52 protein-coding genes (1 of these 52 running past the window's edge) are annotated in these 57671 nt (G+C 34.4%); 30 read left to right on the forward strand and 22 right to left on the reverse strand.

The genetic code is table 11. From position 1 onward, the window contains the following. Window positions 1–70 precede the first annotated feature (70 nt). Entirely contained in the window at window positions 71–2566 is a 2496-nt protein-coding gene (locus R3L15_RS04745; RefSeq protein WP_338733543.1) for a sugar-binding domain-containing protein, read from the forward strand. Here the strand turns inward: R3L15_RS04745 and R3L15_RS04750 are convergent. The 10 genes from R3L15_RS04750 to R3L15_RS04795 form a co-directional block, all read right to left on the reverse strand. After that, window positions 2563–3765: a formylglycine-generating enzyme family protein gene (locus R3L15_RS04750; RefSeq protein ID WP_338733544.1), complete on the reverse strand. Its 1203-nt coding sequence runs from the start codon at window positions 3763–3765 to the stop codon at window positions 2563–2565. The genes R3L15_RS04745 and R3L15_RS04750 overlap by 4 nt on opposite strands. Before the next feature lie 11 nt (window positions 3766–3776). After that, window positions 3777–4802, reverse strand: a complete 1026-nt coding sequence (locus R3L15_RS04755) for an HAD family hydrolase (protein ID WP_338733545.1) — start codon at window positions 4800–4802, stop codon at window positions 3777–3779. A 134-nt stretch (window positions 4803–4936) separates the two neighbouring features. Then, window positions 4937–5095: a hypothetical protein gene (locus tag R3L15_RS04760; RefSeq protein ID WP_338733546.1), complete on the reverse strand. Its 159-nt coding sequence runs from the start codon at window positions 5093–5095 to the stop codon at window positions 4937–4939. A gap of 464 nt (window positions 5096–5559) precedes the next feature. Beyond that, window positions 5560–7083, reverse strand: coding sequence for an arylsulfatase (locus R3L15_RS04765; protein WP_338733548.1), 1524 nt, complete (start codon window positions 7081–7083; stop codon window positions 5560–5562). Between the two features lie 162 nt (window positions 7084–7245). Continuing rightward, on the reverse strand, window positions 7246–8802 hold the full coding sequence (locus R3L15_RS04770) for an arylsulfatase (protein WP_338733549.1): 1557 nt from the start codon (window positions 8800–8802) through the stop codon (window positions 7246–7248). Between the two features lie 111 nt (window positions 8803–8913). After that, window positions 8914–9909 (reverse strand): HupE/UreJ family protein, encoded by a 996-nt coding sequence (locus tag R3L15_RS04775; protein ID WP_338733550.1) that lies wholly within the window; start codon window positions 9907–9909, stop codon window positions 8914–8916. A 5-nt stretch (window positions 9910–9914) separates the two neighbouring features. Continuing rightward, complete coding sequence (locus R3L15_RS04780; protein ID WP_338733551.1) at window positions 9915–10778, reverse strand: peptidylprolyl isomerase; 864 nt, start codon at window positions 10776–10778, stop codon at window positions 9915–9917. A gap of 5 nt (window positions 10779–10783) precedes the next feature. After that, on the reverse strand, window positions 10784–12652 hold the full coding sequence (locus R3L15_RS04785) for a DUF3604 domain-containing protein (protein ID WP_338733553.1): 1869 nt from the start codon (window positions 12650–12652) through the stop codon (window positions 10784–10786). Window positions 12653–12670: 18 nt separating this feature from the next. Beyond that, the gene (locus tag R3L15_RS04790) at window positions 12671–14560 is read right to left on the reverse strand and encodes a DUF3604 domain-containing protein (RefSeq protein ID WP_338733555.1); all 1890 of its coding nucleotides are present in this window, start codon (window positions 14558–14560) and stop codon (window positions 12671–12673) included. Between the two features lie 229 nt (window positions 14561–14789). Continuing rightward, window positions 14790–15713, reverse strand: a complete 924-nt coding sequence (locus tag R3L15_RS04795; protein WP_338733557.1) for an AraC family transcriptional regulator — start codon at window positions 15711–15713, stop codon at window positions 14790–14792. A gap of 228 nt (window positions 15714–15941) precedes the next feature. Here R3L15_RS04795 and R3L15_RS04800 point away from each other — a divergent pair, with 228 nt between their 5' ends. From R3L15_RS04800 to R3L15_RS04860, 13 genes are all read left to right on the forward strand, one after another. Then, window positions 15942–17438: an aldehyde dehydrogenase family protein gene (locus R3L15_RS04800; RefSeq protein ID WP_338733558.1), complete on the forward strand. Its 1497-nt coding sequence runs from the start codon at window positions 15942–15944 to the stop codon at window positions 17436–17438. A 70-nt stretch (window positions 17439–17508) separates the two neighbouring features. Then, window positions 17509–17880: a DUF779 domain-containing protein gene (locus R3L15_RS04805; RefSeq protein WP_338733559.1), complete on the forward strand. Its 372-nt coding sequence runs from the start codon at window positions 17509–17511 to the stop codon at window positions 17878–17880. Window positions 17881–18013: 133 nt separating this feature from the next. After that, window positions 18014–18433, forward strand: coding sequence for a terminase gpP N-terminus-related DNA-binding protein (locus tag R3L15_RS04810; protein ID WP_158611354.1), 420 nt, complete (start codon window positions 18014–18016; stop codon window positions 18431–18433). A 110-nt stretch (window positions 18434–18543) separates the two neighbouring features. Beyond that, entirely contained in the window at window positions 18544–19794 is a 1251-nt protein-coding gene (locus R3L15_RS04815) for a hypothetical protein (RefSeq protein WP_338733562.1), read from the forward strand. A 14-nt stretch (window positions 19795–19808) separates the two neighbouring features. Next, complete coding sequence (locus R3L15_RS04820; RefSeq protein ID WP_125467256.1) at window positions 19809–20069, forward strand: DUF4212 domain-containing protein; 261 nt, start codon at window positions 19809–19811, stop codon at window positions 20067–20069. A 24-nt stretch (window positions 20070–20093) separates the two neighbouring features. Beyond that, window positions 20094–21872 (forward strand): sodium:solute symporter family protein, encoded by a 1779-nt coding sequence (locus R3L15_RS04825; RefSeq protein WP_125467255.1) that lies wholly within the window; start codon window positions 20094–20096, stop codon window positions 21870–21872. 283 nt (window positions 21873–22155) lie between these two features. After that, window positions 22156–24843, forward strand: coding sequence for a sensor histidine kinase (locus R3L15_RS04830; RefSeq protein WP_338733565.1), 2688 nt, complete (start codon window positions 22156–22158; stop codon window positions 24841–24843). A 16-nt stretch (window positions 24844–24859) separates the two neighbouring features. Then, entirely contained in the window at window positions 24860–25225 is a 366-nt protein-coding gene (locus R3L15_RS04835) for a response regulator (protein WP_338733566.1), read from the forward strand. A 52-nt stretch (window positions 25226–25277) separates the two neighbouring features. Beyond that, window positions 25278–25502 carry a hypothetical protein gene (locus tag R3L15_RS04840; RefSeq protein WP_338733567.1) on the forward strand — a complete coding sequence of 75 codons (225 nt, stop codon included), beginning with the start codon at window positions 25278–25280 and terminating at the stop codon, window positions 25500–25502. Beyond that, window positions 25499–27397, forward strand: coding sequence for an acetate--CoA ligase (locus R3L15_RS04845; RefSeq protein ID WP_338733568.1), 1899 nt, complete (start codon window positions 25499–25501; stop codon window positions 27395–27397). Before R3L15_RS04840 ends, R3L15_RS04845 begins: the two co-directional genes overlap by 4 nt. 23 nt (window positions 27398–27420) lie before the next feature. Next, window positions 27421–29328: an acetate--CoA ligase gene (acs, locus tag R3L15_RS04850; protein WP_338733569.1), complete on the forward strand. Its 1908-nt coding sequence runs from the start codon at window positions 27421–27423 to the stop codon at window positions 29326–29328. Window positions 29329–29401: 73 nt separating this feature from the next. Then, window positions 29402–29986 (forward strand): Crp/Fnr family transcriptional regulator, encoded by a 585-nt coding sequence (locus tag R3L15_RS04855; protein WP_338733570.1) that lies wholly within the window; start codon window positions 29402–29404, stop codon window positions 29984–29986. A gap of 107 nt (window positions 29987–30093) precedes the next feature. After that, window positions 30094–30654 (forward strand): YceI family protein, encoded by a 561-nt coding sequence (locus R3L15_RS04860; protein WP_338733572.1) that lies wholly within the window; start codon window positions 30094–30096, stop codon window positions 30652–30654. Window positions 30655–30735: 81 nt separating this feature from the next. Here R3L15_RS04860 and R3L15_RS04865 read toward each other — a convergent pair whose 3' ends face one another. From R3L15_RS04865 to R3L15_RS04875, 3 genes are all read right to left on the reverse strand, one after another. Continuing rightward, window positions 30736–31974, reverse strand: coding sequence for an outer membrane beta-barrel protein (locus R3L15_RS04865; RefSeq protein WP_338733573.1), 1239 nt, complete (start codon window positions 31972–31974; stop codon window positions 30736–30738). 43 nt (window positions 31975–32017) lie between these two features. Next, the gene (locus tag R3L15_RS04870) at window positions 32018–33217 is read right to left on the reverse strand and encodes a multidrug effflux MFS transporter (protein WP_338733574.1); all 1200 of its coding nucleotides are present in this window, start codon (window positions 33215–33217) and stop codon (window positions 32018–32020) included. A 124-nt stretch (window positions 33218–33341) separates the two neighbouring features. After that, a complete protein-coding gene (locus R3L15_RS04875) occupies window positions 33342–33902 on the reverse strand; it encodes a DUF1579 domain-containing protein (protein ID WP_338733575.1) in 561 nt (186 codons plus the stop codon). Between the two features lie 83 nt (window positions 33903–33985). On the opposite strand from R3L15_RS04875, the gene R3L15_RS04880 reads away from it, so the two are divergent. The 6 genes from R3L15_RS04880 (at window position 33986) to R3L15_RS04905 (ending at window position 38877) form a co-directional block, all read left to right on the forward strand. Next, entirely contained in the window at window positions 33986–35077 is a 1092-nt protein-coding gene (locus R3L15_RS04880; RefSeq protein ID WP_338733577.1) for a HAMP domain-containing sensor histidine kinase, read from the forward strand. 6 nt (window positions 35078–35083) lie between these two features. Then, window positions 35084–36400, forward strand: coding sequence for a sigma-54 dependent transcriptional regulator (locus tag R3L15_RS04885; RefSeq protein WP_338733578.1), 1317 nt, complete (start codon window positions 35084–35086; stop codon window positions 36398–36400). 190 nt (window positions 36401–36590) lie between these two features. Beyond that, window positions 36591–36761: a hypothetical protein gene (locus R3L15_RS04890; protein WP_338733579.1), complete on the forward strand. Its 171-nt coding sequence runs from the start codon at window positions 36591–36593 to the stop codon at window positions 36759–36761. 15 nt (window positions 36762–36776) lie between these two features. Further along, window positions 36777–38069, forward strand: a complete 1293-nt coding sequence (locus R3L15_RS04895) for a Glu/Leu/Phe/Val dehydrogenase (RefSeq protein WP_338733581.1) — start codon at window positions 36777–36779, stop codon at window positions 38067–38069. A 42-nt stretch (window positions 38070–38111) separates the two neighbouring features. Further along, entirely contained in the window at window positions 38112–38486 is a 375-nt protein-coding gene (locus tag R3L15_RS04900; RefSeq protein ID WP_338733582.1) for a GreA/GreB family elongation factor, read from the forward strand. A 13-nt stretch (window positions 38487–38499) separates the two neighbouring features. Continuing rightward, window positions 38500–38877: a hypothetical protein gene (locus R3L15_RS04905; protein ID WP_338733583.1), complete on the forward strand. Its 378-nt coding sequence runs from the start codon at window positions 38500–38502 to the stop codon at window positions 38875–38877. A 44-nt stretch (window positions 38878–38921) separates the two neighbouring features. Here R3L15_RS04905 and R3L15_RS04910 read toward each other — a convergent pair whose 3' ends face one another. From R3L15_RS04910 to R3L15_RS04940, 7 genes are all read right to left on the reverse strand, one after another. Continuing rightward, complete coding sequence (locus R3L15_RS04910; RefSeq protein ID WP_338733585.1) at window positions 38922–40463, reverse strand: acyl-CoA carboxylase subunit beta; 1542 nt, start codon at window positions 40461–40463, stop codon at window positions 38922–38924. Next, window positions 40463–41911 carry an acetyl-CoA carboxylase biotin carboxylase subunit gene (accC, locus tag R3L15_RS04915; protein WP_338733586.1) on the reverse strand — a complete coding sequence of 483 codons (1449 nt, stop codon included), beginning with the start codon at window positions 41909–41911 and terminating at the stop codon, window positions 40463–40465. The genes R3L15_RS04910 and accC overlap by 1 nt, the downstream gene beginning before the upstream one ends. A gap of 49 nt (window positions 41912–41960) precedes the next feature. After that, window positions 41961–42443: an acetyl-CoA carboxylase biotin carboxyl carrier protein subunit gene (locus tag R3L15_RS04920; protein WP_338733588.1), complete on the reverse strand. Its 483-nt coding sequence runs from the start codon at window positions 42441–42443 to the stop codon at window positions 41961–41963. A gap of 77 nt (window positions 42444–42520) precedes the next feature. Then, window positions 42521–43186 carry a 3'-5' exonuclease gene (locus R3L15_RS04925; protein ID WP_338733589.1) on the reverse strand — a complete coding sequence of 222 codons (666 nt, stop codon included), beginning with the start codon at window positions 43184–43186 and terminating at the stop codon, window positions 42521–42523. Next, window positions 43186–45108, reverse strand: coding sequence for a DUF294 nucleotidyltransferase-like domain-containing protein (locus R3L15_RS04930; RefSeq protein ID WP_338733590.1), 1923 nt, complete (start codon window positions 45106–45108; stop codon window positions 43186–43188). The genes R3L15_RS04925 and R3L15_RS04930 overlap by 1 nt, the downstream gene beginning before the upstream one ends. A 42-nt stretch (window positions 45109–45150) precedes the next feature. Continuing rightward, window positions 45151–45822, reverse strand: a complete 672-nt coding sequence (locus R3L15_RS04935; RefSeq protein ID WP_338733591.1) for a PrsW family glutamic-type intramembrane protease — start codon at window positions 45820–45822, stop codon at window positions 45151–45153. 3 nt (window positions 45823–45825) lie between these two features. Continuing rightward, window positions 45826–47127: a flippase gene (locus R3L15_RS04940; RefSeq protein ID WP_338733592.1), complete on the reverse strand. Its 1302-nt coding sequence runs from the start codon at window positions 47125–47127 to the stop codon at window positions 45826–45828. A gap of 46 nt (window positions 47128–47173) precedes the next feature. On the opposite strand from R3L15_RS04940, the gene R3L15_RS04945 reads away from it, so the two are divergent. The 6 genes from R3L15_RS04945 to R3L15_RS04970 all read left to right on the forward strand — a co-directional run bounded on the left by R3L15_RS04945 (window position 47174) and on the right by R3L15_RS04970 (window position 51766). Beyond that, window positions 47174–48157: a WYL domain-containing protein gene (locus R3L15_RS04945; RefSeq protein WP_338733593.1), complete on the forward strand. Its 984-nt coding sequence runs from the start codon at window positions 47174–47176 to the stop codon at window positions 48155–48157. A 203-nt stretch (window positions 48158–48360) separates the two neighbouring features. Beyond that, a complete protein-coding gene (locus R3L15_RS04950; RefSeq protein WP_338733594.1) occupies window positions 48361–48516 on the forward strand; it encodes a hypothetical protein in 156 nt (51 codons plus the stop codon). Window positions 48517–48532: 16 nt separating this feature from the next. Further along, window positions 48533–48742 (forward strand): DUF6140 family protein, encoded by a 210-nt coding sequence (locus tag R3L15_RS04955; RefSeq protein WP_338733595.1) that lies wholly within the window; start codon window positions 48533–48535, stop codon window positions 48740–48742. Window positions 48743–48748: 6 nt separating this feature from the next. After that, window positions 48749–50788: a hypothetical protein gene (locus R3L15_RS04960; protein ID WP_338733596.1), complete on the forward strand. Its 2040-nt coding sequence runs from the start codon at window positions 48749–48751 to the stop codon at window positions 50786–50788. 4 nt (window positions 50789–50792) lie between these two features. Then, window positions 50793–51308, forward strand: a complete 516-nt coding sequence (locus R3L15_RS04965; RefSeq protein ID WP_338733598.1) for a hypothetical protein — start codon at window positions 50793–50795, stop codon at window positions 51306–51308. Between the two features lie 23 nt (window positions 51309–51331). After that, a complete protein-coding gene (locus R3L15_RS04970) occupies window positions 51332–51766 on the forward strand; it encodes a hypothetical protein (RefSeq protein WP_338733600.1) in 435 nt (144 codons plus the stop codon). A 72-nt stretch (window positions 51767–51838) separates the two neighbouring features. On the opposite strand, the gene R3L15_RS04975 is transcribed toward R3L15_RS04970, so the two are convergent. Next, a complete protein-coding gene (locus tag R3L15_RS04975) occupies window positions 51839–52393 on the reverse strand; it encodes an NUDIX domain-containing protein (RefSeq protein ID WP_338733601.1) in 555 nt (184 codons plus the stop codon). A gap of 98 nt (window positions 52394–52491) precedes the next feature. Here R3L15_RS04975 and R3L15_RS04980 point away from each other — a divergent pair, with 98 nt between their 5' ends. Together R3L15_RS04980 and R3L15_RS04985 are read left to right on the forward strand one after the other, a co-directional pair. Continuing rightward, window positions 52492–54495 carry a T9SS type A sorting domain-containing protein gene (locus R3L15_RS04980; RefSeq protein WP_338733603.1) on the forward strand — a complete coding sequence of 668 codons (2004 nt, stop codon included), beginning with the start codon at window positions 52492–52494 and terminating at the stop codon, window positions 54493–54495. A 67-nt stretch (window positions 54496–54562) separates the two neighbouring features. Further along, window positions 54563–55555: a hypothetical protein gene (locus R3L15_RS04985; RefSeq protein WP_338733604.1), complete on the forward strand. Its 993-nt coding sequence runs from the start codon at window positions 54563–54565 to the stop codon at window positions 55553–55555. Window positions 55556–55608: 53 nt separating this feature from the next. Here the strand turns inward: R3L15_RS04985 and R3L15_RS04990 are convergent, their stop codons facing one another. Then, window positions 55609–56697, reverse strand: coding sequence for a M42 family metallopeptidase (locus R3L15_RS04990; RefSeq protein ID WP_338733605.1), 1089 nt, complete (start codon window positions 56695–56697; stop codon window positions 55609–55611). 131 nt (window positions 56698–56828) lie between these two features. Between R3L15_RS04990 and R3L15_RS04995 the strand changes: the two genes are divergently transcribed. Together R3L15_RS04995 and R3L15_RS05000 are read left to right on the forward strand one after the other, a co-directional pair. Next, window positions 56829–57503 carry a DUF4294 domain-containing protein gene (locus tag R3L15_RS04995; RefSeq protein ID WP_338733606.1) on the forward strand — a complete coding sequence of 225 codons (675 nt, stop codon included), beginning with the start codon at window positions 56829–56831 and terminating at the stop codon, window positions 57501–57503. A gap of 9 nt (window positions 57504–57512) precedes the next feature. Further along, window positions 57513–57671 carry the 5' portion of a hemolysin III family protein gene (locus R3L15_RS05000; protein ID WP_338733607.1) on the forward strand. It continues 468 nt past the right edge of the window, so 159 of the gene's 627 nt are visible here — the first part of the coding sequence; its start codon is at window positions 57513–57515; its stop codon lies off the right edge, out of view.

Raw genomic sequence — 57671 nt, forward strand, 5'->3', positions numbered from 1 at the left:
AAAAACATACGTTAAAGCCTTGCCTTATAAATAGCAGGGCTTTTTTAATGACCAAAAAATAGTTTTAAGTATGCCTTTCAAAGCCTTAGTTTTTTCTTTTTTATTATCACTTTTTAATACCTCTTACTTATTAGCACAAGTAAATTTTGGTAAAGCAGAAACAATTAATCACAGCTGGAAATTTTCTTTAGATAATGTAGAAAAAGGAGAAAGCACCGATTTAAATGATAGTAATTGGAAAACAGTAAATCTGCCACATGATTGGTCTGTTAAAGGACAATTAAGTCCAACGTTGGCAAGTGCGACAGGGTATTTACCAGGCGGTATAGGATGGTATAGAAAGCACATTACAATTCCTTCAAACAGAAAAGGAGAAAAAGTGTATCTGTATTTTGAAGGTGTTTATAATAGAAGTGAGGTTTTTATTAATGGACATTCAGTTGGCAAAAGACCAAATGGTTATATTTCATTTATGTACGATGTAACGTCATTTATCAACTATGGTCAGGATAATATTGTTGCTGTAAAAGTAGATCATAGTAAATCGGCAGATTCCCGTTGGTATACAGGCTCAGGAATATATAGAAATGTGTGGTTGGTTTATGCTAATCCTATTCATATAGCACAATGGGGCGTTTATGCTTACCCAAAAAAGCTTAAAAAAGGTTATAATTTAAATATAGAAGTAGACGTATTAAACCAAACCAACACAGCAGCATCTCTAACAATAGTTAACGAGTTGTTATCTCCAGAAGGAAAGCGTGTGGCAATACAATCTGAAAAATTAAACATAAAAGAAAACCAGTCAGATACGTTAAAAACAACTATAAATGTTAAAAAGCCCGAACTATGGCATATTAGCTCACCTAAATTATACACACTAAATACAAAAGTGCTTAAAGAAGGTGAATTGATAGATGAATCAAATACAAAAACAGGGTTTCGTCAGTTTACATTTAACTCTAATACAGGCTTTGCCCTAAACGGTACTTCAATGAAAGTAAAAGGCGTATGCTTACACCATGATGGAGGCGTGCTTGGAGCTGCTGTACCCAAAGAGGTTTGGAAAAGGCGCTTGCTACAATTAAAAAAGATTGGTGTTAATGCAATAAGAACGAGTCATAATCCGCAAGCACCAGATGTGTATGAGTTATGTGATGAGTTAGGACTTTTGGTTTTAAATGAAGCTTTTGATGAGTGGGAATACCCTAAACGAAAATGGATAGAAGGTTGGAATGTTGGCACGCCAGGCTATCAAGGATCGTATGATTTTTTTGACGAATGGGCAGAAAAAGATTTAGCCAATATGGTTAAACGAGATAGAAATCATCCTTCTATTTTTGCTTGGAGTATTGGTAATGAAGTAGATTATCCTAACGATCCCTATTCACATCCCGTTTTAGATGGTGGATCCGATACAGGATTTACACAACCCATTTTTGGAGGTTATAAAAAAGAAGCTCCTGATGCTATGCGACTAGGTAAAATAGCAAAGCGTTTGGTGAAAGTTGTAAAAACATACGATACTTCCAGACCAGTAACAGCAGGTTTAGCAGGTGTTGCTATGTCTAATCAAACAGAGTACCCTTTTACTTTAGATATAACGGGTTACAATTATACAGAAAGCTTATACGATCACGATCATGTTTTGTATCCTAATCGCGTTATTTTTGGCAGTGAAAATCGTCATGAATTAGAAGCCTGGAACGCAGTAATTGAACGAGATTTTGTATTTGGTCAATTTTTATGGACAGGAATAGATTATCTCGGCGAGTCTGGATCCTGGCCATCACGAGGGTTTTATTCCGGTTTATTAGATTTTGGAGGTTTTATCAAGCCAAGAGGTTTTTTCCGTCAGGCATTATGGACTAATAAGCCAATGTCATATTTAGGAACTTATGTATCTCCGCTTAATGGGGGAGATGGCGAACTACAAGATGTTTGGTCACAGCTTAATGCTAGTAAAGATAAGGTGAAGGATGAAAAACCATCTATGGATGCTTGGCCTATTTGGAACTATAAAAACCAACAATTAATTAGAGTTGTTTGTTATACAAATGCACCTCAAGCTGTTTTAGTTTTAAATAATACCATTGTTGGAGAACGACAAAATAATAATAATGATACAGGAATTTTATATTGGGATATTCCTTATCAGGAAGGGACGTTAGAAGTTATTGGTATGGATTTACAAGGCAATGAAATTAGTCACGATGCTATTAAGTCTTCAAAGCGTCCTTACGCCATTAAAATTGTTAATGGAGACAAACAGATTAATACTAATGGAGTCGCTCAAATAACTATTCAAGTAGTTGATGAAAATGGTGTTCCTGTTATGATTTCAGATGATGAGGTTACGTGTCATATAAAAGGAGATGCCACATTATTAGGTCTAGAAGCTAGTAATAATACAGATATGTCTGATTATACCGATAATAAGCACAGGGTTTACCACGGACGAATGATTGCTTACATTAAAGCAGGTGCATCAAAAGAAGACATACTTGTTACATTTACGTCTCCTTGGTTAAAATCTGCTAAAAAGACAATTACTGTCCAGGATTAATTTAAATCATCTCTAACAAGTCTAAAACCAACATGTTGCATACCAGAATCTGGGCTTAAACGCATTCTTCTTGCATTTCTGTAACCCGAACACCAACTGTCGTTACATAAAAATGAACCACCACGGACCACTTTATTAATGGCGTTTTGGTTATATACTTCGTATGTTTTATCTGGACCTAGAGGGTTAATAGCTACCTCGCTTTTATCTTTTAATTGCTGGTAGTAATCTGCAGCATACCAGTCGTAAGTCCATTCCCAAACATTGCCAGCAATATCATATAAACCATACGCATTAGGAGGGAACGATTTAACAGGAGCTACTTCTGTAAATCCATCTTCACCAGTATTACTATAGGGGAAATCACCTTGTAAAAAGTTACCGTATTTTAAATTAGACACCTTATCATTTCCCCAAGGATACATGGTGTTGTGTGCGCCGCCTCTCATAGCGTATTCGTATTCGGCTTCGGTAGGTAACCGTTTGCCAACCCATTTAGCATAGGCCATAGCATCGTACCATGAAACCTGCGTTACAGGATAGTTTAGATAATCTTGCAAATTAATTGATTTTCCTTGCGGTTGCTTCCAATTAGCTCCTTTAGTAAAGGTCCACCAATTGGCTAAATTATCTTTTTTTACCGATTTGTCTACAAAATGAAACACAAGTGCTCCAGCTTTTAGTATACTATCATGCGGCTTTGGTGTGCCTGGGGCGACTTGTTTTTTTAACTCTTCCCAGTCAATATCGTGTTCTCCAACGGTTTTATAATTAGTAGCTTTAACAAATTCAAGGAACTCGCCAATAGTCACTTCGTGTTCATCCATATAAAAGCTTGAAACTTTTACAGGATGTTTAGGGAATTCATCTGGTTGAGCTAAAGCAGTATTAGGCATGTTTTCAAAGCCTTCGGGTAAATCGCCTCCCATAGAAAATGTACCGCCTTTAATATGCACCATACCATTAAAATCGTTGTTTTTTTCTTGTGAAGTAGGAATAGAGTCTATAATATGAAGCCATTTTTTATCAAGAAATTGTTTGCCTACAAACTGGTCTGGTGGGATACAATAAATGTTTCCGGTTTTAGGTGGTACAGTAACTATTTTTGCATCCTTACTTTTAGAGGAATCTTTACAGTTAGATAGTTGTAATAACAGAATTATTACTAATAATAAGCTAGGTGTGTTAATGTTTTTCAAAGTTATTCGTCTTAATTATTTTGATGTGGAAAAACGACATTCCAATCTTGTTTCATATCAATTATAGTCCAGCCTTTAGCTTTGGCAATACTATCACCTTTTATTAAGGCACCAGCGGCAACACCTTTGGCGTAATCAAATTCGCGTTGTCTATCGGTATGCTTTATATACAACATAAAATGAGGTAGTGGATTATTGGTGGTACTATATTCCATCATTTCTAAATCGCCATCAGAGTTCCCTACAACCATAATGGGTTTTTTACCTATATATTTATTGATAGAAATGATTTTTCCTTCATGGTCGTCATAAAATTCAAATTCAGGAGTTTGTGCTACTGAGAGAGAATCACCTTCGCCAACAACTTTTGTTTTAAAGGTTGTACCAATGATATTCTCTTCTGGGATTCCATAGACATTTGGAGCCCAAGCACGCATAAATTCTTGGCTACCACCAGATACAATATAAATTTTAAACTGATGCGCTCTTAAGTAATCTAATAATTCTAACATGGGTTGATAAACCAATGCTGTGTAAGGTTTTTTCAATACAGGATGTTGCGCTGTTTGTACCCAGTCTTGAAACTCTTGTGTAAGCGTTTCTATATTTTGCGAGGCATGAGCAGTACCTACTAGTTTAATAATATCGGTAGAATGAAACGTTTTCATGGCTTCTAGATCATCTTCTATAACAGCTTTAAAAGGCATTTCTGTTTTCCATTCTGGGTGATTTTTTGCCATAGCCTTAATTTTGTCGAAAGCAAAAAACAGTTGTGAGGGTAGCGGTTGTTCCACCCACAAAGTACCATCGTTATCAAAACACGCAATTCGGTCTTTAGGAGCTACATATTCATCACTTGTAGAATCTGTTATTTTTTCAACAAAAGCTATGATGTTATCTCTAGATTGGACATTGTTAAAAGAAGGTAGATGGTTTTTGGTCGCTACTTTTATAGCAGTCTTTTTAGTGTCATTTTTACATGATATCAAGAGGATAGTAATAGCTAAACAAATGACGTAAGTAGATGCTTTTTTCATACGAGTATTTATATCTTAAAAAAGGTCACTAGAGTAATTTCTTTTTTTGATGAAAAAATGAAAATTCAAATTAATAAAAAACTTCGAGTAGAAATAATCTATTCGAAGTTTTTTATAAGAATATAATTGTTTTTTTATACAATATCTGAACGATCTGTTAGGTTATCAAAACTTTCAAAAGGGTCTAAATGGACGTTATAGAAAATTGGAAACTTTTTACTTGGGTTAAACCAAACAAAATATGGCTTATCCTCATCTTGTGCTCTTTTAATAAAAACTAAAGAAGCAGCCATAAACTCCTCATATACAGTTTCTATACGTTCTCTGGAAAGTTGTCCTGTTTCTTCAATACGTTGTTTGCCAACATTTCCAAATCTAGGGTCAACTGTATTATCTGTGTCGGTCGTCCAAGTATGTAAAACACCACGCGTTTCATATTTCTTAAAGAATTCTGGATCTTATGGGTACTTTTTATTGGTATTCTTCCTGTGTGTTTAAATGGTATAGGTTACCAAAAAAATTCATCAAAACCATGAACTGTTGGTAAATGTGAATTAAGGTCACCTAAGTGGTTTTTACCAAATTGTCCTGTAGTATGTCTTAAGAGTACGTAGAATAATACTTTTATACAATATACCTTTGACTGTTAAAATGTAAAAGTAAAACGTGTAGAGTGTTTACTAGCTTATAAAATATAGGCATAAAAAAAGCCCAAGTATTACTTGGACTTTTAAAATTAAAAATCTTATAATAAGATTTAGTTTTTAGCGGTTGGCGTTAATTTTCTTAATTCTTCATCAATATCGAACTCCATACTTTTCATTCGTGGTGGATAATCTTTTAAAGATTGCATAAACTGACTTATTTTTCCAAATGCTGGCGCATATGTCCAGGCACGGTCTTCCAGCCACTCGTTATAGCCTCTGGCTTCAATAAAGCGCTCAAACGGATCTAACTTTAGGTTAACAACAATAGGAGTTACCAGATCTTGTTGCACACCATTAAACCATTTGTCTTGTTTTTTGAATAAAAACTTGTAGTCTCCATAACGAACACCATGTAAAGTGGTTTCTGTAAAATAGAAGAATTCTTTACGTTTAGTTGGTCCTTTTTGGGTGATAAGATCGGTTTGATCGTACCCATCTAAATGGATTTTTTCGTAGCTTCTTTTCCCTGCTTTATAGCTGTCAAGCATTTTTTCTTTAAGGTCAGGCTCTCCTAACTGAGACATAATAGTAGGTAACCAGTCTTCCATAGTCATAAATTCTCCGGTAGTTGTTCCTTCAGGAATTACGCCAGGCCATTTTACCATCATTGGGACTTTAAAGCCACCCTCGTAACCACCTACACCTTTTTCACCACGAAACGGATGGTTACCACCATCAGGCCATACAAAAGAGTAAGCACCGTTATCTGTAGAGAACATAACAATGGTATTGTCGTCAACATCTAATTCTTCAAGTAAATTTAAAAGCTCGCCAACAATATCGTCCATTTCCTTAACACCATCGGCATACAAGCCATAACCAGTAACCCCATCGTATTTTTCAGAAAGGTGTGTATGCATATGCATACGGGTTAAGTTATGCCAAACAAAAAATGGCTTATCATCTTTTACGGCATCGGTTATAAAACGTTTAGATTCTTTTAAAACCTCCCAGTCTAATGTTTTTTGACGCTCAGCACCAAAGCCGCCTTTATCCTCTATTTTCTGACTACCGTCTGATTGTGCCCAGGAATGAATAACCCCACGTTGCTCAAATTGTTTAGCTACTTCAGGGTCTTTTGGGAAGTCATAAAGCTCTGTGTATTCACCTGCATTTAAGTGATACAAAATACCGAAGAACTCGTCGAAACCATGATTGGTAGGTAAATGCTCGTCGCGGTCGCCTAAATGGTTTTTGCCAAATTGTCCGGTAGCATACCCCATAGGTTTTAATAAGGTCGCTAATGTTGGGTCTTTAACATTCATACCTTGTGGTGCTCCTGGTAAACCTACTGTAGCAAGCCCAACACGAATAGGGTACTGCCCGGTAATAAAAGCCGAGCGACCGGCGGTACATGAGGGTTGTGCGTAATGGTCCATAAATAGCATACCTTCATCGGCAATTTTATCTATGTTAGGTGTAGAGCCTCCCATCATGCCACGGTGGTAGGCACTTAAGTTCCACATACCTACATCATCACCCCAGATAATTAAAATGTTGGGTTTGTCTTTGTTTTGCGCTAAGGTAGCTCCTATAGAAAGAAGCGCCATAACACTTAAAATAAATTGTTTCATAGTGTAATATTGGTTAATATATGTTATAGGCTAAATTTAGTGATTTTTTTTACACTGTAATTTGCTTAAGTATTTTTTCTTTGTTAAGCTATCGCTATTAAGTCGTGTTTTTAATAAAAAAAAAGCTCCCGTTCGGAGCTTTTTTTTGTAGTTTTTTCTAAATTATTGACGCGTATCAGATTTTAATATAGACTCAATAGCTTTATTAATATCTAAAGAAGCGGCTTCTTGACGTGGCGGAAATTCTTTAAACGTTGATAAGTGTTCGTTTAATAAGCCAATGGCAGGCTGCATCACCCAAGATTTTTCCATAATTAAATGGAATCCTGTAATATCATCATACTTTTCATAAGGATCTTTTCTGAGATTAAATAATTGTGGCATAGTATGCGATATCATATCATCAAAATAGCGCTCTTTGGTAGCAAAGTGCATTTTCCATGGCCCGACACGCATGGCGGTTAAGCCACTTTCGTAGTAGTAGAAGAAATAATTTCTAGCAGATTTATCTGTTTTGCCAGTCCAATAATCTAAATTATTAAAGCCATCTATATAAACTTTATAATTCATGTCACCAACTTTCTTTCCTTTCTTTAGATCATCTTTAATTTGGTTGTTACCTACGGCAGCCATAATGGTAGGTAGTACATCTTCATGAGCCGAAATACCATTCCTAATTAAACCTGCAGGTATTTGCTCTGGCCAACGTACCATAAATGGCGAACGTAAACCACCTTCATAAGTGGTCATTTTTTCACCTCTAAACATGGTTACTCCAGCATGAGGGAAAGTACTTTGTTCTGGTCCGTTATCTGTTGTGTAAATTACAATAGTGTTATCATCTACGCCTAACTCTTCAAGGTAGTCTAATAGTTCGCCTACATGACCATCGTGTTCCATAAGTCCAGAGCCAAATAGATCCATATCGGTACTAATAGGTGTAGCTAAATTTCTAGATTCTTCTTTTAGATGGGTATACACATGCATGCGACTGGTAGCGTGCCAGATAAAAAATGGTTTGTCAGCTTTTTTGGCACGTTTCATAAAGTCTTTCGACTTAGCGACTAATTCTTCATCAAACGTTTCCATACGTTTAGAAGTCAGTTTACCTATATCGGTAACTTTTTGTTTGCCTATAACGCCAAAACGCGGGTCTTCTGTACTGTCATAAGTGTCCGTAGCGTAAGACTCTATAATACCACGAGGCCCATATTTTTCGTAAAATTCTTCACTCTTAGGATAATCGGCCTGTTCTTCTTCTTCCGATACGTTTAAGTGGTATAGGTTTCCAAAAAACTCATCAAATCCATGAACTGTAGGTAAGTGTTCGTTACGATCGCCTAAGTGATTCTTTCCAAATTGCCCAGTCATATATCCTAATGGTTTTAATAACTCGGCTAGGGTTGGATCTTCTTTTTTAAGTCCTAATGGATTGCCTGGTTGTCCAACTGTGGTTAGTCCTGTACGTACAGGTTTTTGTCCCGTAATAAAAGCAGCACGACCAGCAGTACAGCTAGGTTGCGAATAATGATCGGTAAATAAAACCCCTTCTTTAGCAATTCTGTCAATATTGGGAGTTGGATACTGCATGCCTAAGCTATAACAGCTTAAAGAGTTTGGTGCGACATCGTCTACCATGATAACTAAAATGTTAGGCTTGTCTTGCGAGAACGCATGAAAGCAACTAACAAGTAATAAGAATACTAAGCTTTTTTTCATAATATGTGATTAAGGTTAATAGCTATATTGTAAAAATAGTTTTTTAAACTCGAAATTTTACTATTAATATAAATGAAAGATTTATAAAAACAGGTTTGTCATGCAATTAATTTAATTGTAGAAAAAACCAACCACCCGCTCAATCGTCCAAAAAGCCGCTATACTTCCAATGGCATAAGCTGGTACTTTTTTAGCAACTACCGGCCAGTCTTTTTTGAATGCCAATAGAGATAAAACTGCAGAAACAGCAATAACAAATACAATTTGCCCCAATTCTACACCAATATTGAAAAAAGCTAAGGCCAAAGGGATTTCAGATTGCGGTAATCCAACATCGGTTAAAGCACCTGCAAAACCAAAGCCATGTAAAAGTCCGAAAGAAAATGCTACCAACCATGGTTTTTGAGCCGTTAATGAGGGTTTGCCTTGATGTAATTTAATCATTTCGGAAGCCAGGAAAACAATGCTTAAAGCAATCACGGCTTCTACCGGAGGGCCAGGTAAGTTTGCATATCCTAAAACAGCCAAACTTAACGTAATACTATGCGCTAAGGTGAACGCGGTAATGGTTTTTACTATTTTTTTAAACCCTGTTGTGATGATGATTAAAGCCAAAACAAAAAGTAAGTGGTCAATACCAAACCAAATGTGTTCCACTCCCAAAACCGTATACGATTGTACCACCTGCCATTTACTGGTTTTACCTGATAGTAGGGTTTCAGGTTTATCTGGTTTAAGCATGAGTGTGGTTTTTTCACCATTTAAATATTTAATGGTTACCAGAACATCGACCATGGTTTTTTTTAAGTTTTGAATCTTAATACGGCTGCCCTGTAAAGATCTGTTTCCATTTAAACTATATTGATGAATCATGGCGCCACTAACAGGTTTAGATAAACCTGATTCTTGAAGTTGGAATCCATCTTCAAATTCGGGATAAATTTTTAACACTAAATCTCCCGAAGTCGGCACTTTCCACAAAACGTTATACGTTGTTTCGCTCTGTTGTTCTATTTGTAAGTAAGCAGGTCTGATTTCATGAGCTTTGACAGTTACAGAGCACAGACCAACAGCTACTAAAAAAAATAAGGTAAGCATACGTTTCATAACTATCAATTTTGTGCTAATTCGTTCGAGGTTATGGTATTCATATTATCTGCGCTAATACGTACTTTGTAGTTGTTTTTAAGCGTTTTTAATATGGTTTCCTGACTTTCCTGTTCCATTTTATATTCGTAATCCCGTTTTACAACAGATTTTACATCTTTGAAATCAGGTGTCGTTGGCTCAGTTTTAGATTCTATATATACCAAGTGCTTACCGAAACCTGAACTCACAGGGCCAACCCATTGGCCTGTAGTTAAAGTTTCTAACTGCTTAGTAAACTGTTCTCCAAATTCTCGGTTTAAGTAGAAAGCATCTGTATCTGTTAAAGCAAAATCCAAAGGAAAATGATCGCCTTGAGTTTTCATTTCCAACGGAGATGTGGAGCTAAAATCCTTTAAAACGGCTTTAGCTTTCTTTGTAGGATTCGCATGATTATCAGAAGTAAAGACGACTTGATACAAGCTGTATTTATATGGCGTAGCATATTTATCTTTATGTTTATTAAAAAACGCCTTAAGATTTTCTTCGGAGGCCGGCGCAACCAATCCCGTTAAATCCTGACCTAGAAACTCCATTTTTTGGGCCAACCTACGTTTAACAATCTCGTCGTTATGGTCAAGATTCATTTTTAAAGCTTCACGGTAGAGCACTTCCTGACTAATATATTTGTCTATAAGACCTTCTAACTCTTCGGCGGTTGGTGGTCGTTGCCACTGCATACGCCATAGTTCAGCCATATGTTCTATATCGGCATTATCTACAATAATTTCTTCTTCATCGGTACTTTTATTTACCAGGTTGTATATAGCAAAAAGGAGAGCCCCCAGCACAAAAAAGTGCAGTAAAGGCTCTTTAAGTAATTTTTTCATTTATTTTAATTTGGGTTATACCATATTGGACTACTCCAGGCGCGTTCTTGGATGCTAACAGGTAAATCCTTACGCGGTTCTCTTCCTAATTTTTTAGCATCGTAGGTGCTCCATCTAGGTGTTGGAATTTCAATAACTCTTACGTAATAGAAGGCATGATAGCTAGTATTAAAATCGGGATCGGTCCACACCGTTTTTAATTCGGTAGCACCGATATCGTTAGTATAAGTCGCTTCAGCAGCATTAACCGTGTTTCCAACCGGAGTTGTATTTCCTTTGGCATCTACAATTCTATTATCAGAAAGCGCTACATTATAGATTTTTTCATGAGCTTCACCAGCTTCATCAACCCATCCTTTTATCACTTGTATGCGGTCAAGATTAGCACCGTCGGCTTCCTTTACAGCTTGAATAATTAATGATGGAGCTTTGCCAGTAGAGGCTTTTAAATCACCTCCCATAGGGACACCGTTATTATAGGCTGTTTGTACCCAGTCTGCACTGTTTAAAATATTTTTATCGAAGCTATAACCGGCAAAAACACGTACCTTCATCCGAGGTCCGGAAGTCGCATAGGTTTCTTTCCTTTTTATGGCGTCATAGATTTTTTCTCTAGTATTTGAAACTGCCCAAACGGCAGCCAGACCACCAGTACTAAATTGTCTTACTTGCCCTGCTGCAGCCTCACTAACTCCCGGAGGTCCATCCAAACGGTGTTTTGGATCGTTTTCAAAGCCGAATTTACCAGTGTAATTGTCTTCTTCTATAGTCGATGCCGAATTATGGGTGTCGGAATCTCCTATGAAACCATATTTAAACGGATTTCCTTGATCTTCTTTTTCATATTGCATACCGCGAATAAGTGCTTCACGTATATAACCTCCCTTTTTGTTTTTTGGAGGTGTTGCTGTTGAAGCCAAAGTATAATCCCAAAGTTCAAAATTGGCAAATTCATCATTAGGCGATAAAGCAGGGTGAGTTTCTGAAGTCCCTTTAATTTGGGTGATTTCATAAACAGGCTCGTTTCGCATGCGAGTTTCAGAATAAGCCTTTCCTATCTTACTGCCCCCATAAGATTCTTCAACAGGAAACATTAAACCGTCACTGGCATTTCCGTTATGAGGAACGGCCAACAGTTCATTGCCTTGAGCACGTTGTTTATCCATCCATGCCCATAATTTCTCAGGAACATCTGAATCGATGGCTGAAAACGGAACCTCTGCCACATGTTTAGTATCCTTAAAAAGAACGATGCGGTGCAAGTTCCTCCATTTAGGATTGGAGGTCCATTCATAACCTGCGAAGGTGGTGAATTTTCCTGGGTGATTATGCTTATCTGTAATATCAATGATTTTATTCCAAACATCTTTTTGCAGTTCTAGATTTCCTAAAATGCTATCGTTTCTTCCATTTGAAATGTCATCCAGAATTTTGGTATAGGCATCAAATGATTTTTTAGCATCGTCTCCTGTGACATCTGCGGCAAGTGGGTGTTTGCTTGCCGGGCTGCTAGAGTCTGCCATTAAAGGCAATGCTCCCATGAACTCCGAGTGGTCGGCTACAACATACCAGTCTAAAGGCACTTTTATTTGAAGTGGTGTGCCATCACCTCCTCCTGGAATACTTTCACCTTGTGCCCAGCGATAGGCATCATCGGGACCTGTTACAGAACCATTGATATAGCCATCAAAAGACCAGCTAGTGTGTACATGTAGATTCCCGAAAAACACATCTTTATCAGGATTTACCGGAACTTCCGGTTCAGTAGGCATTTCTGTAGAAGTTGTTTCCTCTGAAGGCTGTTCTTTTTTGGTGTTATTACAGTTAAAAAGTAATAAAAGAGCCGCTAAAGGAATGAGTTTTGTTGTTTTCATAATGAAAGAATAGTTTGTTTAATTTGGGTTATACCATATTGGAGAACTGTATATTCTTTCCTGAATGGTAGCCGGATGATTGGTTTCTTTTACATCAATACCTAATTCAATAGCATCGTATAAAGAATACCTAGGTGTTGGAATTTCTAAAACTCTCACATAATAGAAGGCACTTTGACTAGCGTCGAAATCTGGATCTGTCCAAAACACTTTTAATTCTGAAGCTCCAATGGTATTGGTATATTTTCCCGTTTTAAGGTCTACAGTGTTCCCCACTTTTACTTTACCATCTGTTCTGCCATCTGATAAGGCAACATCATAAACTTTTTCACCAGAAGTACCATCTGCTTTTAACCAACCTTTAACCACCTGAACTCTATCCAGATTGGCACCATCGGGATCTTTCATTGCGGCTATTAAAAATCCTGGAGCTGTACCACTTTCAGTTTTATTTAAATCGCCACCCATAGGAACCCCCTTATCGTAACCTGTTTTAACCATTTCAGCATTAAGATCACTTTCGGTAAAATTATAGCCGCCAAATACACGTAAGGTCATGCGTGGTCCTGTAGTTGCGTAAACTTCTTTACGTTGGAAGGCATCTACCAGGCTTTGGCGGGTGTTGCTTTCGGCCCAAACACCAACCCATCCTGCAGCGCCCATATCCCATCCTTTAGATGAGCCAATACCTGTGGGGTGTGCTCGCTTTTTAGGTTCAGAATCATGTTGACCTTTTCCTCCAAAGTTGGTTTCTTCAACAGCAGTTATCCCTGTGTGGGAATCGGTACCACCTACAAAACCGATTTTATATGGATTGGCTCCTATCTTTTTTTCTAACTCTAATCCGCGTTTTAAACCAGAACGCACATAATCTGCTTTGGTTGGGGCAGGTCTCCTGCCATCAGGAGTTAAAGCAAAGTCGTAAGTTTCAAAATCTGCAAATTCGTCATTAGGAGATAGAGCCGGGTGAGTTTCAGAATCGCCTTTAATTTGTGTAATCTCTACGGAACGTTCCCATTTCATTCGGGCATCGGCATAAGCCTTATCTATAGGTTCACCGTTTAAGCGTGTTTCGGCAAACATTAAGCCCAGACTAATATTGGGGTTGTGAGGGATAGCTACAAACTCGGCTCCCGTTTGTTGGCTTGTGGTTTCAAGCCAAGCCCAAAGATCTTCTGGGTCGTCGCTATCTAATGAGCTATAAGGCAAAAATTGTTTGGCCACGTCGCCGCCCTGAGGCATAAAAACAACTCGGTGAAGATTGGCACCACTATTGTTTGAGGTCCATTCCCATCCTATAAGGGTGGTGAATTTTCCCGGGTCGTTGTGCTTTTCGGCAGTTTCTATATACCGTGTCCAGGCCTCTGTAACCTTTTCGCCTCCAAAATCATTAACTAAATCTTTAGCCGTTAAGTTGGCTTCATTTGGCTGGTCGAAAGCGGCATAATTAAGGATGTCATATAGCTTTTGCATATTTTCCTCAGATTTGTTAGGTGCGATTGCTAAAAAGGTTTTCCCTGTTTTTGTGTCTGAAATACCAGGCGTGTTTTCATACATTAAAGGAATTGAGCCTATCAATTCGGCATGATCGGCAACCACAAGAAAGTCTAAAGGCTTAGATAGTTTCCATGGTTTCCCTGTAGTAGGACTTTCTACTTCTTCTCCTTTAGCAAATCTATAAGCGATTTCGGGAGTTGAGTTTGGGGTTCCGAATAAAAAGACATCAAAGGAATTACCCGTGTGGTTATGGGTGTCTCCCCAATAGACATCTTTTAAAGGGTTTACGGGAACTTCCGGTTCGGTAGTCATTTCAGTTGTAGTAGTTTCTTCAATGGGTTGTTCTTTTTTAGTTTCTTTACAAGTCGTAAGTAGTAAAAGACTAAAGAGAACTACAAAAAAATGTTTCATAATGTTGCATGAATTGGTTTACAAGACTAATTTAAACATTAAAAATCATTTTTAACAATATATTAAGAAATTAATGATTGGTTAAGAGATTATTAGGTAATTAAATAAAAACAAGCGGAGTTTTCATATAATTATTTAGAGTTTTGATGAGATCTTAATTTAAAGCTTTATTTAAAATTAACCGATAAGCACTCCAATTTCTATTTTTCTTGGGATAAGAAAAATAAGCTTAAGAAATTTTTGAGATAGACATTTTAAACTGTTGTGGTGTCATTAACTCCATTTTTTTAAACTGCCTATTAAAGTAACTGGTGTTGTTAAAACCGGATTTAAAAGCAATTTCAGACATTCGTAAGTCATTCGATTCCTTTATAAGTTTTTTAGAAAACTTAATCTTTTCAGAGTTGATATAATCTATAGGAGAAACGCCTAAAGTATTTTTGAATTTCTTGTGAAAGTGAGACGTACTCATACACGCTTTTTCAGCAAGTAAATCAACTGTAATGTCTTTGTTGGTTAAATTTTGCTTAATGTATTTAATAACCATGCCTATGCGCGTGTCGCTAAAAATACCATCGGTATCGTTAAGTAAAAAGGCTTTGGCTTTGGTTTGTAATAAGCGTACAATAAGTTCTTGAATCATTAAATCCAACAAGATATCTTTAGATGATGCATTATTGGTAAATGTGTGCACCAAACGTTCTACTAAATGATTAACATCTACATTATTAATAAGATGTGAAGCATTATTGTCTAGTTTCCAAGTGTTATTTTCACGTTCGATAGCGACTTGATGATTAAACTTTTCAACCACTTCGTCTATTTTATTACTGTCTATTCCTAGAGCAAGACATTGTGTAGGGCTTTCTTTTGTTGCTAAAGGAAAGTCTATCACCATTTCTTTATTAGTAGGCATAACAACAGATTCTCCTGGAAAAAACTCAAACGATGGTAAGCCGTCTATGTGCATGACTTTTTTTCCTGTTAACATACTGGCTATAACTGGAAAATCGAAGGTTAAAGAAACTTGTTCTGCATATTCGTGAGTTTCAAAAATATTAAGTTCGGCATAATCCGCATTATAAGTCGTGCGGTTTTCAACCAAAGTGGTTAGCTTTCTATGACTTCTATGATGTTTTAAAAGTTGACTCATATTCAATATTACAAAAAAAGGTGTTGTGTAAAATACACGTGATAGATATGTTCAACAATTTAATAAATATGTTCAAGATTATTAGGATTTGATAAAATAACTTTATAAAAATTATCAATAAGCTAGTTTTGTTGCGATAAAATTAGCGAAATGTTAAAATATTTAATTTTTTGATTAAAAGTGTTTAACATGTTGATACATAGAAAAATAATCATTAAATAAAACAGTATGAGTTATTCTAAACCAGAATTTAAAACATCCTATGATAATTTTATTAACGGGAAGTTTGTGGCTCCAAAAGGGGGCGAGTATTTTGAAAACAGATCACCTATAGACAATAGTCTAATAGCAAAATACCCAAGATCGCAAAAAGAAGATGTTGAACTAGCATTAGATGCAGCTAATGCTGCAAAAGAAAGTTGGGGGAATACTTCGGCTACCGAAAGAGCAGCCTTGTTAAATAAAGTGGCCGATATTATAGAGGCTAATTTAGAAGAATTTGCTTTAGTAGAAACCTGTGATAACGGAAAACCTATAAGAGAAACCTTAAATGCCGATGTGCCATTATCTGTAGATCATTGGCGTTATTTTGCGTCTTGTATTCGTGCCGAAGAAGGCTCAGCAACCGAGTTAGATGCTAACACCCTTTCCATGAATATTAAAGAGCCACTAGGTGTTGTAGGACAAATTATTCCATGGAATTTCCCATTATTAATGTTGTCTTGGAAATTGCCGCCAGCTTTAGCCACAGGTAATTGTGTGGTGTTAAAACCAGCCGAGCAAACACCATCATCAGCTACTTTATTAATGGAAAAAATTGCAGATGTTTTTCCTCCTGGTGTTGTTAATGTTGTACATGGCTTTGGTCCCGAAGCAGGTAAGCCTTTAGCATCAAGCTCTAAGGTAGATAAAGTTGCTTTTACCGGAGAAACCACAACTGGACAGTTAATTATGCAATATGCATCAAAAAACCTTAACCCTGTAACTATGGAATTGGGTGGTAAGTCGCCAAACATATTCTTTAACAGTGTTATGGATGCCGATGATGCTTATTTAGATAAGGCTATTGAAGGTGCTGTGTTGTTTGCTTTTAATCAAGGTGAAGTGTGTACATGTCCATCTCGTATTTTAGTGCAAGAAGATATTTACGATAAATTTATGGAGCGTGTTTTAGCACGTACCAAAGCTATTGTTCAAGATAGTCCTTATAGTGTAAACACTCAGGTTGGTGCGCAAGCCTCTAACGATCAGTACGAGAAAATTCAATCTTATATTAAAATAGGTAAAGACGAAGGAGCTAAAGTACTTTGTGGTGGCGAAGCAAATAAAGAAGGCGATTTAGCAAACGGGTTCTATATAAAGCCGACTATTTTAGAAGGGCATAATAAAATGCGTGTTTTCCAAGAAGAAATTTTCGGACCAGTTGTTTGTGTAACTAAATTTAAAGATGAAGCTGAAGCCTTAGAAATCGCTAACGATACATTATATGGTCTTGGAGCAGGAGTTTGGACACGCGATGCACATCAATTATATCAAATTCCGAGAGCTATTAAAGCAGGACGTGTTTGGGTGAATTGTTATCATGCTTACCCAGCACATGCACCATTTGGAGGGTATAAAAAATCTGGTTTTGGTAGAGAAAACCATCTTATGATGATGGATCACTACCGTCAGACTAAAAATATGCTTATTTCTTATGATAAGAATAAGTTAGGTTTCTTTTAATAGAGAAAATGTTTGATTAGTAGCAAGGCTGAATAATTATGTTCAGCCTTTTTTTATTAAATTTATACATATGGAAAGAATAGCGATAACAGAAGCAGCTGCAAAAGTTGTGAGACAATTAAAAGAGAAACATGGCGAACTCATTTTTCATCAAAGTGGTGGATGTTGCGATGGATCATCGCCAATGATTTTTGAGAAAGACGACATGTATTTAGATGAGAGTGATGTGTTATTAGGAGAACTGGAGGGTGTTAGCTTTTATATGAATATCGACCAATTTGAGTATTGGAAACATACGCATTTAACTATAGATATTACCGAAGGTCGTGGTGCTAGTTTTTCTCTAGAAATTCCCTTAGGATTACGATTTATTATTCACTCAAGAATGTTGACTAAAGAGGAAGAGGCGTTTTTTAATCCCAATTCTAGCATAATAGGTTAAAATTAGCTATTTGTTAATGTTTTGGCATTTTTGCCCTTGTTTTTTTAGGGTGTTTGCACTTTTTTATCAATTAAATTAACGTATTTATATTTTAATGTTGCTAAATTACTATATTTATGCAAAATTACTATACATGAAAATAAATCTTTGTCCTAATTGTGGTTCCGATGCTTATATTAAAAGTGGTATAGTTAATAATAGGCAGCGTTATAAATGTAAAAGTTGTGGTTACTTTTTTACAGTAAATAAGCTAGGAAAAAAAATAGATGACTATTACGTTAATAAAGCATTACAGCTGTATTTGGAAGGGTTAACGTATCGTGAGATTGAACGCATTTTAGGAATCTCGCATGTAAGTATTATGAATTGGGTAAAAAAGTATAACGTTAAAAGACCGTACAAAACAGATTATCATCCTACATATAAAATATTAAACGCTCAGGAATTAGCTAAATACTTCTCAGATGCAGCTAATTTAACAGGAGCTGGAGTGCTTGTTACAGAGCTTGGAGATAAGTTTATGCTAATAAAATGGGAGCGTTTCAAAGATTAGATATATATAATTAACAAAAAGATATATTAATTTTTTGTTAATACAGTGTTTTTAAGAGATTAGCTAAGCACACAAAACCATAATGTTAATTAACTAATCTTTTAAAACTTATGAGAAAAACACTGTATTTACTGGCTGGAAGCATCTTTTTTTTCAGCCAGTTTATGTTTTCACAAGGTTCTCCAGATTATAATGGGGGATTTAAGGTGAAATTTGACGAAGAAGGTAAAAAATACTTTCGTATCTTATCTTGGGCTCAGGTTCAAGGATCCTATAGCGACGATGTTCCCGAAGAGTCTAGTAAACTAAATTTTAACTTACGTCGCGCAAGAGTTTTAATGTATGCGCAGATTAACGACAAGTTTCTCATTTTAACACATTTTGGATTAAATAGCTTAAACGCATCTAATATGAGTGCTGTAGGAACAGGAGACAATTCTCAACTTTTCTTTCACGATGTTTGGGCACAATACAACATCACTAAAAATCACTCCATTGGTGGTGGTTTGCATTATTTTAATGGTATTTCCCGACTTAACAATCAAAGTACGTTAAATATGATGACGATGGATAATAATCGTCAATCATGGGCTACAATTGGACTTTCAGACCAGTTCGCGAGACACATGGGTATTTTTGCCAAAGGAAAAATAGGAAAGCTGCAATACCGATTGGCTATTAATGATGCTATTTCAAACTCTTTAGATGTTCAAAATAGAGTAGCCTATAATGCCGATGGAAGTCCAGATATTTCTGAAAATACAACATATTATGCCGGACGAGAATTATTAGGTTCTAAAGATGCCGGTAAATGCTATGCGGGGTATTTTGATTATCATTTCTTAGATGAAGAATCTAATTTTTTACCCTATAAAGTAGGAACTTATTTAGGGGGAAAACGCATATTTAATGTTGGAGCAGGATTCTTTTTACATCCAGAAGGCGCTGTTAGAATGGAAGGAACAGAACTAAAAGGCGAGGATGTATCCATTTTTGCAATTGATGCTTTTTACGATAGTTCTTTAGGGGAAAACGGAAGTGCCATTACTGCGTACGCAACATTTCAATCAAACGATTATGGCGAAGACTATTTATATAGTGCCTACGGAACAGGCTCTATGATTTATGGTCACGTAGGGTATGTGTTACCAGGAGATGTGGCAAAACCTAGATTTCAACCTTATGTTTCTTTTGCATCAAATAGTTATGATGGTGCTAATGATAATAGAGATGTTTTAGGAATAGGAGCTAATGCATATTTCAGTGGTCACAATTCAAAACTAACATTGGAATATAAAAATCAAAAATTTGGAGATTCTAATGTAGGCTCTGTAACCCTTCAAGCAATGATTTACTTATAAAAAAAACAACAGATATGACAGATAAACAAAAACATGCAACGGCGTATTGGAAAGAAAACTTAAAGTACTTAATCATATTGTTAAGTGTTTGGTTTGTGGTTTCCTATGGCGCAGGAATATTGTTTAAAGATGCTTTAAATAATATTAGACTAGGCGGGTTTAAACTAGGCTTTTGGTTCGCACAACAAGGATCTATCTATGTATTCGTAATACTCATTTTCGTTTACGTAAGACTTATGAACAAATTAGATAAAAAATACGGCTTCGACGAGTAGCCTTTAACAAAAAAACAAATAATTATGAGTGTACAAACGTGGACTTGGATATTAGTAGGAGTAACTTTTGCCCTTTATTTTGGAATTGCTATTTGGGCTAGAGCAGGCTCTACAAAAGATTTTTATGTAGCTGGTGGAGGTGTTTCTCCTTTAGCAAATGGAATGGCGACTGCAGCCGATTGGATGAGCGCAGCGTCTTTTATATCAATGGCGGGAATTATTTCTTTTGCAGGCTATGATGGTTCTGTTTACCTTATGGGATGGACAGGTGGTTATGTGCTTTTAGCACTATTATTAGCACCGTATTTACGAAAATTCGGAAAATTTACAGTACCAGATTTTATAGGAGATCGTTATTATTCTAATGGCGCAAGAACAGTGGCTGTCATCTGTGCTTTAATTGTGTCATTTACCTATGTAGCTGGACAAATGAGAGGAGTTGGTATTGTGTTTTCACAATTCCTTCAAGTAGATATTAATACAGGTGTTGTTATTGGTATGGCTGTAGTGTTGGTTTTTGCTTTCTTAGGAGGAATGAAAGGAATCACTTATACGCAAGTAGCGCAGTATTGTGTGTTAATATTTGCGTTTATGGTGCCAGCTTTTTTTATTTCAATGCAAATGACAGGGAATCCAATCCCTCAAATAGGAATGGGAGGTAAGCTAGAAGGTGGCATGTATCTCTTGGATAAATTAGATACGTTGCATACAGAATTAGGATTTAACGAATACACTAGTGGCACAAAATCTACTTGGGATGTATTTGCTATTACACTAGCCTTAATGGTTGGTACAGCTGGATTGCCGCATGTAATTGTAAGGTTTTTTACAGTACCAAAGGTTAAAGACGCCAGAAAGTCGGCAGGATATGCATTGTTTTTAATAGCTATTCTTTATACAACAGCGCCAGCCATTTCTGTTTTTGCCAGAACTAACTTAATCGATACTGTGAGTAACACAAAATATACTGAAGTTCCAGAATGGTTTAAAAATTGGGAAAATACAGGCTTAATAGGTTGGAGCGATAAAAATGGTGATGGAAAAATTCAATATGTTGCTGGAAGTGCTATTGAGGGGAAAAATCCATTATTTTCAGATGGTAGAGGAACTCATGGCGAACGTGTGTTAAAAAATGTAAATGCAAACACAGAGAATGAATTATATGTAGATAGAGATATTATGGTGCTTGCCAATCCAGAAATTGCTAAGTTGCCTAATTGGGTAATAGCTTTAGTTGCTGCCGGTGGTTTAGCAGCAGCATTATCAACAGCAGCGGGATTATTATTGGTGATTTCAACATCCATATCACACGATTTAATTAAAAAACAACTTAAACCAGATATTTCAGAAAAAGGCGAACTATGGGCAGCTAGATTAGCTATTTTGGTAGCCATTATTATTGCTGGTTTATTTGGGATTTATCCTCCTGGTTTTGTGGCGGCAGTAGTTGCTTTGGCCTTTGGTTTGGCGGCAGCATCTTTCTTCCCAGCCATTATTCTCGGAATTTTTGATAAACGCATGAATAAGCAAGGCGCCATTTCAGGAATGGTTGTAGGTATTGTATTAATGTTATTTTATATGGTACGTTATAAAACAGGTTTAATTGGTGTTTTTGAACCAAGACCGTCAAGCGAATGGTGGTTTGGTACCTCTCCAGAAGGTTTTGGTACTGTAGCCATGATTGTTAATGTGGTAGTTTCTGTAGTTGTTTCAAGATTAACACCACCGCCACCACAAGAAGTGCAGGAAATAGTAGAGCATATACGAATTCCAAGTGGCGCAGGTGAAGCAACACACCACTAATTCTTTTTATTTTAAGTTAATTTAGTTAGTAAAAACAGTGTTATGGTAGTCATAACACTGTTTTTTTATTAAATTTAGATACTCACATTTTAAAGTATGAAAAAACGACATGAACAAAAATTAGTAGTATTATCAATTGTATTATGCTTACTGTTTAATCTGCCTTTTATTTTTGTGTTTAACTTAAATGGAAGCATTTTAGGGGTCCCAATTTTTTATGTCTCCATTTTTTCTATTTGGTTATTATCAATTGTAATTTCATATATCGTTTTAAAAAAGCATTATGAGTAATTACATTCTAATAACCATTATTGTTTTTTATTTAGCCTTTTTGTTTTTCTTAGCCTTTAAAACGGAAAAAAACACAAAAAGTAAATGGGTAAACAATCCTTATGTTTATGCCTTATCCCTAGCTGTTTATTGTACCGCATGGACATATTACGGAAGTATAGGTATTGCGGCTAACTCTGGTGTAGATTTCTTGCCAATTTACTTAGGTCCCGTAATTGCAGCGCCACTTTGGGTTGTCGTTTTAAGAAAGATAATACGTATTTCAAAGCAACATAATATCTCATCGATTGCCGATTTTATTTCGCTACGTTATGGTAACAATAGGTTTTTAGGCGCTTTAATTACTATTGTTTGCTTTTTAGCTATTTTGCCCTACATTTCATTGCAATTAAAGGCAATATCTGGAAGTTTTGAAGTTATTGCAGATGAAACCAGTTACGTATCTAAAAGTATATGGGACGATTCAACATTCTACATCGCATTTTTATTAGCTATTTTTGCTACATTCTTTGGAACCCAAGCTACCGATGCCTCTGAGAAACACCGTGGTATTGTAACTACTGTGGCGTTGGAATCTATTTTCAAAATAAGCTTTTTTCTTATTATAGGAGTTTATGTGACTTATTGGTTATTTGATGGGCCACAAGATATACTAACAAAATTTTCTGAAATAGATAATATTGAAACCTTAACCACTATACCTAATTTAGAGGGTGGTCTTAATTGGTTTTTCATGATAGCCTTATCCTTTTTCGCTATTTTTCTTTTACCTAGGCAATTTCAAATCAGTGTTATAGAAAACACAAGAGAAAAGCATTTAAAAACAGCTATTTGGTTGTTCCCTTTATATTTATTACTGTTTAATTTGTTTGTCGTATTTATTGCATTTGGCGGAAGGTTGTTGTTAGGCGATGTAGCTCATGCAGAATATTATACATTATTATTACCGCTAAGTCAAGACAATGTGTTTTTAGCCATGTTAGTTTTTTTAGGTGGTTTTTCTGCTATAATTTCTATGGTGGTTGTTTCTACCTTAGCCTTATCAACAATGGTAAGTAACAACCTAATTATTCCTTATGGGTTTTTAGATAAGTTTATTAGAAACCACCCTGAAAAGAACGCCTACTACATCAAGAATATTCGCCGCATTTCTATTTTCTTAATAATTATTTTAGCTTATGTTTTTTATTACAATTTTTCTATAGAGAGTTCTTTAATTTCAATAGGCTTGGTCTCTTTTGTAATAGTAGCTCAGTTAGCGCCTTCCTTTTTCCTTGGATTGTATTGGAATCGCGGCTCGGCAAGAGCCTCTATAGTTGGTATTGTAATAGGGTTTTTAATAACCATTTATACTTTAATTTTACCATTTACCATAAACATTGTATCGGGTACAAATAGTTTTGTTGAAAGCGGGTTGTTTGGGATAGAATACTTAAAACCTTATGAGCTATTTGGAATTAATTTTCTTAATCCTTACGCACATGCTATGTTTTGGAGTTTGAGCTTTAACTTGGCATTTTATCTTATGTTGTCATTAGTATATCGTGGTAATTACAGAGAACGAAATTATGCCGAAATGTTTGTAGATAGTAAAAACTATTCTTCATTACAAGATAATGCCTTAGTGTGGAAAGGTGAGGCTTATGTATCCGATATTAAAAATGTGTTAGAAAAATTTTTAGGAGATAAAGAGGCAAATAGAGCCCTAAAAGTGTTTTTTACGAAATATAATTTACCAAAAGATACCCAAATAGCCGATGCTAGATTAATTAATTTTTCTGAAAAGCTATTAACGGGAACCATAGGAAGTGCTTCAGCAAAAATACTAATTTCAAGTGTTGTTAAAGAGGAAGAAGTAAGTTTAGTAGAGGTGTTGAAGGTTTTAGAAGAGTCAAAAGAAACCATAGCAAGAAATAAAATGCTTCGTGAGAAATCGGCAGCTTTAACTAGCTTAACAAATCAATTACGCGAAGCTAATTTGGAATTGTTAAATAAAGACCAGCAAAAGGATGAGTTTCTAGATACTGTGGCTCATGAGTTAAAAACACCAATTACAGGCATTAGAGCATCAACAGAATTAGTTTTGGACGATAAAGATATGCCAGAACAGATGCGCGAACAGTTTTTAAGTAATATCTTGCAGGATAGCGATAGGTTGTCAAGGTTGATAAATAGTATTTTAGATTTCGAAAAACTATCAAAAGGAAAAACGACACTCGATGTTAAAAGTAATGACATTCAGAAGGTTATAAAAAAAGCAATTCAAGTGGTGAAACACCTAGCCGATAAAAAAGCGGTAAAAATAGTCAATAAGAATCCGCATAAACTATTTTTAGAATTTGATCAAGACCGTTTGCTGCAAGTGGTTACAAATTTACTGTCTAATGCTATAAAGTTTTGCCCAGAAAAAGATGGTGTTATTACTATCGATTACAAAATGGCAAATAAGAGTATCGAGTTTTCGGTAACAGATAACGGAAATGGAATACCTCCAGAAGATATTGCTTTTATTTTCGATAAGTTTTACCAATCTAAAAATCAAAATACTAAAAAACCAGAAGGTAGCGGTTTAGGATTGGCTATTTGTAAGCAAATTATAGAGCAACACCATGGAATTATATGGGTTGATAAAGCTTATAAAAATGGCGCAAAGTTTGTTTTTAAATTACCATTTAAGTAACTTGTAACCCCAATGTATGAATAGGAGAATTTTAATTGTTGATGATGAGCCAAATATAGTAATGACCTTAGAGTACGCCTTTAAAAAGCAAGGCTTTGAAGTGTTTATTGCTAGAGATGGAACAGAAGCATTACAAATATTAGAAACTAATATTCCTAATGTTATATTATTGGATATTATGATGCCTAAGGTAGATGGTTATGAAACCTTAGAATTTATCAAAAAAAAAGACAGTTTATCACAAGTAAAAGTGGTATTTTTAACTGCAAAACATAAAGCTTCAGATATTGAAAAAGGCCTAAAACTAGGAGCAGATAAATATTTAACTAAGCCGTTTTCAATAAAGAAAATAATTTCGGAAGTATTAGATTTACTTAATTAACATTATGGTTTGTGTGCAAATTAAACCTATGTATAATTAAAGTTAGTTTATTATGAAATTCCGTATTGGACCCTTAGCATCAGATATTTTTATAGCTGTTTATGCTCTAGGCTCTTTATATCTTCGTTTTAAGTTTGAAAGTCAAACATCTGTAAGTCCATTAAACTCCATAGTCATGGGGTTGTGTTTTGTTGTAATTATTTGGGCGTTAATCAAATTAAAGGTTTTAAATCCCAACTGGTTTGGATTGTTTAATTCTAATAAATCAAGACTATGAATTATTTAGAATTTTATAAAAACAGTATAGAGAATCCAGAATCGTTTTGGTTATCGCAAGCCAAACAACTCGATTGGTATAAACTACCAAAGAATTGTCTCTCTAAAGATACCAACGATTATTATCAGTGGTTTGAAGATGGGGAACTAAACTTAAGTTACTTATCTATTGATAAGCATATAAATGATGGTTACGGAAACGACAATGCCATAATATACGATTCACCAGTAACAAACACCAAACGAGCGATTACTTATAACGAATTAAAGGAAGAAGTATCGCGATTAGCTGGCGGTTTAAAAAACCTAGGGATAGAAAAAGGCGACACCGTTATTATTTACATGCCTATGATTCCGCAAGCGTTGTTTGCCATGTTAGCTTGTGCTAGAATAGGCGCTATTCACTCAGTAGTTTTTGGCGGATTTGCACCTCACGAACTTGCTATAAGAATAGACGACTGTAAACCTAAGGCTATTATTACGGCAACTTGCGGTATAGAAATTAAACGTATTATACCTTACAAGCCATTTGTAGACGAAGCTATAAAACAAGCATCTCATAAACCCAATCAGGTAGTTATTTTTGATAGAGGCATTGATGTAGAAAGAACGCAAAAAACATACGATATAGATTATCAGGAACTAATATCCAATTCAAAACCAGCAAATCCTGTTCCGGTAAAAGCAACACACCCGTCTTATATTTTATATACATCAGGAACAACAGGAAAGCCCAAAGGAATTATTAGAGATACGGGAGGTTATGCTACGGCATTAAAATTTTCTATGAAATATATTTATGGGGTAGACGAAGGCGATGTATTTTGGGCAGCAAGCGATGTAGGTTGGGTTGTAGGACATAGTTATATTGTGTATGGCCCATTATTAAATAGAAATACAACCATTCTTTTTGAAGGAAAACCTATTAAAACACCAGACGCTTCTACGTTTTGGCGAGTAATAAGCGAGCATCAAGTAAAAGTTATGTTTACGGCACCAACTGCTATTCGGGCTATAAAAAAGGAAGATCATGATGGTGATTTTATCAATAAATATGATTTATCTTGTCTTAAATATCAGTTTTTAGCTGGAGAACGCTGCGATGTGGCCACCTTAACATGGACAAAAAATCATTTAAAAGTTCCTGTTATCGATCACTGGTGGCAAACCGAATCAGGATGGCCTATGTTGGCTAATATGGTTGGTGTAGAATTGCAAGACGTTAAACCAGGTTCTGCTGGCATGCCTGTTTGCGGGTATGATATTGTTATTTTAGATGAGCATGGTGAGGAAGTCTCTGCAGGTGTTGAAGGTTATGTAGCTGTTAAACTGCCTTTGCCTCCAGGAACATTAATGAATTTATGGGGGAATCCCGAACGCTTTAAAGCAGGTTATTTAAAACGTTTCCCAGGATATTATTTTTCAGGTGATGGTGGTTATAAAGATGAAGATGGCTATGTATTTATAACAGGTCGCGTAGACGATATTATTAATGTTGCAGGACACAGACTATCAACAGCCGAAATGGAAGAGGTGGTAGCATCTCATAAGGATGTGGCCGAATGTGCTGTGTTTGGAATTCATTGCGAAATTAAAGGCCAAAAACCACTAGGGCTAATTGTTTTAAAATCACAAGATGCCGATAATGAAGCTACAATTACATCAGAAGTTATTCAAGACGTAAGGCATGAAATTGGTGCTGTAGCATCGTTTAAAGAAGTGTTAGTGGTAAAACGATTACCAAAAACACGATCGGGAAAAATTCTTCGTAAATTGTTACGTCAAATGGCAGATGATTTATCATTTAATGTTCCTTCAACAATAGATGATGCGGATATTATTACAGAAATACAAACGGTTTACAAATCAAATCAAATAGGAATTCATAAGGACTAATTTTTTAATATAAATAGAATATCATGAGTAATTATCATATTAAACATTTAGAAGAATATTATCAGGTTTATAGAAAATCTGTTAGGAACCCAGAGGTGTTTTGGGAAGAAGTTGCCGAAGAACATTTTGTATGGCGTAAACGATGGAATAACGTATTGCAATGGGACTTTTCAAAACCAGAAATTAAATGGTTTGAAGGTGCCCAACTTAACATTACCGAAAACTGTATTGATAGACACCTAAACACAAGAGGCGATAAAACTGCCATTATTTTCGAACCTAATAACCCAGATGAAGAGACACAACATATATCTTACAGAGAATTGCACGATCGCGTATGCAGATTTGCAAATGTGCTAAAGGAAAAAGGTATTGGTAAAGGTGATCGCGTGTGTATTTATTTACCTATGATTCCTGAGTTAGCTATTTCAGTTTTAGCTTGCGCCAGAATAGGTGCTATTCATTCGGTTGTATTTGCTGGTTTTTCATCAACAGCTTTAGCCACGAGAATTAATGATAGCGAATGTAAAATGGTCATTACTTCAGATGGCTCTTACAGAGGTGCAAAAACGATAGATCTTAAAAGTATTGTAGATGAAGCTTTAGAAGATTGTAGTAGTATAGAAAGTGTTTTAGTAGCAAAGCGAATAAATAGCAATATTAAAATGAAAGAAGGTCGCGACTATTGGTTACAACCTTTATTGGATGAAGCTTATCATGATTGCGATCCAGTGGTTATGGACGCAGAAGATCCGTTATTTATTTTGTATACGTCAGGCTCTACAGGAAAACCAAAAGGAATGGTGCATTCCAGTGGCGGATATATGGTTTATACAGCCTATACTTTTAAAAACGTTTTTCAATATAGAGAAGATGATGTGTATTGGTGTACGGCAGATATAGGCTGGATTACTGGCCATAGTTATATTGTTTATGGGCCATTATTAAATGGCGCAACAACCCTAATGTTCGAAGGTGTTCCAAGCTACCCCGATTTTGGACGTTTTTGGGAAATTGTAGATAAACATCAAGTAAATCAATTTTACACAGCGCCAACAGCTATAAGAGCTCTAGCTAAAGAAGGAATGGATCATGTAGAAAAATATGACTTATCTTCATTAAAAGTTTTAGGAACCGTAGGTGAACCTATAAATGAAGAAGCTTGGCACTGGTACGATGATAATATAGGTAAGAAAAAAGCTCCTATTGTAGATACCTGGTGGCAAACCGAAACAGGAGGCATTATGATTTCACCAATACCTTTTGCAACACCAACAAAACCTACCTACGCAACATTACCATTTATTGGTATACAACCAGCTTTAATGGACGAAAATGGCGAGGAAATAAAAGGAAATCAAGTCGATGGACGATTATGTATTAAATACCCATGGCCATCAATGGCGCGTACCATTTGGGGAGATCATCAAAGATATAAAGATACATACTTCTCGGCCTTTGAAAATATGTATTTTACTGGAGATGGCGCTTTACGTGATGAGGTTGGTTATTATAGAATTACAGGTCGTGTAGACGATGTTGTTATTGTGTCTGGACATAACTTAGGAACAGCACCAATTGAAGATGCTATTAACGAGCATCCAGCAGTTTCCGAAAGTGCTATTGTAGGATTCCCTCATGATATTAAAGGAAATGCCTTGTATGGCTATGTTATTTTAAAGGAAACAGGCGAAAGTCGTAACCACGATAACCTTCGAAAGGAAATTAATCAGTTAATTACCGAGCAAATTGGCCCTATTGCTAAACTAGATAAAATTCAATTTACAAAAGGCTTGCCAAAAACAAGAAGTGGAAAAATTATGCGTCGTATTTTAAGAAAAATAGCGAGTAAAGATACGTCTAATCTAGGCGATACGAGCACGTTATTAAATCCAGAAGTTGTTCAAGATATTATGGACAACGTACTTTAGTATAGTATAAATTTATAATGAAAGAGCATCCTATTTTTAGGATGCTTTTTTTATTTTTACCTAAAGTCATGCTATGAATTTTCAACCACTTTTAAAATACATGAAAAACTATGTGTCGTTAACCCAAGAAGAGGCCGAATTCTTGGTTAGCAAACTGGTGTATCGTAAGTATTTAAAAGGACAATATATATTACAACAAGGCGATGTTAGTAAAGCGCAATGCTTTATTACGAAAGGATGTACTAAAATGTTTTTTGTCGATGATGAAGGTCAAGAACATATTATTATGTTTTCTATTGAAGATTGGTGGACATCAGATTTAGGGAGTTTTAGTACACAAAGTCCAACCGATTTTAATGTACAATGTTTGGAAGATACCGAAACCATTCAATTCCATATAAATTCCATTGAAGAGATTTTTGAAAAAATCCCTAAAATGGAGCGGTTTTTCAGACAAATAATTGAAAGAGCTTTTGTAGCATCGCAAAAACGAATTATCAGAAATTTTAGCATGACGGCTAAAGATAGATATGTATTTTTTAGAGAAACTTACCCAAAAATAGAACAGCGCATTCCACAGTATTTAATTGCTTCTTATCTAGGTATAACAAAAGAGTTTTTAAGTAAAATAAAAAGTCAATTAGTACTCAAAAACTAGAATGTTAAACTAGTTTAATATCATTTTATAAACTACTTCATTTTTATTGTTTAGGTCTTGTAGGATCTTTGTACCGTAATAATTAAACAAATTTAAAACGTATACAAATGAAACTATTAACAACTGCTATTATAGCATTAACAGTATTGACAAATCCAATAAAAAAAGAAAAGAAAATGATTAAAGTAGATGAAAGTAAAGTAGAGTGGAAAGGCTATAAAGTAGCCGGATCTCACGAAGGAACAATTAATTTAACCTCAGGAGTACTTGAGTTTAACGACGAGACTTTAGTTGGCGGAGAATTTAAAGTAGATATGACTACTATTAGTGCAACAGACTTAGAAGGAGACTACAAAGACAAATTAGATGGTCATTTAAAAAGTGATGACTTTTTTGGTGTTGAAAGCTACCCAGAAGCAACCATTACATTTACAAAAGTAACACCAAAAGGCAAAACGTCTTATACCGTAGAAGGGGATTTAACTATTAAAGGAAAATCAAATCCTGTAACTTTCGATATGTCTGTTTACGGAAGCAAAGCAACGGCATCGTTAAAAGTAGATCGTTCTAAGTACGATGTACGTTACGGATCTAAAAGCTTTTTCGATAATTTAAAAGATAAAGCAATCTATGATGAGTTTGACTTAAATGTAGATTTACAGTTTTAATTTTTTAAATACACTATAAAACAAAAAACCGTTTCGTATATGAAACGGTTTTTTTATTTTATTTAAAAGCAAATTAATAGGTTAAAAAAGAGTGTAACCTACGATAAAAGATATTGTATTATAGTTAGAGTCCCAAATGGGGTAATCATTTAATATATTTCTACTTGTATGAAATCTAACTTCAGCACTAATTTTATTTATAAATTTATAACCAACTCCAAAAGCAAATCCCTGTCCTGATTTAGTATCTAAGGAGGCGTAACTTGAATCGTCTACTCTCAATGCTTCAAACGAAGATTTAGAGTTGTCTACACTAAATAAATAAGAAGCGTTAATAAAAAGTTTAGATTTGTTATTTAAAAACATATAATATCTAGCAGATATTGGTATATCAATCGAGCTATATTCTACGCTAGATTTTAAAGAACCACCAGAAACATTAGACAGGTTTTTTATTGTTGCTTCCGATTCGTAACTTTGATACGTTGGCTCAACAGCGACTGCCCATTTGTTTTTGTTAAAAGGAAAGATGTATTCTAATTCTAATCCTATTCCAAAACCTAATTTATTTTCATAACTAAAATCAAAATCTCTTTGACTATCACTAATTTCTAAAGAAGAACTGTTCAAACGAGGTCTTATAGTTACATTAAAATCAGACTTACTCTTTTTGTTGTCATAATTAGTAGTCCTTTTTGTAGGATTGGTGCAGTTATTATAGTCTATAAAAAACGTTGTTAAGCTTTTTTGTTTATAGTTTAATCGTTCTATATCCTTTAATTGTATTGAGGAACATTTTAAGTTGTTCCATAATTGTTGTTTATATCTGTTGTTTTCACTAATAGTAGTCGCAGACGATTTATATTCTTTATATATTAATTGTGAAACATTGCCGTTATTCAAATTAAAAAAATATCGTTTTAGATTTTCATTTTCGTACAAATATAAGGTTGCATTTCCTTCAACCAAAACATTTAAAAATAATGTTTCTTCTTCAAATTCAGGAGTTTTATTTAAACTCAAGTTATTAATATTATCGCTAGATTTATCTATTTGCACAGTTGCCCTTATATATTTAGAGAAATTGGTTATACCAAACTCTTTAATAGAGTCAACACTTGCAACTTTAATATCGCTATTAGCAGTTAATTTATATTCAAAGTTGTCGGGGTTATTTCTCCAATCATTATTTTTTATAAAACAGCTGGTTTTTTTCCCTGATTCATTTATAAAATATCCATTATCATAAGATATTTGTGAAAAAGTAAGATTGTAAAAAAAAGTTAGACTTAATAGAGTAAAAAGTAATTGTTTTTTCATTTTTATAAATTGGTTAATTATAAAAACGAATATAAAAATATTTTCAGCTTTTTTTCACTAAAAACATCATTAATACAGAGACAACTCCACAAACCGAAAAGCCTATAAATAAAGGTAACACACTATCAGTAACATAACTTCCTATAAAATTAGCAATAGGAACAGCCATAATAGTTGAAACAAAGCCATTAATAGCAGCGCCAACCCCAGCAATATGACCTACAGGTTCCATGGCTAAGGATCTTAGGTTTCCAAATAAAAACCCAATAGCTATAAACTGAAGCGCAAAAAACATCACCAAAACAGAAAGATCTGGATTTGTACCATTGTGAAAAAGAATAACGTAAAAAATTGAAATAGCACAAAAGGCAATGGCTGCTGTTTTGGCTATTTTTTTCATGCCAAAACGTACCACCAAAGCGCTATTTAAAAATGTAGCAAAGCCTATAGAAATAGCTAAACTAGCAAAAATGTAAGGAAACAAATCGGCTAACTTATATTGATGTTCAAAAATTTGTTGCGAAGTGCTTAAATACACCATAAACGATCCTGTAATAAAACCAGAAATTAACGTGTAAACAATAGCGCTTTTGTATTTTAAAAATTCCTTAGTACCATTAACAAATAAACCAACAGATAGTTTTGTACGTTTATTCTCTGGAAGTGTTTCAGGTTGTTTTTTCCAAAACCAAAACATCACTAAACACCCATAAATTAAGTTAAGATTAAAAATAGAATGCCAATCGAAAAACGTAATTAAAAATTGGCCTATTGTTGGTGCTACTACAGGAACCAAAATAAATACCATAACGACAATAGACATTACTCTAGCCATGTAATCGCCGCTATACGTATCGCGAACCATAGAAATACTAATAGTTCTTGGTGCAGCCAAGCCTACACCTTGTAAAATACGACCAAAAATCATCATTTCAAAGCTGTTGGTCGTTACGCAAACAATACTTGCTATAACGAATAAAATGAAGCCTGTGTAAATAATAGGTTTTCTGCCAAAGCTATCTGAGAGTGGCCCAAAAATAAGTTGTCCAATACCAAGTCCCAGAAAAATCATCGTAATTAATAACTGATTTTTAGAAACATCGGTGACGTTAAGGTCGTTAGCAATATCTGGTAAAGCAGGTAATAAAGCATCAATACTTAAGGCAACAATAGCCATTAGCGATGCCATTAAACCAATAAATTCTAAATTAACTTTGTGTTTAGGTGAAGTGGAATTTTGCATAATGCAAAGGTACTTTTAAATATTTTCCCTGAATATTATCTTTTCATAAAGAGTTCTTAAAGTTTATGCATAAAAAAACTCCTATTTTGATAGGAGTTTTTAAGTAATAATTAAATTAAAAAAATTATTTTTTTCTAGTATATTGAATTTCCATAGTCTTAATCTCTTGTTCGTCAACAATCATGTACATGTCAAACTTATGAGAATCTTCAGAAAGTATGGTTAAGACCTCTTTAACATGCATTTCTTGTTCGCTAGCTGGATCGAGCATATTACCTTCTAAAATTAAGGTATTGTCCTCTTTTAAATAGCCTTTTAATAGCATGATACTACTGCCAAAATTGTCTATCCATGTCGAGATAAATTCTTTTTTAGCATTATCGTAGCCCATAATACTTTCTCCCATAAAGGGTTGCTCCATCATTTTTCCAGTATGAGTAGAACGTAGGTAGAGCCCATTCATAATCATTTCATTAATGGTAGTGGCTTTGGAAATATTAGGTGGTTGACTAGGGGCCATCCACATTTTAACAACGGCATCCCATTCACCATTCATAGAGGCTAACCATTTATGGTATTTGCTTGGTGTCATGTTCTCTTGCCAAGCTTTCATTTCTTCTGGTGTTTGCGAGAAACTTACTCCACAAAATAGTAACGGTACAAGTACTAAGAATAGTTTTTTCATTGTTTTATAATTTATTTACGTTACTTAAATATAAGGATTTCTATAGAATTAAACCGTAATTTTGTGTCAAGATACTTAATTGTATGAATGTTACAGCCGAAGAAAAATTAAAAGAGCGTATAAAAGAACTCACTTGCTTGTATGAGATAAGTTCTCTTATAGCAAACTCTAACTTAAAGAATTTGCAGCCCACTTTGCAAGCCATTTGCAGGAGTTTAAAAAAAGCGGTGCAATTTCCAAAGGATGTATCGGTAGAATTAATAGTCGAAAACTATAATTTACACGAAGGGAGAGCAACAGATGGTAAAGTTAATATGTTAGCCAAAATTAACGCATTTAAAACGTCTATAGGAGCAATAATTATTGGGTATTCTAAAGATAAGTATACCACAAATAGTTTTTTAAACGAGGAGCGTCAGTTGTTAGAAACAATAGGTTTAGAAATAGGTAAACTATTTGAGAGAAAACAAATAACCGAACGTGAAATTCGCACAAAACAGCAAGTTGAAAGAGCAGATAGATTATCAATTTTAGGCGAAATTACTGCAGGAATAGCACATGAACTAAATACCCCTTTGGCAAATATTTTAGGATATGCTGAATTGGTAAAAGAACAAACACAGGATAATAACACTATAGTTAAAGATCTAGATAAAATTATTAATAGTGCCATATATTCTAGAGAGGTTGTGAAAAAGTTAATGTTTTTTTCTTGCGAAATGCCACAGCATAAAACAAAAACCAATATTGTACCTATTATTACAGAAGCCATAAAATTGTTAAAACCTAATTTTTCTAAAAAGCAACTATCTTGTTGCCTACAAACACAAACAGATAGTGTTTTTTATAAAGTCGATACCATACAATTAACTCAAGTAGTGTTTAATATTATAATGAATGCCATATATTTTTCTCCAGAAAAAGGAAAAATAGAAGTAAAATTATATGAAGATAACAACAATGTTTACATAGATATTTCAGATGAGGGAGAAGGTATAGAGTCCGCGAAATCAGAATTAGTTTTCAATCCATTTTATTCAACAAAAGATGTTGGAGAAGGTACAGGATTAGGGTTAAGTGTGGTACATGGTATTATGCAAAGTCACCAAGGAAGTATTACACACCAACCTAACGACCCAAAAGGAACCGTTTTTAATTTAGTTTTCCCAAAATAGAACACCATGCCGCTACACAAAGAAAATATATTAATTGTAGATGACGACATTCATATTTTAGAGTTGTTACAACGTCATTTAACAGCGTTAGATTTTTATACGTTTAAAGCAGTTTCAGTAAAAGAGGCGCTTACAATTCTTCAAAGTAAAACTATCGATTTACTTATTACCGATCTTAATATGCCTGGCGTAGATGGAATGCAGCTTATAAAATATACCTCAGAACATTTCCCGAAACTACCCAAACTAGTCATTACAGGCTATCCTTCTGTTGATGGTGCTTTAGAAGCCATGAAATCTGGTGTTGTAGAATATTTAACCAAACCTTTTACTAAAGACGAATTAAAGCAGGCAATTGCAATTTCTTTAAAAGAAAAAAAGCCAAAAGTTGCTAAAACACCACGTCAGCAAAATGCTTATGGTGAAATTATAGGTGATTCTAAAGCTATTAAATCTGTAACTCAAATTATAGATCGTGTTAAAGATAATAAGGCCACGGTACTAATTAATGGGGAAAGTGGGACAGGAAAAGAACTAGTGGCTAGAGCCATTCATTATAATGGGAAATATGCGGCAGCACCATTTGTTGCTGTTAATTGCGGCGCCATACCAGAAAACCTCTTAGAGTCAGAATTATTTGGTTATGTAAAAGGGGCTTTTACAGGAGCAAACGAAGATAGAAAAGGGTTTTTTCAAGCAGCACATAAAGGCACAATTTTTTTAGATGAAATAGGTAATGCCTCTATGGCGACACAATTACGATTGTTAAGAGTGCTTCAAGAAAAAGAAGTGGTTAGAGTAGGAGCGCAAAAAGTAGAACCTGTAGATGTTAGGATTATTGCAGCAACCAATTTTAATTTAGAATCTAGAATAGCGAGTCAAAAATTTAGAGAAGACTTGTTTTATCGATTAACCGTTGTGCAAATTAATGTTCCGCCACTTAGAAATCGTCTTGAAGATATAGAACTGCTAGTCGATAAGTTTTTATTTAAGTACGGTGTGGAATACAAAGATAAACTTATGCCTATAACACAGGAGGCTATAAACATATTAAAGCGTCACCATTGGCCTGGTAATATACGAGAGCTTGAAAATGTAATTCAGCATGCGGTTATTATGAGTGATAAACAAATAACCGTAGATAGTTTACCCGATTATTTAAAATACACAATAGACTTTCCTAAAGAAACAGTATTATTACCCTTAAAAACTATTGAAAAACAACACATTCTTAAGGTTTTGGCTCATACCAATAATAATAAATCTGAAGCAGCTAGAATTCTTCAAATAGACCGAAAAACACTTAGTCAAAAAATTAAGTAACATAACTGTTTTTAGTGTGTGAAATATACCCTGTTGGGTAATTTTTACTCAGTATCTACTTTCCTTAAAAATTACTTTAATGTTGCAAACACCTTGTTTTTAGGTGTTTGTTTTTTATTGTGAGTTGCCTACTTATTTTGGTACGTCGCTTGTTATTCTCAAAACACATAAAATAAATACACCTGTAATTATGGAAAAAAGTATATGTATTAATTGTGAGTATAACTTAGACTGTAGTTTTACTTCCGACAAAAAAATTATATGGTCTTGTAATGAGTATTTACTTGCAGGCGAAAACCAAGTCGTAAATAACAAAACAGTTTTAAAACATTCTAACACCAAAAAGTTAGAACTTATTTAATTTAAATTATTACACATGTTAACACAAGAGTTAAAAAAGAAAGCGCAACCTAAACAAGGTATGCTAGAAAATGTGATGAAGCAATTTAATTCGGCCTCAGAGATGGTAGGATTAAACAAAAACATAAAAAAAATACTTTCAGTAACAAATAACGAACTTATTATTCATTTTCCAGTTCGTATGGATAATGGCGATGTGGAGATTTTTAAAGGTTATCGTGTTCAGCATAATAATGCTTTAGGGCCATACAAAGGTGGGTTGCGTTATCATCCCACAATAGATATCGATGCGGTTAAGGCGTTAGCTATGTGGATGACCTGGAAAACCTCTTTAGCAGGTTTGCCTTACGGTGGTGCTAAAGGTGGTATACAGATAGATCCTAAAAAATATTCAACTGCAGAATTAGAACGTATTACAAGACGATTTGCTTATGCTTTGGGCGATAATATTGGTCCAGAGCATGATATACCTGCACCAGATGTAAACACCAACGCGCAAACAATGGCGTGGATAGCAGATACATATATGTCTACAAAAACACCTTCCGAGCGTTCCAAAAATCAACATGTTGTTACAGGAAAACCTATTGGTTCTGGTGGATTAGAAGGAAGAGATAGAGCCACAGGTTTTGGTGTGTATCTTACTATAAAATACTGGGCAGAACATAAAAATATAAGCTTAAAAGATAAAACATTTATTGTTCAAGGTTTTGGTAATGTTGGTTATTGGGCAGCGCACTTTTTAGAGCAAGATGGCGCAAAATTAGTAGGTGTACAAGATGCCTATGGCTCAATTAGTAACGCTCAAGGAATTGCTGTTGAAGAGTTGTTAAACTACTCTAAAGCAAATCAAGGGAGTATTGTTGGGTATTCTGGAGCTTCAAGTATTGATAAAGCAGACTTCTTTGGTTTAGATTGCGACATTTGTGTGCCAGCAGCTTTAGGCAATCAAATAACAAAAGAAAATGCTTCAAAAATAAAAGCCTTTTTAATTGCCGAAGGTGCCAATGGACCAACAACTGTTGAAGCTGAAAAATTGCTGTTAGACCGTGGTATAGAAATAATTCCAGATATATTATGCAATTCTGGTGGCGTTATAGGAAGTTATTTTGAATGGCTTCAGAATAGAAACGGAGAATTATGGGAATTAGACGAGATTTTAATCAAGCTCAATAAAAAACTAAAAGAAGCTTTTAAAAAAGTATTAAAAACGGCAACAGATAGAAATCTCGACATGCGTTCTGCAGCATACGTAATTGCGATAGAGCGTATTGAAAAAGCTTATGTACAACGTGGAATTTTCCCATAAATATTAGAATGTATGACATATGGATGCATAATGCTTGATAAGATGGAGTATATAACCTTAAAAAGGCTGTTAAGTTTATCCGAAAACTATAAAGTCGACACGAGAAAATATTCCATAAAACGCTTGTCTGATGAATTAAAAACCGCACGTGTTGTTAGTAAACAAGAATTGCCTCAAGACGTGATTAGGTTTAATTCTTTAATAACAGTATCAACAAAAGATAATAGTTGGGAGACAACATTCCAACTTGTACTCCCAACAGAAACCAATGCAGTATTAAGAAAAGTTTCTGTTTTAGCACCAATGGGTGCAGCTGTAATTGGGTATGCAAAAGGCGATGAAATCGAGTGGGAGTTTCCTGCAGGAATTAAAACACTAGTTATAAAAGAGGTGGAACAAAAAGAAACAACAATATAGAATTTTAATAACAATGAAACTAGAAACCTATTTTGAACATGATACAGACGATCAAATTATTCAAAAGCGTAGTGAGAATGAATTAACGTTATGGGTAAATCATGTTAGTTATATTATAGAAGAAAGTGATAGGTTGGCTAAAATAGCATCAAATCTATTAAAAGAAAGTGTATTAAGAGACCGTTTTTTAATTATGATAGAACGTGCAATTGTTGTCTCTAAGGTGTTAAGTAATTATAAAAAGGCAATGCCTAATTATAAAGAATGTGATCATTTAGAATGTGATTTGTATTATATAAATGAGCATGAAAAAGTGAGGCAAGAGTATTTAAAAATTATTAAAGATAATCGAGAACTTAAAGAGGAGTTTTATACTCAACTTCTTAAATAGTTAATAAAAAAGGAGACAATTTTTTAAGTTGTCTCCTTTGTTTTTTATAACGGAATATTACCGTGTTTTCGTTTTGGTTTGTCTACCTGTTTGTCTTCTAACATAGCAAAAGCTTTTATAAGCTTTCGTCTGGTATCTTTTGGTAAAATTACTTCGTCTATAAAACCGCGTTCTGTAGCACTATATGGATTGGCAAATCGGTCAGCATATTCGGCTTCTTTTTCTTTCCATTTAGCTTCAGGGTTATCTGATGCTGCAATGTCGCGTTTAAAAATAATCTCTGCGGCTCCTTTAGCACCCATAACAGCAATTTCTGCACTTGGCCATGCAAAATTCATATCGGCCCCAATGTGTTTAGAATTCATAACATCATAAGCACCACCGTAAGCTTTACGAGTAATTACCGTAACTCTTGGCACTGTAGCTTCGCTAAAAGCATAAAGCAATTTAGCACCATGTACAATAATACCATTCCATTCTTGATCGGTTCCTGGTAAAAAACCTGGTACGTCTTCCAAGACTAATAACGGAATATTAAAACTATCGCAAAAACGTACAAAACGAGCTGCTTTTTTCGAGCTATTTACATCTAACACTCCCGCCAGAAACATAGGTTGATTAGCTACAATACCAATAGATTTTCCACCTAATCTAGCAAAACCTACAATAATATTTTCGGCATGATCTTGATGTATTTCATAGAAAGAGTCGTCATCAATAATACCAGAAATAACATCGTGCATATCGTAAGGCTTATTGGCATTATCTGGTACAATGTCGGATAATTGCTCACGAACTTCATCATTTAACTTATAAGGAAGCGCCTTAGGTTTTTCTTGATTGTTCTGCGGAAGATAACTCAATAGTTTTTTTACGTCTTCCAAACAAACCACATCGTTGGCTGAGGTTTTGTGTGCAACCCCTGATTTAGAAGCATGTGTTGAAGCACCACCTAATTCTTCACTTGTAACTTCTTCATTAGTAACTGTTTTTACCACATTTGGTCCAGTAACGAACATATAGCTACTGTTTTCAACCATTAGAGTGAAATCGGTCATGGCTGGAGAATATACAGCGCCACCAGCACAAGGCCCCATAATAGCTGATAATTGTGGGATAACACCAGAAGCTTGTACGTTACGATAGAAAATATCTGCATAACCGCCAAGTGAACGTACACCTTCTTGAATTCTTGCGCCACCAGAATCGTTTAGACCAATAATGGGTGCACCAACTTTAACCGCTAAGTCCATGACTTTACAGATTTTTTCGGCATGAGTTTCAGAAAGCGATCCGCCAAAAACTGTAAAATCTTGTGCAAAAACATAGACCAATCTGTCATTAATAGTACCGTATCCAGTTACTACGCCATCGCCATAAAACTGTTGTTTGTCCATGCCAAATTCTTTGGTACGATGGGTAACAAGCGCTCCAATTTCTTCAAATGACCCTTCGTCTAATAAGTACTGTACACGTTCTCTTGCAGTTAGTTTTTTCTTGTCGTGTTGTTTTGCTATACGTTTTTCACCACCGCCTAAATGGGCTTCGGCTAGTTTATTGTTTAAGTCTTTTATTTTATCTTCCATTAGTGACTTGTATTTGGTACTCGTAATTGTTTTTTGTCTTCTAAATATTGCTTTACAGCAATTAAAGCTGCGATTTCAGCTTCGTCTTTTTGATTGCTTTCTAAGGCTTCTGGAGAGTAGTATTTCTTTACAAAATGTGTATCGAAATTTCCTGAACGAAAGGCCTCATGCTGACACACAAAAGTTCCGAACGGTAAGGTTGTTTCAACACCTTTAATGTGGTAATTCCCAATAGCTTGAATCATAAGTTCTATAGCTTCTTCGCGAGTGTTACCGTAGGTAATTAACTTAGACAGCATAGGATCATAATAAATAGGAATATCCATACCTTCTTTAAAGCCATTATCTACACGAATATTATCGCCAACAGGAAGTTGATATGTTTCTAATTTTCCTACACTCGGTAAGAAATCATTTAAAGGATCTTCGGCATAAACACGTAGTTCTAGAGCGTGACCGTTAATTTTTAATTCGTCTTGTTTTAGTGTTAACTCTTCGCCACGTGCAACACGAATTTGATGTTCTACCAAATCAGTTCCTGTAATGAGTTCGGTAACAGGGTGTTCAACTTGAAGGCGAGTGTTCATTTCTAAGAAATAGAAGTTGTGTTGGTCATCTAAAAGAAACTCCACTGTACCTGCACCAATGTAATCACAGGCTTTAGCAACTCTTACGGCTGCGTTCCCCATAGCTTCGCGAAGTTGTGGGGTTAAAACAGCAGAAGGAGCTTCCTCAACCACTTTTTGATGACGACGTTGAATACTACATTCGCGTTCAAATAAATGGACAATATTTCCATGTGTGTCTGCCATAACTTGAATTTCAATATGCCTTGGTGAGGCTACATATTTTTCAATAAATACTGAACCATCTCCAAAGGCCGAAGTGGCTTCGCTAATGGCGCGATTCATTTGCGACTCTAAATCTTTTTCTTCTTCAACAACACGCATCCCTTTTCCACCACCACCGGCAGAGGCTTTAATTAAAATAGGAAAGCCAATGTCTTTGGCTATGGTTTTGGCTTTTTCAACATCGGTAATGGCTTCGTCAATGCCAGGAACCATAGGAATATCGTAAGCTTTTACAGCTTCTTTGGCTGCTAGTTTACTGCCCATGATTTTAATGGCTTTGCTTTTTGGACCAATAAATGTAATGTTGTTAGCTTCGCATAATTCGGCAAAATCAGCATTTTCACTTAAAAATCCATAACCTGGGTGAATACCATCAACACCTAACGATTTAGATATTTCAATAATTCTATCTCCAAGAAGGTACGATTGATTAGATGGTGCTTCACCTACGCAAACAGCTTCATCGGCAAATGTAACGTGTGGCGATTGCCTATCTACAGTCGAGTAAATAGCAACCGTTTTTATGCCCATTTTTTTTATGGTTTTCATCACCCTAAGGGCAATTTCACCACGATTGGCAACTAATATTTTTTTCATAAATAAGATGTTATTTATAGAATATACTAAAAGAATAGTCTATATGTTGTTATTCAAATTCTAATAATAATTGATTCTTGTCTACAGCATCCCCTTTATTAACCGTAATAGACTTAATAACGCCATCTCTAGGCGAAGTCAAGACGTTTTCCATTTTCATAGCTTCTAATATTAATAAGCAATCGTCTTCTTTAACCTCTTGTCCAACACTTACATTAATATCTAAAATAAGGCCTGGCATAGGGGCTTTTAGGTCGTTAACATGCTTAGCGCTTCCAATTTCGAAGCCCATGTCTTTAATTAGAACATCTAAATTGTTAGAAATAGCAACATTATAAAGGTTATTGTTAACTTTTACTTGGTATGTTCTCTGATTGTAATCGGATTGAATGATTTGTGTTTTATAGCTTTTAAAATCTTTTAAAAGATGAAAATGATTATCAGCTATTTGTTGAAGGTCTAATTGTTCAACATCTTTTGAATCTATTTCTGTTGAAACGTTTCCGTTAACCGAAACTTGAAATTTACTCATAAATTTTGCTTTTAAAGGATAAAGATAGACATTCTATAACGTTTTCGTAATGTAGGTTTGTTAAATGTGCTAAATTGCTATACTTTAAATAGCGTTTTAAGTGTGATCCCTTTTTTATTTTTTAATATAGTGGTAGTTTTTAAAAAAACTAAAGCAGTTATTAAGGCGTCTCCTGCAGCTGTGTGACGATCTGAAACATCTAATAAGTACTTATCTGCGATATTATCTAAGCTTAGCTCTTCTTGGCGGTTAAAGTTGGTTTTAATACGTGTTGCATTATATAAGTGAACCGTGTCTAGAATTTTATTTTTCAAATGTGGAAACCCGTGTCTTTCTAACATTTTATTAATCATGGTGACATCAAACTTAGCATGGTGTGCTACAATTATGGCATTACCTAAGTACTCTAAAAACTTTTCTATAGCTTCATATTCGGTTACGGTTTTTAGGCGCTCATTTTTGATGATTCCATGAATTTCTACCGTTTTTTCATTAAAACGTTCTTGTTTGATGTAGGTTTCGAAAGAATGTGCTATTTGAATCTCGTAATTTAGAATTTCAACAGCACCAATGCATAATATTCTATCTTTTGAATAGCTAAAACCTGTCGTTTCAGTATCAAGTACAACAAAACGAGCTGTTTTTAAATCTTTATGAGTATCTGGAGAAAAAGAATTCTCGTAATCATTCCAAAATTCGGGAAGTGTAAATTGTTTTGTGCGTTTTTTAAACCAATTAAACATTATAGTAATGTGCTAATATTAAACCTAATTTTTATAAACTCTTGAACGTGAGAAATGGTTTTAAAACAGCGTTTTAACTTCATTTTTTCTTCTTTAGTGAGTTCTTCTAACTTAATAAACCGACCATTATCATTATTTATAAGTCCGTGTTTTGTTCTAAATTTTAAAATGGCTTTAAATGCATAAGAACAACCTAAATACAACTCTTTGTTTTGTGGAAATATGTCTGCTAATTTTTCAAATCGTTCGGCGGTATTATTAATGTTTTTTATTTGGTAGGATAAAGCTAAAACCCGACCAGCATCAACAATAGGCATTAAAGCTCTTTTTTTAAGGTCGAATTGGTCTTTGTGCTCTCCGTTAGGTTCTACCAAAAACTGTCTAAAAAAACCAAGAGGAGAGGCATTGCTTAAGGCATTAGCAGCTAGTTTAGCTATAAAAATGGTGTTGTTTTTTGTAATATCTAAAACATGATTAGCTAAGGCATTGGTTAATCTAGAGTCGCCATAACTGATATCAAAATCGAAGAAAATATTACATAACAAAAGTTCATCGTTTCCTGTATTTGTGGTCCATTTAGTAAACTGAGCTTTCCATTCGTCAAGGCTTAAACACCAATTTGGATTTTTAGCCATCATATCGGCGGGACAATAATCAAACCCTATAGTGTTTAGGCGTTTATTTACTTTTTTAGCTAGTTTTAAAAAATAAGCTCTGGTGTCTTCAAGCTTGTCTTCTGGAACATTTTCAAAAATAATAGCATTGTCTTGATCGGTATGCAGTAACTGTTCTTTTCGTCCTTGACTTCCTAACGACATCCATGCAAAGCTTACAGGCGGATCTTGTTTCATTTTAACTAAACAACGTTCAATTACACGTTTTATAGTAGCGTCGTTTAATTCAAAAATAATTTTGTTTGTATGTGTAAGCGGGATGTTTTGCATGATGTAGCCGTTTAAAAGCACCATGATTTTCTCGCGAATACGTTTTAAATCTTTTGTGGTGTTAGAGCGTTTTATAGCTTTCATTAACACGGAAGGATTGGTCCCTTTCATAACAATCATATCATGTTCTGAAGCTAAACCAATAATCTTGGTGTTTGGCGTGCCATCTTCAGTAATACATAAATGTCCTATGCGGTGTTTTAGCATGGTAATTTGTGCCTGCGCTATGGTAATATTTTTAGGGTAGCATAGTACAGGTGATACCATAATATTGGTTACAGGTTCACTAATTGTATGAAGTCCAGTAGCTACTTTGTTTCTAATATCTTTATCGGTTACAATGCCAATGGGTTTTCCGTCGTCTTCAATAATAATTGAGCCTATGTTTTTTTTGCTCATGGTTTTAGCAATGGTTTTTATTTTTGAAGAGGGCTTAGCTGTAACAATTTTTTTAATGTAATTAACAGGTTGAAGCTCGAAATGGTTATCGGTTGGGTTTAAAATGATTTCTGCATCGGAGAAAAATTGTACATGATGTTCTTTAGTAAATGGGTTTTCGGTGTTAGAAGCAAAACTTTCTATTAGGTAATTCCCAATACTTTTATTCTTTTCGGCCATAGGCCTAAAAATATCTATAGGAATGGCGTAAAGAATACACTCTTCGGCTGTTTTAGCTGTAATGGCATAATTTTCTTTTGCAAAAAGTGGACGCAACCCAAATACGTCACCTTCGTCAAACTTATCAAGAACCTCGTTTTTATTAGATTCTAACGCTTTAAGTAAAGATACGGCACCTTTGTGAATAATATAAAAATGGTTGTGTAATGTATCGTTTTGATGGTAAATTACTTGCCCTTTTTCCATGTAAGTAATCTTAACCTGTTTAGAAATTTCTAATAATTGAGATTTTCTTAAAAGGTCGAAAGGCGGAAAACGTTTTAAAAAATCGGCAATACGTTCAGCGATAGTGTTTTTCATGATACTAATTTAAAACACCAGAGGCAAAATTCATAAGAAATACTATTTAAAATGCGAGATATTTTGGTGTTTCTTAATGGCTTTTCTAGACAAAATAAGTCCTATAGCTAAAGAAATAAAAGCACCAACCCAAACGCCAGGAATAAAGTCGATAAACAAAAAGAAGTCGTAAGCGCCATGAAAAATAATGGCTAGGAGTAATCCTATTAAATTAAGGAGTCCTCTGTTTTTGCCAGCAAATTTAGCTTTACCCATAAAATAGCCCATTAAAATACCAAAGGTAGCATGTGCAGGTACGGCAGTAAAGGCTCTTAATAAAGCTGTTTTATAACCACCATCTAACACATACATAATATTCTCGGTAGCGGCAAATCCCATCGAGACCATAACGGCATACATAATACCATCGTAAGGTTCGTTAAAAGCTGGTTTTGGCTGATTGTAAAATCTAACAATAACATATTTACTAAACTCTTCTGTAAACCCAACAATAAAAAATGCTTTTATGAACTGTTGAAATACTTTAGAGCTATCTAGCGGTAAAATAAAATCGAAAATAACATACATAACCGTGGTTATGATAATACTTACAAAAGCCCCAAATAAAAAACTGTAGAGTAGGAGCAGTTTGGGTTCTTTTTCATATTTATCCTTAGCGTAGATGTATAGAATAATAGTAAAAACGGGAGCGAGCGCAAATATAATAAGATTCATAAATTATTTAGCGTTTAATAAGCTTTTAATATCCTTTTTGGTATTTGAATCGAAAGCAAGATAACCAATATTTGTTATAAAATGGCTTGCTAGAACAGCAATAGCGGCTCCATTTATATAGTATATGGGAATTAAAACGTAGCATAGTAGTAGATTTACAAAACACCCTACAATAAAACGATATACATTGTGTTTTAGGCGATTTGCTGTAAGGAGGTGTTTTTCGTAAAGCATACCTATGAACACAAATAATGGTGCCCAACAAAAGATTTGCAAAGCCGTTTTGCCTTCTCGATACTGTTCAGTAAAATAGCTGTCTAAAATGCTATCTCCAAAAAACAAATAAAACCAAGCAATAAATAACCCCAATGCCACCAAAATAAAAAATAGTTGCTTGTTTTTTATATAATAATATTTTTTGTGGTTCTGAAAAGACTCTGTCAAAGAAGGGTATAAAGCATTAATGATAGCAAATCCCAGGGTCCAGCTCAACCCAATAACTAAAAACTGTACACTACCAAAAACGCCATTGGCATGGTCGTTATAAAAGTGCTTTAAAATCACTTCGTCTATTCCAATGTAAATCATTACCAGTGCTTCAGAAACTATCAAAGGAAATGCCATTGTTAAAAGCTTTTTGCCTAATGATTTTGAAAAGCACCAACGTTTGAGGTAAAGCTCATTTTTAGTTCCTAAAACGACAATATAAAATACGCCTTGTAATAAAAAATCCAAAGCAATCACTTGAGCAAAAAATAAGATGTCCATTTGCTGTTTTACACCGTAATATTGTAAGGCAACAATACAGAAAAGGCTTACTGTTTTTCCAATAAAAATAAGTTTGGCGCGTTTTTTAGCGAGTAAATAATATTCAAAAACATCTGTTAGCCTAAATAAATAGCCACATATTAAAACCATATAAATAACAAGAAGAGTGGTGTTATTTGTAAAGTATAGATAACAAACAAACCCAATGGCTACAAAGCCCCAAGATAGCAACCGCATAAAAAAAGCTGTGGCAATAATGTGTTGACTTCTTTTTGGAGTGAATACAATTTCGCGCACGCATATAGCCGACAATCCCAAGGTGAACAAAGGCGCAAACATACCTAATATCGAACCGGCAAGCGTTAGTATGCCCATATCGGTGGTGCCAAGTGTATTGAATATTTTCGGAACAATAAAAACACCCGTAAATAGATGTATTAGTTTTCCTAAGGAAAACCAGGTAGTTGTGTTTAAGTCTTTCTTGCTAAAGGCAATACGCATAGTGATATTTTGAAACGCCAAAGATAAAAAATGCATCGAGTTTGCATTGGGTTTAGTATTTTTAGGGTGTTAAAAATAAATTATGTCACCAGAATTTCTTCGACGTTATTATGTTATGCGTATCATTACCAACCCAAAAGGGTATGGATTTCCTGGAAGTTATGTGTTGTTGGAACAGTTGCAAACTACACTCAATGCCATACGTCTAAAGAACCGTGATGATATCTTGTACGAAAAACTAGAATTGCATAGTCGAAAAACCATTAATCGCGATTTAAAAAAAATAGAATCTTATTATAACATTGCCATTAAACACAAACGAGGGTATGGATTTTATGTAGAAGACGACGCGTATAAAGATGAAAACAAGCTTAAAGCCGTTTATGAAAAAACAGAGCTGTACCTACTAAACCATCACGCACATGCTTGGAAAGAGTTTGTCACTTCTGCACGAACATCCTTAAGTGCCTATGTAGATATAGTGGCACTTATTAATGCCATAGAACAACAGTTTTTGGTAGAATTGGAATATAAAGGTTGGTATGATGATAATACATTTCAAACATTCAAGGGAAAAGTACAACCACTACACATAAAAGAAGTTAATAATGCCTGGTACTTAATGGCATACAATAAGGATATTGGTGTGTACGCGTTTTGTTTGGATAAGCGGATAAGCGCATTTAAGGTAACAGATTTTAAGCCTAAAAAACCAAAGCACTTTAGTGACAAGCAGTATTTTAAACATAGTGTAGGTATTTTAAAAACAGACATAAAACCGGTATGGGTACATCTAAAAGTAGCCAATCATCATTTAAAATATTTACAGGCCAACCCTATGCATGCCTCTCAACAAATAGTCCAGCAACCTAAAAAACCTGAAACTGAAATTTTAGATTATACAGATCCAGATATGTGGGGAGACATTAAAATTTTTGTAGAACCTAACTATGAGTTTTTAATGGAAATCTTAAAATATAATATATGGGTTAAAGTGGTGGGGCCATCACAGGTAAAACACTATATAACGTACCACTTACAATTAATGCTAGCATACTACGAGTAAGCCTTTAAACAAGGATGAAATTATTCATTACCCTAATTAACATCGCAAATTGCAATATCCCAAAATATGGGAAATAACTGTACTACTATTGCCATATTATTTACGCCATCAACAAAGTTTTTTTGAAACGGACAGGTTTTGTCTGTTTCAAGAATATATTTGAACTTTAAAAATACATAACCCCTAATTAAAAATACCACCCAATGGCAACCTACAAATGCTGTAAATGCGGTATGCAAAAAAACGATACTGTAACATCACAATTACAAAGTAACCCAGTATGTAGCGTAGGAGATAAAAAGATTAATTTTCACGATTGGGAAAAGGTATCTGATGAGGATTTGGAGGTTAGAAATTAAACAAAACATAACGATTATGCCAACCTTTGAAATTAAAACCAAGCAGCGTATGAATGTACAAGGCGACTTTGTAGACGCCGGACTCTCTGTACAAATAAGCACCATGTGCGCCAACCCTTTTGATGATGCCAATAAAATACATAAAGCTTTTATTAGAGTGCATGGCATCGATTTAAAACCAGAAGGCTATTTGAGTCCTGGGTATTTGGGGTATAATTTAATTTAGTAAATTATGAGAGAGTTAATTGACAAGTTTTTAATAAAAAACTCGAAGAAACTACAATTTACAGGTAATGTATATACTTACAACCAAAATATAGATAGAAATATTTTAAATAGACTAGTAGACAAATATAATATAGCTTTTGAAGAGGAAGTTTTAACTATAAATGATAACTATTTAGCCATTTTTATAGACGAAATCTTTGAGGATAATTCTAGTAGTTGGACTAGAATGGATAGAAACCATTATTTATCATCAATAATTAATGAAAATTACTTAATTTCATTATACTCTGAAGAAACTCAAGGTTCTAATAAAAGACCAGATAATTTAAAAATAATTCAATGGGACGAAATTGATGAAATAAAACTATTTGAAGATGATGACGAAGATTTATTTTTTAGGTTTTTTATTTCGAATAGTACAGATACAGTAGATATTTACTCTGAACGTTTTGCTACCCAAAGTTTAAAAACGTGCAGGGAATTGTTAAAACTTTTTGATTCTATTAAAGATGCTGATTCAAGCCAAATAAAATCAAGCTATCAAGAGCAAGTAGACAACTTAATTGGTCAAGAAAAGTATCAAGAAGCATTAAACTTAACTAATGATTTAATTTTAGAAGAGGAAAATCACACTGAATATTCACGAGATTATGTTTTAGCAAGTGTGCATAAACCTAAATTATTATTTCTTACAGATAAGTTAAATGAATCACTAAAAGCTGTAAATGATTTAATTCAATTGTGTGATGAATTAAAAGAGGAAGAAAGCGTAAATGAGGTATACGTTTTAGCTTACGAACTAAAAAGTGAGATTTGTTACAAAATGCAACAATTTGATTTAGCAATTAAAAATATTGGATTTTGTGAAAGACTAATTGAAGAAAATAATTTCGAAGGAATAAGTAAAGGAGAGATTAGAGAAATTAAAGAAGCTAAAACAAAATACTATAATGCATTAATCAATGAATTCTCAAAAGTTTCAGCGGATAACAGAAAACAAGTTTTTATAAGTAACGAAATACATCCAAGTGAAAATTTTCTTACTTTAAAAAAACAAAATCTTCCTTTAGATATTTCCTTTCCTTTTGGTCATCCACACATAAATAATATATACACTTGCCATCCTTTAAAAAATAATCATTACATACCATTAGCAAAAATTAAACAAGAGTTATTTAAGGATAGAGTATCTGAATTTTGTTATTTAATGCAATGCTTAGGTGCTACTAAAATTGAAATTAGTACATCAAATAATAAAACAATAGAAAACAATTCAAAATCATCTTTAAAAGTTGATGCTAATATAGATTATAAAGTAACAAGAGCTAAGGTTGATTATCAAATGGACAAAGAAGAAGAAAATAAACAAATAGAATTATTAGGCATTAAAAAAGTGCAAACTTTTAAACCTACTAATAAACCTTACATTCCCGAAGATTTAATTTGGTATAATTCAGAAACTAGTTGGCAAAGGTTGGCAAATCAAAGAATAAATGGAAATATAGCGGTTCATACAGAAAACATTGTTAGTATGTTTAATGAAGTTGTTTCTAACAATGAGATTAATAAAATTAATGCTGAACTAAAATTTTTACTGCCAAAAATTGGAGTTGATTACAATAAAGAAAATGAAATTAAAACAAACTCTAAAGAAACACTAGAATGGGGTGTTTTTGTTCAATTTCAAGACAAAGAGTTGCTAGAACAGAAAAAAACAATTGAAATTCCGGAGATAAACAATAAAATTGAAAAATATAAAGAAGAAGTTGCGTTTATGATAGAGGATGATGGTCTCATAGATGATGGTGAAAGACGCATGTTAGAACGCAAACAAAAAAAGTATGGTTTAACAAAAGAGCAAGCTGAAGCTGTTGAGCAAGAACTATTGTTTAACCCTAATGAAATCAAATATATAGAAGAATATAAGCTGATGCTTGAAGAAGGAAGTATAACTGAAACAGAGCGCAAAATGCTTACTAGATATGCTAAACGCTATGATATAGATGAAACAAGGCAACAAGAATTAGAAGATAGTCTTAATTAAAAATATGGAAGTAGTACTAATACAAGGTTCTCCCAATATTGGCAAAACAACTCTTTGTAAATTGATAGAGGAAATAATAAAGCAAAATAGTTTTAAAGAGGAAGCTCGAGAGCGTCGCCCTAATGACTGTAGATATGAACAAGATTTCACAGCGATTTATAATAATGAAAGTTGTAGAATTATTATAAACTCTGAATCTGAAAAAGAGGGTATTGATAGGTTGGCAGCTTTATATACAAAGCATTATAATAATAAAGGGTACAATGTTTTAATAACTGCAATCAGACCGAAAAAAGATAGCCCTAGGTTGCACAAATGGGTAAAAGATATTTATAAAAATAACTTTGTAAATAAAAATGAGATAGAAATTGATCTTGACGCTTTAAAGCAGAAGTATAAGATTGAAGATTTATGTAGTTTTTTAAAAAAAACACTTAAAAAGGATGGTGTAAAAGTGTTAAATAAGGTTAAAAATAATCTTAAATGTAAAGTTCGGGTTAATTGTCATGTTTCTAAATAATTGTTAATTAAAAAGTAAGGTTAATGTACAACTCTAACCCAAACCGCCCTTACCACCGTACCGAAATAGACCAGCTCTTTGCTAAAGTGAAAGCGCAAATGCATCAACAAGCCATAGCGCGTGGTGGAGATGGAGTAGCGTTATATACAGATTGCTATACAGGCAAAACCCTACGTGGTGGTGATCCATATGATTATGAGCATATTCGTTCTGCCGAAGAAATTTTTATGGCTTATAGAGATCGATTAACGAACAGTCAAATAGCACAAGTAGTGAATTGTCCTGAAAACGTAGCAGTAACTTTGCGAAGCATCAATCAATCCAAAGGTAAAACACCGTTAGAAGACTGGTTGATTAATTCAGATAATATTTCAAAATATGATATAGATATTTTGTTGGCAAAACGAAACTTAAAGAAGGCAGATAAGGCGATTAAAAAAATGGCTGCTAGCTTTTAGGCTAAATACACGTATTTAGTTTCAAAAAGCCACCTTCTGTCCATTTCAAAATCATCTTTGAACCCCTAATTACTAATTTATATGTTCTAAAATGCGTTGAAAAACCATTTCATAGTACGCTCGGTTTGATGCTATAAAATAATTATTAAGATGACTATTAATTAGTAGGGAGAAACTAGTATCAAGGCAAACGAGCTGCAAAGCCTCAACCTCATTGGGTTGGGGCTTTAATTTTTCTAAAGGAACTCCTAATTCAGCTATAAACGTATGATGGAACTCATTGTCAATAATACCATTATCATACGTTTGAAAACATGGGAACACCCCTATTTTGTACAAGTCTTCTTGCTGTAGGGTCAGGCTTATTTCTTCTTGGGTTTCCCGAAGGATGGCTTGTTCTATGGTTTCCCCGGCATCTACGTGGCCAGCAACAGAGACGTCCCAAAGTCCGGGACAAATGGCTTTTTTAAAACTGCGTTGTGCCAATAAGATTTTACCTGCTTTTGTATACAACCATAAATGTGCCGTGTTGTGGTAATGGCCTTCGCTGTGAATAACTGATTTTAAAGCTGTTTTACCCGTAGGCTTTCCATCTTTGGTAACAATATCTATAAACTCTTCTACCATAATAAAAACATAATATTACAAAATTAAAAGTTTATGTAGTAAAATTCTTCGTTTATGCTATTTTTGTTTCGCTATTAACCTTAAACTCAAATTTTAAAATGAAAAAACTACTTTTATGTACGTTACTTAATCTATTAACTTTTTTTACTTATGCGCAAACAGCTAACGAAGCTTTAGGCGATGATATAGTTCAGTATGGAACCGATGGTTCTGGAGATCCAATGTATTATAATCCCGCAGGAAGCTCTATTACCACTGGCGATTACAATGTATTAATAGGAGACGCTGCAGGTAACAACTTATATTCGGGGTCAAATAACACCATGCTAGGTACTTTGTCTGGAGCAAATCAAACAACGGCTTCTAAAAATATTTTTATTGGGGCGTATGCTGGTTTTTCAAACGTTTATGGAACAGATAATACATTTATAGGTACCGAAGCTGGATACTCTAATACAGGAACAGATAATACATTTGTAGGTACAGAGGCTGGAGAAAATAATACAACAGGCGCTGATAATGTATTTATAGGAGAGGAAGCAGGATATGGAAATACAACAGGAAGAGATAATGTATTTATTGGGGAAGATGCTGGCTACTATAACACAACTGCTGATGATAATACGTTTGTAGGTTCTATAGCAGGTAGAAATAATATGACAGGCTTTAGAAATACATTTTTAGGAGCTGAAGCGGGTTACCATAATACTACGGGTTATAGAAATACCTTTGTAGGAGACTCTACGGGGGTTGATGTGGGGGTAGGAAGGCTTAACACTTTTGTAGGGCAAGCAGCTGGTGCTGCAACAGAGCATGCCGATTATAATACCTTTATAGGAGCGCATGCAGGAGGCGATAATAATAGAACAAACAATACCGATGATGCTAATAGAAATACCTATGTAGGTGTTTTTACAGGCTTTAGTAACCGTGAAGGACAAGATAATGTAGGTATGGGAGCTTTTGCTAATTATAGAGACCCTAGTGAATTTGATATTATCAATATAACTGGAAGATTTGGGGCATATACAACAACAACAACTAGAGATAGAACAACGTTTATAGGCGCACAGGCTTTTCCTAATAATAATGATGTGGTTGTGGTTGGTTACCAATCTAGAGCTGACGGGGCTTATGGTATTGCCATAGGTAGTCAATCTCGAGCACAAAATAACACTTCTGTAGCCTTAGGGCGTAATGTTACCGTTGCGCAAAACAATACTATGGCTCTAGGAGGTGACACCACAGATAACCGATATAGTGTAGGGATTGGTACAACAGCTGCTAACCAAAATGCTTCTTTAGAATTAGCCGATACCGATAAAGGCTTTTTAATAAATCGTTTAACTACAGCAGAGCGTGTGGCTTTAGAAACAGCTGCAGCAAATGGATTGCCTTTAGATGCTGGTGAACAAGGGTTAATGGTATACGATACCGATTTAGATGCTTTGTTTACTTGGGATGGTGCTGCTTGGAATACATCTGGAGCCAACACCGATAACCAAGAGTTAGATTTAACAGATAATACATTATCTATTTCTGGCGGAATTGAAACGGTAGATTTATCGGCTTATCTGGATAATGAAGACGAACAGGATTTAACATCGGCAACATTAACAGGAACAGACCTAGCGATTGCTATTGAAAACGGAGCAAGTGTAACGGTAGATTTAGCTCCTATACTTTCTGCTTTAGAAACAGAAAACACAACACAACAAACTCAACTAGATAGTCAAGCCGCTTTAATAAGTGATTTAACAACACGTATAGAAGAGCTAGAAGCTTGTGCATGTGGTGGAACATTAGGTGTGGCAAATCCTAATGGGAATACTAATAGAGGGCAAAAAGCCATTCTATATCAAAATATTCCTAATCCATTTAATGGAACTACATCTATAAAATACTTCGTTCCTTATAAACATAATCAAGCAGCAATAGTATTTAGCAACACTTCAGGACAAGTTATAGATAATGTTGCGATTAAAAATTTAGGAGAACAAGAACTGTATTTTAATAGTGAGTCTTTATCGGCAGGAATGTATTACTATACACTATATGTCGATGGTCAGAAAATAGACACCAAAAAAATGCTTATTGAATAACATTTAAATAACACTAATTAAAAAGCTACATACTGCCAAGCATGTAGCTTTTTAATAAAATACTCGTGTGAATACATTACAAATTGATAAAATAAATTTAGGCCTTATTGTAATTAGCTTTACGTTAGCTTGTTTACTTCCTTTTGAATTGTTTTTGGTTAGTTATGCTGTTTTGGGGCCGTTACATTATTTAACAGAAACAAATTGGATTGCTGATAAAAATTATTTTGTGCCCAATACATTGTGGAAATATGTGGTATTAGTATCAGCTATAATTTATACCACTCCTTACTTGTTTAGCCTTACTATTTTTAGGGAGTTACTGAATGATTCTACACTTACATTTCTTACTATTACTATAAGACAGTATACCAATGGTGTTTTATTTTTTGTTTTAGTATCGGCGGTGTTATCATTAGTTATATCATCTTACAAAGCATTTATGTATAGTTTTATTTTAGTATTAATTATTTCGTTTTTCACGCATACATCGCCAACCTATGGACTTATTTTTGGCATACTATTACCAACGATAATTCATGTGTTTGTTTTTACCGTACTTTTTATGGTATATGGCTTAAAAAAGGCAACAAATTGGATAGGAGTATTAAATGTTGTACTTATGTTTTTATTGCCATTGTCTTTATGGTTTATTAATACAGATGTATTTCACTACGAATTTTCACAAACAATTAAAAATAATTATCTACAAAATAATTTTCATGTTTTAAATGCGCATTTGGCTAAACTTTTAGGCGCTTATGACGAGTTAAAATTCTTTTTCTACGAAAAAGTAGATTTAAAGATTCAAATTTTTATTGCGTTTGCTTATTTGTATCATTATTTAAATTGGTTTTCTAAAACCACAGTCATAGGTTGGCATAAAAAGCTAACAAAAAAGAAATCGGTAATTATTCTAGGTGTTTGGTTACTGGTTTTAGCAAGCTATTTATATGATTACAGAGTAGGTATTATATGTTCTGTTTTTTTAAGCGTTATTCATGTAATGTTTGAGTTCCCATTAAATGTTATAACGGTGAAGACTCTAGTGAAAAAATAAAAAAAGCCTCTTATTAAAGAGGCTTTTTTTATTTCAACTAGTAACGTTATAATTTACTTAAAATAAGAAAACGTGTCACCATCTTCAATGTTAAGAAGCGATTCGTAAATAAGCTTAATTACATTCTCAACATCATCACGGTGTACCATTTCAACCGTTGTATGCATATAGCGTAATGGTAGCGAAATTAAAGCTGAAGCTACGCCGCCATTACTATAAGCAAAGGCGTCAGTGTCAGTTCCAGTAGCTCGTGATAGTGCCGAACGTTGGAATGGGATGTTTTTAGCGTCGGCTGTATCAGTAATTAAATCGCGTAATTTTTGTTGCACGGCAGGGGCATAAGCCACTACAGGACCAAGACCAAGTTCTAAATGCCCTTCTTTTTCCTTTTTAATCATTGGTGTAGTGGTGTCGTGAGTCACATCGGTTACAATAGCGACGTTTGGTTTTATGGTTTCGGTAATCATTTCAGCACCACGAAGTCCAATTTCCTCTTGTACCGAGTTGGTGATGTATAATCCAAATGGTAATTTCTTTTTGTTTTCATGAAGTAAACGTGCTACTTCAGCAATCATAAAACCACCCATACGGTTATCTAGGGCACGACAAACAAACTTATCGCCGTTTAAAACGTGAAATTCATCAGGATAAGTAATAACACACCCAACATGAACACCCATGTTTTCAACCTCTTCTTTATCTTTTGCGCCAACATCTATTGTAATGTTTTCAATAGTTGGAGCCTGTTCTTTCGATTTGTTTCTAGTATGGATAGCAGGCCATCCAAAAACACCTTTTACAATGCCATTTTTAGTGTGAATGTTTACAACCTTGCTTGGTGCTATTTGGTGATCGCTACCGCCATTTCGTATAACGTGAATTAAGCCATTATCTGTAATATAATTTACATACCAAGAGATTTCGTCAGCATGTCCTTCAATAACAACTTTGTATTTTGCCTCAGGATTAATCACGCCAACGGCAGACCCGTAGGTATCGGTAATAAACTCATCAACATAAGGTTTTAGGTAGTCCATCCAAAGCTTTTGTCCAGTCCATTCATAACCTGTTGGTGCTGCATTGTTAAGATATTGTTCTAAAAAGTCTAACGATTTTTTATTAAGTATACTTTGTTTTGCCATTTAAAAAAATTTTGCACTAAAATAACAATATTAATAGGATTTTAAGGGTTATGGGGCTGTAAATTGTTAATTTTAGACCGTAGTTTTTTGGTATAGTTTTAGATAATTGTGTACTGAAGTTTTTTGTACGTATGAGTAAAAAGATAATAGTAATATGGTGTTTTTTTGCATCTCTTTCGGGGGTTGGGCAGATAGTACCCAAAACTGAAATTGATTCTACAGAAACAAAATACATTATCATTGAAGGTGATTCTGTACCCAAAACAAGTATTAATTTAGATGAGGTGATGATACTTCATAAGCTAAAATTTGAAAACAAGTACGATAGGCGCCGTTATATTATTTTAAGACGAAAAACACTTAAGGTGTATCCTTATGCTAAACTAGCTTCAGAACGGTTAGAAACATTAACACAACGCTTGGCAAGCATGGATAATAAACGTGATAAAAAACGCTATACAAAAATTATTCAAAAGTATATTGAAGACGAGTTTACAGCAGAATTAAAAAACTTAACAAGAACAGAAGGTCAAATTTTGGCTAAATTAGTACATCGGCAAACAGGCGTTACTACATTCGATTTGGTTAAAGATTTACGTAGCGGTTGGCGTGCTTTTTGGTATAATAGTACGGCAAGACTATTTGATATTTCGTTAAAAGAAGAGTTTGATCCAGAGAATAATAAAGAGGACTATTTAATTGAAGATATATTACAGCGTAATTTTCAAAGTGGTAATTTAGAATATCAAGAATCGGCTTTAGATTTCGATTTTTACGAACTTGCCAATAAATGGGTAAATCAATAATACAGTAAAATGAGAGAGCAAACACCTTTTGAAGAAAAGCTAAATGCGTCAACACATGCGTTTGGTGTACTTTTGGGTATTGTGGCTTTAATTGTAATGGTTGTTTTTCAGAACAATAAGACTCCTTGGAGCTTATTTAGTGTAGTCGTTTATGGCTCATCTATCATT

It is taken from the genome of Mangrovimonas cancribranchiae, assembly GCF_037126245.1.
GTDB lineage: Bacteria > Bacteroidota > Bacteroidia > Flavobacteriales > Flavobacteriaceae > Mangrovimonas > Mangrovimonas cancribranchiae.

Excerpts from the sequence above, each read along its gene's own strand:
- R3L15_RS04745 (WP_338733543.1), top strand. The coding sequence starts at position 71 with ATGCCTTTCAAAGCCTTAGTTTTTTCTTTTTTATTATCACTTTTTAAT.
- R3L15_RS04755 (WP_338733545.1), bottom strand. The coding sequence starts at position 4,802 with ATGAAAAAAGCATCTACTTACGTCATTTGTTTAGCTATTACTATCCTC.
- R3L15_RS04760 (WP_338733546.1), bottom strand. The coding sequence starts at position 5,095 with ATGGCTGCTTCTTTAGTTTTTATTAAAAGAGCACAAGATGAGGATAAG.
- R3L15_RS04765 (WP_338733548.1), bottom strand. The coding sequence starts at position 7,083 with ATGAAACAATTTATTTTAAGTGTTATGGCGCTTCTTTCTATAGGAGCT.
- R3L15_RS04770 (WP_338733549.1), bottom strand. The coding sequence starts at position 8,802 with ATGAAAAAAAGCTTAGTATTCTTATTACTTGTTAGTTGCTTTCATGCG.
- R3L15_RS04775 (WP_338733550.1), bottom strand. The coding sequence starts at position 9,909 with ATGAAACGTATGCTTACCTTATTTTTTTTAGTAGCTGTTGGTCTGTGC.
- R3L15_RS04780 (WP_338733551.1), bottom strand. The coding sequence starts at position 10,778 with ATGAAAAAATTACTTAAAGAGCCTTTACTGCACTTTTTTGTGCTGGGG.
- R3L15_RS04785 (WP_338733553.1), bottom strand. The coding sequence starts at position 12,652 with ATGAAAACAACAAAACTCATTCCTTTAGCGGCTCTTTTATTACTTTTT.
- R3L15_RS04790 (WP_338733555.1), bottom strand. The coding sequence starts at position 14,560 with ATGAAACATTTTTTTGTAGTTCTCTTTAGTCTTTTACTACTTACGACT.
- R3L15_RS04795 (WP_338733557.1), bottom strand. The coding sequence starts at position 15,713 with ATGAGTCAACTTTTAAAACATCATAGAAGTCATAGAAAGCTAACCACT.
- R3L15_RS04800 (WP_338733558.1), top strand. The coding sequence starts at position 15,942 with ATGAGTTATTCTAAACCAGAATTTAAAACATCCTATGATAATTTTATT.
- R3L15_RS04805 (WP_338733559.1), top strand. The coding sequence starts at position 17,509 with ATGGAAAGAATAGCGATAACAGAAGCAGCTGCAAAAGTTGTGAGACAA.
- R3L15_RS04810 (WP_158611354.1), top strand. The coding sequence starts at position 18,014 with ATGAAAATAAATCTTTGTCCTAATTGTGGTTCCGATGCTTATATTAAA.
- R3L15_RS04815 (WP_338733562.1), top strand. The coding sequence starts at position 18,544 with ATGAGAAAAACACTGTATTTACTGGCTGGAAGCATCTTTTTTTTCAGC.
- R3L15_RS04820 (WP_125467256.1), top strand. The coding sequence starts at position 19,809 with ATGACAGATAAACAAAAACATGCAACGGCGTATTGGAAAGAAAACTTA.
- R3L15_RS04825 (WP_125467255.1), top strand. The coding sequence starts at position 20,094 with ATGAGTGTACAAACGTGGACTTGGATATTAGTAGGAGTAACTTTTGCC.
- R3L15_RS04830 (WP_338733565.1), top strand. The coding sequence starts at position 22,156 with ATGAGTAATTACATTCTAATAACCATTATTGTTTTTTATTTAGCCTTT.
- R3L15_RS04835 (WP_338733566.1), top strand. The coding sequence starts at position 24,860 with ATGAATAGGAGAATTTTAATTGTTGATGATGAGCCAAATATAGTAATG.
- R3L15_RS04840 (WP_338733567.1), top strand. The coding sequence starts at position 25,278 with ATGAAATTCCGTATTGGACCCTTAGCATCAGATATTTTTATAGCTGTT.
- R3L15_RS04845 (WP_338733568.1), top strand. The coding sequence starts at position 25,499 with ATGAATTATTTAGAATTTTATAAAAACAGTATAGAGAATCCAGAATCG.
- acs (WP_338733569.1), top strand. The coding sequence starts at position 27,421 with ATGAGTAATTATCATATTAAACATTTAGAAGAATATTATCAGGTTTAT.
- R3L15_RS04855 (WP_338733570.1), top strand. The coding sequence starts at position 29,402 with ATGAATTTTCAACCACTTTTAAAATACATGAAAAACTATGTGTCGTTA.
- R3L15_RS04860 (WP_338733572.1), top strand. The coding sequence starts at position 30,094 with ATGAAACTATTAACAACTGCTATTATAGCATTAACAGTATTGACAAAT.
- R3L15_RS04865 (WP_338733573.1), bottom strand. The coding sequence starts at position 31,974 with ATGAAAAAACAATTACTTTTTACTCTATTAAGTCTAACTTTTTTTTAC.
- R3L15_RS04870 (WP_338733574.1), bottom strand. The coding sequence starts at position 33,217 with ATGCAAAATTCCACTTCACCTAAACACAAAGTTAATTTAGAATTTATT.
- R3L15_RS04875 (WP_338733575.1), bottom strand. The coding sequence starts at position 33,902 with ATGAAAAAACTATTCTTAGTACTTGTACCGTTACTATTTTGTGGAGTA.
- R3L15_RS04880 (WP_338733577.1), top strand. The coding sequence starts at position 33,986 with ATGAATGTTACAGCCGAAGAAAAATTAAAAGAGCGTATAAAAGAACTC.
- R3L15_RS04885 (WP_338733578.1), top strand. The coding sequence starts at position 35,084 with ATGCCGCTACACAAAGAAAATATATTAATTGTAGATGACGACATTCAT.
- R3L15_RS04890 (WP_338733579.1), top strand. The coding sequence starts at position 36,591 with ATGGAAAAAAGTATATGTATTAATTGTGAGTATAACTTAGACTGTAGT.
- R3L15_RS04895 (WP_338733581.1), top strand. The coding sequence starts at position 36,777 with ATGTTAACACAAGAGTTAAAAAAGAAAGCGCAACCTAAACAAGGTATG.
- R3L15_RS04900 (WP_338733582.1), top strand. The coding sequence starts at position 38,112 with ATGGAGTATATAACCTTAAAAAGGCTGTTAAGTTTATCCGAAAACTAT.
- R3L15_RS04905 (WP_338733583.1), top strand. The coding sequence starts at position 38,500 with ATGAAACTAGAAACCTATTTTGAACATGATACAGACGATCAAATTATT.
- R3L15_RS04910 (WP_338733585.1), bottom strand. The coding sequence starts at position 40,463 with ATGGAAGATAAAATAAAAGACTTAAACAATAAACTAGCCGAAGCCCAT.
- accC (WP_338733586.1), bottom strand. The coding sequence starts at position 41,911 with ATGAAAAAAATATTAGTTGCCAATCGTGGTGAAATTGCCCTTAGGGTG.
- R3L15_RS04920 (WP_338733588.1), bottom strand. The coding sequence starts at position 42,443 with ATGAGTAAATTTCAAGTTTCGGTTAACGGAAACGTTTCAACAGAAATA.
- R3L15_RS04925 (WP_338733589.1), bottom strand. The coding sequence starts at position 43,186 with ATGTTTAATTGGTTTAAAAAACGCACAAAACAATTTACACTTCCCGAA.
- R3L15_RS04930 (WP_338733590.1), bottom strand. The coding sequence starts at position 45,108 with ATGAAAAACACTATCGCTGAACGTATTGCCGATTTTTTAAAACGTTTT.
- R3L15_RS04935 (WP_338733591.1), bottom strand. The coding sequence starts at position 45,822 with ATGAATCTTATTATATTTGCGCTCGCTCCCGTTTTTACTATTATTCTA.
- R3L15_RS04940 (WP_338733592.1), bottom strand. The coding sequence starts at position 47,127 with ATGCATTTTTTATCTTTGGCGTTTCAAAATATCACTATGCGTATTGCC.
- R3L15_RS04945 (WP_338733593.1), top strand. The coding sequence starts at position 47,174 with ATGTCACCAGAATTTCTTCGACGTTATTATGTTATGCGTATCATTACC.
- R3L15_RS04950 (WP_338733594.1), top strand. The coding sequence starts at position 48,361 with ATGGCAACCTACAAATGCTGTAAATGCGGTATGCAAAAAAACGATACT.
- R3L15_RS04955 (WP_338733595.1), top strand. The coding sequence starts at position 48,533 with ATGCCAACCTTTGAAATTAAAACCAAGCAGCGTATGAATGTACAAGGC.
- R3L15_RS04960 (WP_338733596.1), top strand. The coding sequence starts at position 48,749 with ATGAGAGAGTTAATTGACAAGTTTTTAATAAAAAACTCGAAGAAACTA.
- R3L15_RS04965 (WP_338733598.1), top strand. The coding sequence starts at position 50,793 with ATGGAAGTAGTACTAATACAAGGTTCTCCCAATATTGGCAAAACAACT.
- R3L15_RS04970 (WP_338733600.1), top strand. The coding sequence starts at position 51,332 with ATGTACAACTCTAACCCAAACCGCCCTTACCACCGTACCGAAATAGAC.
- R3L15_RS04975 (WP_338733601.1), bottom strand. The coding sequence starts at position 52,393 with ATGGTAGAAGAGTTTATAGATATTGTTACCAAAGATGGAAAGCCTACG.
- R3L15_RS04980 (WP_338733603.1), top strand. The coding sequence starts at position 52,492 with ATGAAAAAACTACTTTTATGTACGTTACTTAATCTATTAACTTTTTTT.
- R3L15_RS04990 (WP_338733605.1), bottom strand. The coding sequence starts at position 56,697 with ATGGCAAAACAAAGTATACTTAATAAAAAATCGTTAGACTTTTTAGAA.
- R3L15_RS04995 (WP_338733606.1), top strand. The coding sequence starts at position 56,829 with ATGAGTAAAAAGATAATAGTAATATGGTGTTTTTTTGCATCTCTTTCG.